This window comes from Paenibacillus sp. P13VS, from assembly GCF_015143645.1.
Classification (GTDB): domain Bacteria; phylum Bacillota; class Bacilli; order Paenibacillales; family Paenibacillaceae; genus Paenibacillus; species Paenibacillus xylanilyticus_A.
In genome coordinates, this window is record NZ_WYEV01000003.1 from 1 (window position 1) to 57,671 (window position 57,671).

At 45.5% G+C, this 57,671-nt stretch carries 53 protein-coding genes, 1 pseudogene and 1 riboswitch (1 of these 55 running past the window's edge); of the genes and pseudogenes, 40 read left to right on the top strand and 14 right to left on the bottom strand.

What is annotated here, in order from left to right:
- Both GUA98_RS05110 and GUA98_RS05115 read left to right on the top strand, forming a co-directional pair.
- A partial coding sequence (locus tag GUA98_RS05110; RefSeq protein WP_193721675.1) for an IS3 family transposase occupies positions 1-273 on the top strand: 273 nt, incomplete at its 5' end.
- A 217-nt stretch (positions 274-490) separates the two neighbouring features.
- Entirely contained in the window at positions 491-1,327 is an 837-nt protein-coding gene (locus tag GUA98_RS05115) for an alpha/beta fold hydrolase (protein ID WP_193722256.1), read from the top strand.
- Between the two features lie 90 nt (positions 1,328-1,417).
- Here the strand turns inward: GUA98_RS05115 and metE are convergent, their stop codons facing one another.
- Positions 1,418-3,712 (bottom strand): 5-methyltetrahydropteroyltriglutamate--homocysteine S-methyltransferase, encoded by a 2,295-nt coding sequence (metE, locus tag GUA98_RS05120; RefSeq protein WP_193722257.1) that lies wholly within the window; start codon positions 3,710-3,712, stop codon positions 1,418-1,420.
- A gap of 229 nt (positions 3,713-3,941) precedes the next feature.
- On the opposite strand from metE, the gene GUA98_RS05125 reads away from it, so the two are divergent.
- Both GUA98_RS05125 and GUA98_RS05130 read left to right on the top strand, forming a co-directional pair.
- Complete coding sequence (locus GUA98_RS05125) at positions 3,942-4,145, top strand: DUF6366 family protein (protein WP_193722258.1); 204 nt, start codon at positions 3,942-3,944, stop codon at positions 4,143-4,145.
- 116 nt (positions 4,146-4,261) lie between these two features.
- Positions 4,262-4,735: a GNAT family N-acetyltransferase gene (locus tag GUA98_RS05130; RefSeq protein ID WP_193722259.1), complete on the top strand. Its 474-nt coding sequence runs from the start codon at positions 4,262-4,264 to the stop codon at positions 4,733-4,735.
- Positions 4,736-4,994: 259 nt separating this feature from the next.
- Here GUA98_RS05130 and GUA98_RS05135 read toward each other — a convergent pair whose 3' ends face one another.
- Both GUA98_RS05135 and GUA98_RS05140 read right to left on the bottom strand, forming a co-directional pair.
- Complete coding sequence (locus tag GUA98_RS05135; RefSeq protein WP_193722260.1) at positions 4,995-7,319, bottom strand: MMPL family transporter; 2,325 nt, start codon at positions 7,317-7,319, stop codon at positions 4,995-4,997.
- A gap of 42 nt (positions 7,320-7,361) precedes the next feature.
- Positions 7,362-7,973 (bottom strand): TetR/AcrR family transcriptional regulator, encoded by a 612-nt coding sequence (locus GUA98_RS05140; RefSeq protein WP_227779428.1) that lies wholly within the window; start codon positions 7,971-7,973, stop codon positions 7,362-7,364.
- Between the two features lie 295 nt (positions 7,974-8,268).
- On the opposite strand from GUA98_RS05140, the gene GUA98_RS05145 reads away from it, so the two are divergent.
- The 9 genes and pseudogenes from GUA98_RS05145 (at position 8,269) to GUA98_RS05185 (ending at position 17,730) form a co-directional block, all read left to right on the top strand.
- On the top strand, positions 8,269-9,231 hold the full coding sequence (locus GUA98_RS05145; RefSeq protein ID WP_227779429.1) for an ROK family protein: 963 nt from the start codon (positions 8,269-8,271) through the stop codon (positions 9,229-9,231).
- A gap of 37 nt (positions 9,232-9,268) precedes the next feature.
- Complete coding sequence (locus GUA98_RS05150) at positions 9,269-9,841, top strand: sugar O-acetyltransferase (protein WP_193722261.1); 573 nt, start codon at positions 9,269-9,271, stop codon at positions 9,839-9,841.
- A gap of 222 nt (positions 9,842-10,063) precedes the next feature.
- Positions 10,064-11,533 (top strand): sensor histidine kinase, encoded by a 1,470-nt coding sequence (locus GUA98_RS05155; RefSeq protein WP_193722262.1) that lies wholly within the window; start codon positions 10,064-10,066, stop codon positions 11,531-11,533.
- A gap of 5 nt (positions 11,534-11,538) precedes the next feature.
- On the top strand, positions 11,539-12,231 hold the full coding sequence (locus tag GUA98_RS05160) for a response regulator transcription factor (protein ID WP_193722263.1): 693 nt from the start codon (positions 11,539-11,541) through the stop codon (positions 12,229-12,231).
- Positions 12,232-12,350: 119 nt separating this feature from the next.
- Complete coding sequence (locus tag GUA98_RS05165) at positions 12,351-13,859, top strand: S-layer homology domain-containing protein (protein ID WP_193722264.1); 1,509 nt, start codon at positions 12,351-12,353, stop codon at positions 13,857-13,859.
- Between the two features lie 9 nt (positions 13,860-13,868).
- Positions 13,869-14,570, top strand: a complete 702-nt coding sequence (locus GUA98_RS05170) for an ankyrin repeat domain-containing protein (RefSeq protein ID WP_193722265.1) — start codon at positions 13,869-13,871, stop codon at positions 14,568-14,570.
- A gap of 806 nt (positions 14,571-15,376) precedes the next feature.
- Positions 15,377-15,854 (top strand): annotated as a pseudogene (locus GUA98_RS05175) (GNAT family N-acetyltransferase).
- 138 nt (positions 15,855-15,992) lie between these two features.
- Positions 15,993-16,451, top strand: coding sequence for an NUDIX hydrolase (locus GUA98_RS05180; RefSeq protein WP_193722266.1), 459 nt, complete (start codon positions 15,993-15,995; stop codon positions 16,449-16,451).
- Positions 16,452-16,698: 247 nt separating this feature from the next.
- A complete protein-coding gene (locus GUA98_RS05185) occupies positions 16,699-17,730 on the top strand; it encodes a phosphotransferase enzyme family protein (protein WP_193722267.1) in 1,032 nt (343 codons plus the stop codon).
- A gap of 38 nt (positions 17,731-17,768) precedes the next feature.
- Here GUA98_RS05185 and GUA98_RS05190 read toward each other — a convergent pair whose 3' ends face one another.
- The gene (locus GUA98_RS05190) at positions 17,769-18,107 is read right to left on the bottom strand and encodes a winged helix-turn-helix transcriptional regulator (RefSeq protein ID WP_153978407.1); all 339 of its coding nucleotides are present in this window, start codon (positions 18,105-18,107) and stop codon (positions 17,769-17,771) included.
- 105 nt (positions 18,108-18,212) lie between these two features.
- Here GUA98_RS05190 and GUA98_RS05195 point away from each other — a divergent pair, with 105 nt between their 5' ends.
- From GUA98_RS05195 to GUA98_RS05230, 8 genes are all read left to right on the top strand, one after another.
- Positions 18,213-19,127 carry an arginase family protein gene (locus tag GUA98_RS05195; RefSeq protein ID WP_193722268.1) on the top strand — a complete coding sequence of 305 codons (915 nt, stop codon included), beginning with the start codon at positions 18,213-18,215 and terminating at the stop codon, positions 19,125-19,127.
- Between the two features lie 109 nt (positions 19,128-19,236).
- Positions 19,237-19,743, top strand: a complete 507-nt coding sequence (locus GUA98_RS05200; protein WP_193722269.1) for a GNAT family N-acetyltransferase — start codon at positions 19,237-19,239, stop codon at positions 19,741-19,743.
- A 247-nt stretch (positions 19,744-19,990) separates the two neighbouring features.
- Positions 19,991-20,743, top strand: a complete 753-nt coding sequence (locus GUA98_RS05205) for a response regulator transcription factor (RefSeq protein WP_193722270.1) — start codon at positions 19,991-19,993, stop codon at positions 20,741-20,743.
- The gene (locus GUA98_RS05210) at positions 20,712-22,367 is read left to right on the top strand and encodes a sensor histidine kinase (RefSeq protein ID WP_193722271.1); all 1,656 of its coding nucleotides are present in this window, start codon (positions 20,712-20,714) and stop codon (positions 22,365-22,367) included. Before GUA98_RS05205 ends, GUA98_RS05210 begins: the two co-directional genes overlap by 32 nt.
- 212 nt (positions 22,368-22,579) lie before the next feature.
- Positions 22,580-24,217: an extracellular solute-binding protein gene (locus GUA98_RS05215; RefSeq protein ID WP_193722272.1), complete on the top strand. Its 1,638-nt coding sequence runs from the start codon at positions 22,580-22,582 to the stop codon at positions 24,215-24,217.
- A 115-nt stretch (positions 24,218-24,332) separates the two neighbouring features.
- The gene (locus GUA98_RS05220; RefSeq protein ID WP_193722273.1) at positions 24,333-25,280 is read left to right on the top strand and encodes an ABC transporter permease subunit; all 948 of its coding nucleotides are present in this window, start codon (positions 24,333-24,335) and stop codon (positions 25,278-25,280) included.
- Positions 25,281-25,290: 10 nt separating this feature from the next.
- A complete protein-coding gene (locus GUA98_RS05225; RefSeq protein ID WP_153978414.1) occupies positions 25,291-26,178 on the top strand; it encodes a carbohydrate ABC transporter permease in 888 nt (295 codons plus the stop codon).
- 32 nt (positions 26,179-26,210) lie between these two features.
- Positions 26,211-27,347: a glycoside hydrolase family 76 protein gene (locus GUA98_RS05230; protein ID WP_193722274.1), complete on the top strand. Its 1,137-nt coding sequence runs from the start codon at positions 26,211-26,213 to the stop codon at positions 27,345-27,347.
- A 140-nt stretch (positions 27,348-27,487) separates the two neighbouring features.
- On the opposite strand, the gene GUA98_RS05235 is transcribed toward GUA98_RS05230, so the two are convergent.
- Positions 27,488-29,545, bottom strand: coding sequence for a GxGYxYP domain-containing protein (locus tag GUA98_RS05235; protein ID WP_193722275.1), 2,058 nt, complete (start codon positions 29,543-29,545; stop codon positions 27,488-27,490).
- 312 nt (positions 29,546-29,857) lie between these two features.
- On the opposite strand from GUA98_RS05235, the gene GUA98_RS05240 reads away from it, so the two are divergent.
- The 7 genes from GUA98_RS05240 (at position 29,858) to GUA98_RS05270 (ending at position 42,283) form a co-directional block, all read left to right on the top strand.
- Positions 29,858-31,006, top strand: coding sequence for a GntR family transcriptional regulator (locus tag GUA98_RS05240; protein ID WP_193722276.1), 1,149 nt, complete (start codon positions 29,858-29,860; stop codon positions 31,004-31,006).
- Between the two features lie 155 nt (positions 31,007-31,161).
- The gene (locus tag GUA98_RS05245) at positions 31,162-33,366 is read left to right on the top strand and encodes a hypothetical protein (protein ID WP_193722277.1); all 2,205 of its coding nucleotides are present in this window, start codon (positions 31,162-31,164) and stop codon (positions 33,364-33,366) included.
- A gap of 40 nt (positions 33,367-33,406) precedes the next feature.
- Positions 33,407-36,502 carry an alpha-mannosidase gene (locus tag GUA98_RS05250; RefSeq protein ID WP_193722278.1) on the top strand — a complete coding sequence of 1,032 codons (3,096 nt, stop codon included), beginning with the start codon at positions 33,407-33,409 and terminating at the stop codon, positions 36,500-36,502.
- Positions 36,503-36,539: 37 nt separating this feature from the next.
- Positions 36,540-37,466 carry an ABC transporter permease gene (locus tag GUA98_RS05255; protein WP_193722279.1) on the top strand — a complete coding sequence of 309 codons (927 nt, stop codon included), beginning with the start codon at positions 36,540-36,542 and terminating at the stop codon, positions 37,464-37,466.
- Between the two features lie 12 nt (positions 37,467-37,478).
- Entirely contained in the window at positions 37,479-38,375 is an 897-nt protein-coding gene (locus GUA98_RS05260) for a carbohydrate ABC transporter permease (RefSeq protein WP_095287243.1), read from the top strand.
- Positions 38,376-38,450: 75 nt separating this feature from the next.
- Positions 38,451-40,103, top strand: coding sequence for an extracellular solute-binding protein (locus tag GUA98_RS05265; protein ID WP_193722280.1), 1,653 nt, complete (start codon positions 38,451-38,453; stop codon positions 40,101-40,103).
- Positions 40,104-40,285: 182 nt separating this feature from the next.
- Entirely contained in the window at positions 40,286-42,283 is a 1,998-nt protein-coding gene (locus tag GUA98_RS05270; RefSeq protein ID WP_193722281.1) for a glutaminase family protein, read from the top strand.
- Positions 42,284-42,455: 172 nt separating this feature from the next.
- Here the strand turns inward: GUA98_RS05270 and GUA98_RS05275 are convergent, their stop codons facing one another.
- From GUA98_RS05275 to GUA98_RS05295, 5 genes are all read right to left on the bottom strand, one after another.
- Positions 42,456-43,091, bottom strand: a complete 636-nt coding sequence (locus GUA98_RS05275; protein WP_193722841.1) for a LysE family translocator — start codon at positions 43,089-43,091, stop codon at positions 42,456-42,458.
- 112 nt (positions 43,092-43,203) lie between these two features.
- Positions 43,204-43,953: a YqcI/YcgG family protein gene (locus tag GUA98_RS05280; RefSeq protein ID WP_193722282.1), complete on the bottom strand. Its 750-nt coding sequence runs from the start codon at positions 43,951-43,953 to the stop codon at positions 43,204-43,206.
- A 92-nt stretch (positions 43,954-44,045) separates the two neighbouring features.
- The gene (locus tag GUA98_RS05285; RefSeq protein WP_193722283.1) at positions 44,046-44,615 is read right to left on the bottom strand and encodes a YdeI/OmpD-associated family protein; all 570 of its coding nucleotides are present in this window, start codon (positions 44,613-44,615) and stop codon (positions 44,046-44,048) included.
- Between the two features lie 43 nt (positions 44,616-44,658).
- Positions 44,659-45,174 carry a DinB family protein gene (locus GUA98_RS05290; RefSeq protein ID WP_193722284.1) on the bottom strand — a complete coding sequence of 172 codons (516 nt, stop codon included), beginning with the start codon at positions 45,172-45,174 and terminating at the stop codon, positions 44,659-44,661.
- Positions 45,175-45,257: 83 nt separating this feature from the next.
- The gene (locus GUA98_RS05295; RefSeq protein WP_193722285.1) at positions 45,258-46,175 is read right to left on the bottom strand and encodes a helix-turn-helix transcriptional regulator; all 918 of its coding nucleotides are present in this window, start codon (positions 46,173-46,175) and stop codon (positions 45,258-45,260) included.
- 167 nt (positions 46,176-46,342) lie between these two features.
- Here GUA98_RS05295 and GUA98_RS05300 point away from each other — a divergent pair, with 167 nt between their 5' ends.
- The 6 genes from GUA98_RS05300 (at position 46,343) to GUA98_RS29360 (ending at position 49,217) form a co-directional block, all read left to right on the top strand.
- Positions 46,343-46,819 (top strand): DUF2975 domain-containing protein, encoded by a 477-nt coding sequence (locus tag GUA98_RS05300; RefSeq protein ID WP_153978428.1) that lies wholly within the window; start codon positions 46,343-46,345, stop codon positions 46,817-46,819.
- 9 nt (positions 46,820-46,828) lie between these two features.
- Positions 46,829-47,062 (top strand): helix-turn-helix domain-containing protein, encoded by a 234-nt coding sequence (locus tag GUA98_RS05305; protein WP_095358150.1) that lies wholly within the window; start codon positions 46,829-46,831, stop codon positions 47,060-47,062.
- Positions 47,063-47,227: 165 nt separating this feature from the next.
- Positions 47,228-47,755 (top strand): sigma-70 family RNA polymerase sigma factor, encoded by a 528-nt coding sequence (locus tag GUA98_RS05310; protein WP_193722286.1) that lies wholly within the window; start codon positions 47,228-47,230, stop codon positions 47,753-47,755.
- A complete protein-coding gene (locus GUA98_RS29355; protein ID WP_227779430.1) occupies positions 47,742-48,500 on the top strand; it encodes a DUF4179 domain-containing protein in 759 nt (252 codons plus the stop codon). Before GUA98_RS05310 ends, GUA98_RS29355 begins: the two co-directional genes overlap by 14 nt.
- Before the next feature lie 24 nt (positions 48,501-48,524).
- Positions 48,525-48,647 (top strand): hypothetical protein, encoded by a 123-nt coding sequence (locus GUA98_RS29930; protein ID WP_265333572.1) that lies wholly within the window; start codon positions 48,525-48,527, stop codon positions 48,645-48,647.
- Positions 48,648-48,659: 12 nt separating this feature from the next.
- Positions 48,660-49,217 (top strand): hypothetical protein, encoded by a 558-nt coding sequence (locus GUA98_RS29360; RefSeq protein WP_227779431.1) that lies wholly within the window; start codon positions 48,660-48,662, stop codon positions 49,215-49,217.
- A gap of 47 nt (positions 49,218-49,264) precedes the next feature.
- On the opposite strand, the gene GUA98_RS05320 is transcribed toward GUA98_RS29360, so the two are convergent.
- The 3 genes from GUA98_RS05320 to GUA98_RS05330 all read right to left on the bottom strand — a co-directional run bounded on the left by GUA98_RS05320 (position 49,265) and on the right by GUA98_RS05330 (position 52,943).
- A complete protein-coding gene (locus GUA98_RS05320; protein WP_193722287.1) occupies positions 49,265-50,065 on the bottom strand; it encodes a hypothetical protein in 801 nt (266 codons plus the stop codon).
- A 12-nt stretch (positions 50,066-50,077) separates the two neighbouring features.
- Complete coding sequence (locus tag GUA98_RS05325; protein ID WP_193722288.1) at positions 50,078-50,350, bottom strand: hypothetical protein; 273 nt, start codon at positions 50,348-50,350, stop codon at positions 50,078-50,080.
- Between the two features lie 229 nt (positions 50,351-50,579).
- Positions 50,580-52,943 carry a beta-galactosidase gene (locus GUA98_RS05330; protein WP_153978431.1) on the bottom strand — a complete coding sequence of 788 codons (2,364 nt, stop codon included), beginning with the start codon at positions 52,941-52,943 and terminating at the stop codon, positions 50,580-50,582.
- Positions 52,944-53,063: 120 nt separating this feature from the next.
- On the opposite strand from GUA98_RS05330, the gene GUA98_RS05335 reads away from it, so the two are divergent.
- Together GUA98_RS05335 and GUA98_RS05340 are read left to right on the top strand one after the other, a co-directional pair.
- Complete coding sequence (locus GUA98_RS05335; protein WP_153978432.1) at positions 53,064-53,921, top strand: helix-turn-helix domain-containing protein; 858 nt, start codon at positions 53,064-53,066, stop codon at positions 53,919-53,921.
- 99 nt (positions 53,922-54,020) lie between these two features.
- Positions 54,021-54,644, top strand: a complete 624-nt coding sequence (locus GUA98_RS05340; RefSeq protein WP_153978433.1) for a hypothetical protein — start codon at positions 54,021-54,023, stop codon at positions 54,642-54,644.
- A gap of 145 nt (positions 54,645-54,789) precedes the next feature.
- Here GUA98_RS05340 and GUA98_RS05345 read toward each other — a convergent pair whose 3' ends face one another.
- Positions 54,790-55,584: a bifunctional 5,10-methylenetetrahydrofolate dehydrogenase/5,10-methenyltetrahydrofolate cyclohydrolase gene (locus GUA98_RS05345; protein ID WP_227779432.1), complete on the bottom strand. Its 795-nt coding sequence runs from the start codon at positions 55,582-55,584 to the stop codon at positions 54,790-54,792.
- 111 nt (positions 55,585-55,695) lie between these two features.
- A riboswitch (ZMP/ZTP riboswitch) is annotated at positions 55,696-55,777 on the bottom strand.
- A 125-nt stretch (positions 55,778-55,902) separates the two neighbouring features.
- Between GUA98_RS05345 and GUA98_RS05350 the strand changes: the two genes are divergently transcribed.
- The 4 genes from GUA98_RS05350 to GUA98_RS05365 all read left to right on the top strand — a co-directional run.
- On the top strand, positions 55,903-56,340 hold the full coding sequence (locus GUA98_RS05350) for a ribonuclease (RefSeq protein ID WP_153978434.1): 438 nt from the start codon (positions 55,903-55,905) through the stop codon (positions 56,338-56,340).
- A 16-nt stretch (positions 56,341-56,356) separates the two neighbouring features.
- The gene (locus GUA98_RS05355; protein ID WP_153978435.1) at positions 56,357-56,632 is read left to right on the top strand and encodes a barstar family protein; all 276 of its coding nucleotides are present in this window, start codon (positions 56,357-56,359) and stop codon (positions 56,630-56,632) included.
- Between the two features lie 238 nt (positions 56,633-56,870).
- Complete coding sequence (locus tag GUA98_RS05360) at positions 56,871-57,236, top strand: hypothetical protein (protein ID WP_153978436.1); 366 nt, start codon at positions 56,871-56,873, stop codon at positions 57,234-57,236.
- 226 nt (positions 57,237-57,462) lie between these two features.
- On the top strand, positions 57,463-57,671 hold the 5' end (the start) of the coding sequence (locus tag GUA98_RS05365; protein ID WP_193722289.1) for an ABC transporter substrate-binding protein. 805 nt of this gene lie beyond the right edge of the window; only the first 209 of its 1,014 coding nucleotides appear in the window; its start codon is at positions 57,463-57,465; the stop codon falls past the right edge of the window.

Below are 57,671 nucleotides of genomic sequence, written 5' to 3' on the forward strand. Positions count from 1 at the left end.
TTTCAATATACGTCGAAGCCATTTAACCGTAAACTAAACCAGCTCGGCATGCTAGGCAGTCACTCCAGGCGTGGAAATTGCTTAGATAATGCCTGTATTGAATCTTTTTTCTCTCATTTAAAGACGGAGAAAATTTATTTGAATAAGGCAGCAAACAAAGCAGAGGTTGAACAGCAAGTGAGTGAATACATATTGTTTTACAACCAAAACCGATTTCAGAAAAAACTAAACGACCGCTCCCCGGTAGAATACCGGGAAACGGCCGCAGCTTAAATCTTGTCTTTTTTTGTACTGTCTACTTGACAGGGTTATGACCAAGCAGGCGGCTTTTTTGCTGAAATGACAGGTGTCATTTCGAAGGTTTTTCGCTGCATTCAGTTCAAATGGCATACTCCATCTAATACTTGGGTACGATTGACAATTCACATTTGCATATGTAACAATTAAATAGTAACAAACAAAAATATAATAACTAACGGAGGGATTTTCCTTGGCTAAAGTAAATGTAGGCGAAGAGAATGCACAACCAATCGAACTGTACTATGAAGATCATGGCGCGGGAAAACCCATCATCCTTATTCATGGATGGCCTTTGAGCGGACGATCCTGGGAGAAGCAAGTACCTGCCCTGATCGAAGCAGGCTACCGGGTTATTACTTATGACCGTCGCGGCTTTGGTCAGTCTTCCCAGCCTTGGGATGGTTATGAATATGATACCTTTGCTTCGGATTTACATAAATTGATTTTGCACCTTGATCTGCACGATGTTACACTGGTCGGGTTCTCCATGGGAGGCGGCGAGGTAGCTCGCTATGTCGGAACTTATGGAACTGAACGTATTTCCAAAGCTGTATTTGCGGGAGCAGTTCCTCCTTATCTCTATATAACCGAAGACAATCCTCAAGGTGGATTGGATGATGCAACGATTGCAGAATTCCAAAATGGCGTAAAAGGGGATCGCCTCGCATTCCTGGATGGTTTCACAACTAACTTTTTCACTGCAGGAGACCGTAAGGACCTCGTGAGCGAACCATTCCGCATCTATAACCGGGATATCGCAGCTCTGGCTTCCCCTAAAGGAACATTGGATTGTATTGCTGCGTTTGCTCTTACCGATTTCCGTCAGGATCTGGAAAAATTCAATATTCCGACACTGGTTATCCATGGTGATTCCGATGCCATCGTTCCATTGGAAGTGAGTGGACAACGCACCCATGAATCGATCCCTGGCAGCCGTCTGGTGGTTGTAGAAGGTGGACCACACGGATTTAATGCGACTCACCCTGAACAATTTAATGCTGCATTGATTGATTTTTTACAGGGCTAAGGTTAACTGGACTGAAGGCTTCTGAAAAAAGCACGAAATAAAAAAGAGCAGGACACCCCATATGAAGGAGGGGCGTCCTGCTTTTTCAATTTATACCGCTTTGCTGACATGATGTTGTTCACGAGCGATTTGGGTCGCCTGAACCATGTTGCGCAAGGAAGCAACTGTTTCTTCATGTCCACGGGTTTTCAGGCCGCAATCGGGATTAATCCAGAACAGCTTGGGATCCAGCACACGCAGGGCGCGCTCAATCATGGTTGTCATTTCTTCCACGCTCGGGATACGAGGACTATGGATATCGTACACACCCAGGCCAATGCCGAGTTTGTACGTATTTAATTCAAAGCTGTGAATGAGCTCGCCGTGACTTCGTGATGTTTCTATGGAGATAACATCAGCATCCATGGCTTCAATGGAATCGATCATGTCATGGAATTCACAGTAACACATATGGGTATGAATTTGCGTTGTTTCATGTACCGTACATGTGGAGATGCGGAAAGCTTTGACCGCCCAGGCCAGATAATCGGCTTGCTCATTTGGCTTAAGTGGAAGGCCTTCACGAACAGCAGGTTCATCCACCTGGATCATGCCAATACCCGCCTGTTCGAGAGCCTCCACTTCCTGTCTGAGCGCATAGGCCAGCTGATAAGCAATGTGCTCGCGCGGAATATCATCCCGGACAAAGGACCAGTTCATAATGGTTATGGGTCCAGTCAGCATGCCTTTTACCGGTCGCTGGGTCTGCGACTGAGCATACTTGGTTTCTTCAACCGTCATTGCCTGAACAAACGCAACATCACCGAAAATGATTGGTGGTTTTACACAACGGGAACCGTAGGATTGGACCCAGCCATACTGGGTGAAGGCAAATCCTGCGAGTTTCTCACCGAAAAATTCCACCATATCTGTACGCTCAAATTCTCCGTGAACGAGGACGTCCAGTCCGATCTCTTCCTGAATTTGAATCCAGGCATCAATTTGCTCGCGAATAAATTGGATATATTGCTCGTTGCTCAACTCACTCTTGCGCCATAGCTGCCGGATCTTGCGTACCTCTGCCGATTGAGGAAAACTGCCGATCGTGGTTGTCGGTAAAAGAGGCAGCTTCCATTTTTCCTGCTGAGCAATATGACGTTTAGCGAACGGGAGAGAGCGCACTGGCTCTTGTATACGCAGTTCTGCAACAGCCTGCTGCACGTCAATGCGATTACGTTCTTGAGACTGCTTAAGAGGCAGCAGCGCCTGATCTGCATGATCAATCGCCTCCAGAATGTCGGCTTGTCTTGATGTGCATGCTTTTGTCAGAAGAGCAACTTCCTTCAGCTTCTCATCTGCAAAGGCGAGCGAGCTCTTGAGCGCAGGGTGGAGGTTCGACTCGCGTTCTGTCGTAACAGGCACATGCAGCAGACTGCAGGACGATTGCACAATGAGACGTTCAGGTGCGACCTGTTCAATCAGCACATCAAGCAGGGACAGTTTCTCTTGAAGTGAAGCCTTCCAGATTCCGCGACCATCAATAATGCCTGCGCCCAAAACCTTGTCAGCAGGGAAGCCATTGGTCTTAATGGATTGCAGGTTGCCCGAGAGCCCATGGACGAAATCCAGTCCAATTCCTTGTACCGGAAGGGTAATAATGTCGCTATAATTCTCCATCGATTCAAAGTAAGTCTGTAATAAAATGTTCAAGTTAGGGACTGCGGCTGCAAACGTCGTATAGATATTTTGCAAAAGCTGTAAGTCATCCTTGCTTAATTCCGTAACCAGAACAGGTTCGTCCATCTGAACCCACTGTACACCTTCTTCTGCAAGTTCCTGAAGCACCTGCGTGTAGAGTGGAAGCAAACGTTCCAGCCAGGTCTCCGTCTCGGATTTGTCGTAACCCTTGGAGAGCTTCAGGAAGGTTAAAGGTCCGACGATCACCGGCTTGCCTTCAATCCCGAGCTTCTCTTTGGCTTCGCGATAAGCGATAAGAGGTTTATTTTCGGTAAGTACGGGAGTTACATCATTCAGCTCCGGGACAATATAATGATAGTTGGTGTTGAACCATTTCGTCATTTCGCTGGCTGCAGCATCCTTGGTGCCTCGTGCGATGCCATAATATACGGACAAAGGAACGACACCGCCATCATATGTAAATCGTTTGGGAACGATCCCGAACATCACCGCAGTATCAAGAATGTGATCATAATAACTGAAGTCGTTGACTGGAATGAGATCGATTCCTTGATCATGCAGCTTGCGTAAATGGTCTAACCGAATCTCCTGTAAACGGGTGTGAAACGTGGCTTCATCCAGCTTGCCTGACCAGAAGGCTTCCAGAGCTTTTTTCCATTCTCGATCAGCGCCAATTCGCGGGTAACCCAATACACTGCTTTTAGTCATTTTCATAACCCCTCTTCAAATGTGTTACAGAAAAGTTATCACAGTTGTGAAGTTATAACGTAATTCCATTAAATTATATCTAGCTATAGCTTGAAACTATATCAGACGTGCGGAGATTGGTGGAAAAAAATTGGAAGTTTACTCCATATGGTATGATTGCCTAAATGTATACACAAACATTGACTCTGATGAGAGTATGTCATCGATCTGAACCAATGGAGGGGAAATGATGAATAAAGATCGAGAAACTCCCGAGATGATCAGAGAGCGACTACAACGAGAAGAGCAGCGTGATCATGCTGCGGGTACGTTCAAGAACGGATTGGATCGTGCTCAATTCGGTAATCTGGGGGAACTGGCCAGCAGTCTGGGATGGATAGGTACAGGCGTGGTTATCGTAGTAATTATTGCAGTTTTTGTATGGTTGAAATAATTTTTTGCTTATACAAAAGATCTATCAATGGAATGATTGACGCTGGGATCAACAGGTGTTATTTTATACACATCCGTAATACCAATAAAACCAATAGAGTAAAGGGGATTTGGCATATGTCGTTGGTTGTACAAGCGGCTGCTGAGGACGTACGCAGTGAGGATTCAGTACAGTTAATCCGGGAATTAAGCAGTGAGCTGGGCTTGTTATACGGCGGGGATGGAACTGCAGGCTTTCAACCATCGGATGTCGAAGCGCCTCGTGCTGCTTTTATTGTAGCCAGACTGGATGGGTATCCGGTAGGGTGCGGAGCCATTAGGCCGCTGGATGATCAATCCGTTGAGGTGAAGCGTATGTACACCAGGCCCGGTTATCGTCGAAAAGGCGTTGCTCAGGCCATACTTGCGGAAGCCGAGCGCCTTGCTGCGGAATTTGGTTATACCAATCTGAAGCTTCAGACAGGGCCACTTCAGCCAGAAGCTGCAGCGCTTTATGAAAGGGTAGGGTATTACAGCATTCCGATATTTAGTGGAGACTGGGACAGAGTTCTGGCTTTTCAGAAAGACCTGGTGCATCAGCGAGTGAATTGAAATGGTTGAAGTAATGAACAAACATACTCTGTGAACACGTTATAAATAATTGAATTGAATAAATATTGCTTATCCGAGTACAAAAAAATGCACATAAATAAAGCACCTTCAAGGCCTTTTTAAGCTTGTCGCATGACAAGTGATGGCCAAGAAGGTGCTTTATTTTAGTTTGAAAACGAATAATAAACAAAACAAACGTTGTAAATATAACGTACTTAATTAGTCAAGTAATGACGCAATAGACAGGTGAAATCCTATCCTATTTGACTTGCTGTTTTTCTTTTGAATTCAGTTCAGCAATGAGCTTGTCACCTTCAACATCGAGGTTGGGAAGCGAGCGATCCAGCCATTTTGGCAGCCACCAGGCTTTATCACCAAAGAGAGACATGACTGCAGGAACCAGCGCCATCCGAACAACAAATGCATCAATCAGAATGCCCAAGGCCAAGGCGAATCCGATCTGCTTAATCATAATATCATGTGTGAAAATAAAGCCTGCAAATACAGAAACCATGATAATGGCAGCTGCAACCACAACGCGGCTGGCCATCTGATAGCCATTCATAATGCTTTGGTTACCACGATTTCCGTGTACATAGGATTCTCTCATCGAAGAAACAAGGAAGACCTGATAATCCATGGCCAGACCGTAGAGAATTCCTGTTACCATGATTGGGATGAAACTGAGCAGAGGACCGCCCGTGTCAAAATCAAACAACGCTTTTGCCCAACCCCACTGGAATACGGCAGTGGTCAGACCGAATGTAGCCAGAATACTAAGCAGGAATCCAATCGTTGCCTTGATCGGAACCAGGATGGAGCGGAAGACCAGAAGCAGGATGACCAGAGACAGGATAACGATAATTCCGATATATACCGGGAAGACTTCAGCCAATTTGGCTGACATATCAATATTGACCGCTGTAAGTCCGGTAACGCCAAGCTTCATATCGTAATTGGTTGCAATGATAGAGTCGGGCGAACGCAATTCTTCAACCAGCTGTTTGGTTGCCGCATCGGTTGGACCCGAATCTGGAATAAGACTTAGGATGGCCATTTTGCCATCTTCACTCACACCTGCTGGTGTAATGACAGAGACATGTTCAAATTGTTGCAGATCCTGGGCTATGGCGCCCAATGTTTGTAATGATACGGTTTGGGAAGTGTCCGTAGGTTCCGCAACAATGAGTAGGGGACCGTTGAATCCTTCGCCAAAACCTTTTGTGATAGCATCGTAGCTTTGCCGTGCAGTCGTATCCAGGTTAGCGGTAGCGCCAGAAGGCATCCCCAGTTCCATTTTGGCAACCGGGATTGCAGCCGTACCCAGAACGACAATAACAGCTACAATGACAAGCCAGCGGAATTTAACGACACCAGAGATCCAGCGATTTGCAAACCCGTTTGATTTTTTGTGTGCGTTGGCCTGATTTTTCTCTCTTGCTTTACGAGAACAGATTCGCTCACCCAGGAGACCCAACAAGGCCGGGAGAAGCGTAAGGGCAATCAGCACACTGAATAGTACGGTAACCGAGGCGACGATAGCCATCATGCTCAGGAAGGTGATACCGATAACCAACATTCCACAAAGTGCAATGATCACCGTTAATCCAGCAAAGAACACGGCACTGCCTGCTGTTCCTACAGCTCTGCTGGCCGCTTCGCGTGCATTCAGATTCTGGTCGAAAATCAGTCTACGCTGACGATTGACAATGAATAATGCATAGTCAATACCAACAGCAAGCCCGATCATGAGAGCGAGTACAGGCGTAAAGGATGTCATGCTGACAAAGTTGGAGACTGCAAATGCTCCACCAACACCAGCCGCGACCCCAAACAGGGCAATGACAATCGGCAAACCTGCGGCAACAACCGATCCCAGTGTCATGAACAACACAATTGCCGCAATGACCAATCCGTAGATTTCGTTGGTTCCAATCGGTATGCCCACTTCTTTCAGGGAATCACTTGGCAAAACCGAGATGTTTGTATCTTGTTCGGCTTCGCTTACTGCATTTATAACCGAATCCGTGACACCTTTAGGCAGAGAGTTTTGCTGCACTGTGAATTGGAACTGGAACAGCGCAACATCTCCAGCATTTGAGATTAACACGCCAGGTACTGGCATTCCTTCAATCATGAGTGGTCCATAAGGAGGCAGGTTGCTTGGATCCGCACTTTGCTCGCCTGCTCCAGCAGCACTTTGACTGGCCTGTTGCTGCATAGCTGAAGCATCCGCGCCACTAGCAGCAGCGAGCTCAGCAGGGTTAATAACATAATCCAGTTTGTAAACTTCACTTACGGCCTTACTGATGGCCGCCAAATTCTCAGGCGTATCCAAACGCTCGCCTTCAGGGATATTAAAGATTACGCTGCCCTGACCACCAGAGGCTTGAGGAAGCTCCTTCTCCAATTTGTCCAAGACGTTCTGGGATGCGGTTCCTTCAAGTTTGATGTCTGAAGACACGTGCACACCGTTTATGCCAAGCGCCGTTCCGACAATACCGAGCACCAAAATCCAACCCATAATGAAATACCACGGTTTATCGTAAGCCGTTTTCCCCAGCCTGTAGAGTAATTTTGACATCGAATTGATTTCTCTCCTTCTATCTCTAATGTTCGCCTTTTTCTAAAATCCATCTCGCAAATACGTAAACATCGAATCGATGTACTCATCGAATGAAATCAATTCTTCCTCATCTCCTGAAGGAAGCCCGGGAAGTTGTACGCGTACACTCCCATCCAGCATCGGGATAATTGCCGCACAAACAGCACCAGCAAGAAAGTGATTATACCCTGCCGGGTAACGATCTCCGAATAGTTCACTTAACATCAATTTAGCACCGTTTTGCAAGCGATTCAGCAGGGTAAGCGTATGAGGCATTAAGCTTGGATAGGTCTTTGACAGTTCCAAAATCTGATAAATTCGGCGAAGGACTTCTTCAGTCAACTGCATCTTAATGAACTGATACATTACCTCAAGCGGAGTTGTATCTTCAGGCAGCTGACTGATCATTTCGAAGTATTCCTCCATCCTGTGAAAGTGCTCACCGGCCATGACCACGGCTTCTTCCTTACAGGAAAAATGATTGGCGAACGTTCTTCGCGAGTATCCTGCCCGCTGCACAACATCCTCAACCACAAACCCGTCCATTCCATGCTCTAATGCGAGTTGGAATGCAGCTTCAGATAGGGCGCTTGCAGTCGCTTCCTTTTTAATGGCGCGCAAACTCTGTTTCAAATAGTCTCACCTCCAGTTCCTCAATGGATTTGTGAATGGTTCTATCATATCAATTCATTGCCCATTGTGCAATTTTACCCAAAGTGTAATTTTGCGCAAAAGGAAGTTATTCTTTGTTAAGATTATGTTTGATGAAATTGGTGGACAGCGTTGTTAAAATCAATTATGTTAATACTTAACGAAAGTATTTCCATAAGTGTGAGAGGTGAGAAGGATTACCAAAGGACCTATTACGAACAACACCATGCGAGTGAAGAAGATGAATGAGGAATTGGTGCGGCAAACATTAAGGACAATGAGACAAGGTACCAAATCCATGGTTGCACAAGCAACAGGGTTGAGTGTCGCTACCTGCCGCAGCATATTAATTGACCTCATGAATGCAGGTGAACTTGTGGAACTGGACATGGAGGAATCGAGTGGGGGCAGGCCCGCTCAGATTTATAAGTACAACGAAAACTATGCCTACATCGTTTGTCTCATCGTGAAGGCAGGAGTCAACCATCACTCCATCACGTATGGAGTGGTTAATCTGGCAGGGGAGACTGTGGAAAAAGGGGAGCTGCATACGGAGACAGATCAAATGAATGAAGCAATCATCGTTCAGCTGATTGATCGCCTCATCGATAACCATCCGCAGATCCGAGCTGTGGGTATCGGTGTTCCAGGTGCTGTTCATCGAGGCATAATCAATGTGTCGGATATCCCTAACCTGGTCAATGTTCCACTGGCCGATTCCATCCGAGAAAGACATGGGGTCGAGGTTATTGTAGAGAACGACATGAACCTGACGGTGTACGGTCTATATCAGAAACAGGAATACGAAGATGAGGAGTCTATTATTGTCGCGACCTTCATTGAAGGCTCCTTACCTGGTGCAGGAATCATGATTGATGGGCATATTCACAGGGGGAACACCCAGTTTGCCGGAGAGATCGCCTTTTTGCCACTTGGCCTTTCCCATGATGAGCAATTCATGTTACTCCATAATCGAGATACGTTCCATACACTTGCTGCACGTTCAGTATCAAGTCTGATAGCCGTAATGAACCCCGAGACCCTTGCATTGACTGGCACGTTGGTACAGCCGGAGGATGTAGAGATTATTCGGAATGAATGCTTGAAGTACATACCAGAGATGCATATGCCTCAGATGAGACTATTGAATGACCCAGATGAGAATTATATGTTTGGATTAATATCAATGACTCTGGAAAGCCTCTCATATTCGCTGCAGCTTGTGGAAAAACGGAGGTAACGTGAACTATTACAATACGGAGAGGGATGCTGGATATATGGATACAAAAACGGAAAAACAGAAGATGCTCGCTGGAGAGCTCTATAAAGCTTGGGACCCTGAACTGACGCGTGATCGAGCGTACGCAAGACGGATGACTCGTATGTATAATCAGAGTACCGAAACGGATGAGGAACTTCGAACAGATATCTTGAAAAAATTGTTGGGATCAACGGGTGAGCACTTAAGCATGGAGCCTAACATCCGTTTTGATTATGGCTACAATATCCATGTGGGTGATCACTTCTACACCAATTTCGATTGCACCATCTTGGATGTGTGTGAGGTAAGAATCGGCAGTCACTGCTTGTTTGGGCCTGGAGTTCATATTTATACGGCGACACACCCGATTGATCCTTTGGAGAGAAATGAAGGCCCCGAATATGGTAAGCCGGTAACAATCGGAGACAACGTGTGGGTAGGCGGACGAGCAATCATTAATCCTGGAGTCACCATTGGCAATAATGTAGTTATTGCATCCGGAGCTGTGGTAACCAAGGACGTTCCAGACAATGTGGTTGTTGGAGGAAATCCAGCCAAGGTGATCAAGAACATTGAAGTTTCGCAATAATCTCCTATGCTGTAATAAAAGCTGAGAACACATATCTATGTAACAGCTTGTTGGTATGAGATTCGTGAAAAACAGCTAAATCTGCATGATGGGATGATAGAATTAAATTAAAGCCGATATGGAGAGCTTCCATATTGGCTTTTTTGCATCTGGGCAATTGAATCCATCTTGTGTTAACATGTGCACTAACTAATCCTATACCATGCTTATAAAGGGGAACCCATGTCCATTCGAATAAAGATGCTGCTGTCCTTCACGGGCATGCTCGTGATAAGTCTGCTGTTTATTCTGCTTACGGCAAGTCTGTACACGATTGCGGCAACAGGAGATCTGCAGAGTTTTCGTGATATTTATAAGGTGCATTATCAGATCAATCCACTGACTGAACAGGGAGAATCGATCTTTCAAGAGATGAAGTTTATGGCCAAAAATGAACCGGATGAACTGCAAAACAAAGATTTGCTGCGTGAATATGACATGAAACTTCGAGCCGAGAAGTCAGGTCTCTATGTCAGACGCGAGAACAGCCAGATCTTCGAATCGCTGACCTTCAACCAGCCTGAACTGAAGCAGGCACTGCCTGCCTATGATCTGAACAACTATCAGATACGCAGTACGTTTAATATTGGTGAACGCTTTTATGCCTATGCTAAATTTGACTTTAAGTATACGGACGGGGAACGGGGAAGCATCTTCGTCATTCGTGAACGGAGTCCTTTTGCCGAACTGACCCGTAAGCTGCTGCCCGTGATGTCACTCCTGCTCATCGGGGTGCTCATTATTGCCAATCTGCTGCTGTTCCGCTGGATTACTCGCAGCTTCATTAAACCATTGAATCAGCTGAAGAACTCTGCAGAGCAGATTAAGGAAGGGAATCTCTCCTTCAAGCTTCAGCTTCATTCCAATGACGAGGTTGGCCAGCTCAGCGAAGCGTTTGAGAGCATGCGGAATCAACTGCAGCGTTCCAATGAACTAAGGCAGCAGGACGAAGCCAATCGCAAAGAGCTCATCTCCAACATTTCGCACGATCTCCGGACACCGATCACCAACATTAAAGGCTATATTGAGGGCATTCGTGATGGAGTGGCAAATACACCGGAGAAAATGGAGACTTACGTTAATATCATTCATTCGAAGGCAGTCAGCATGGATAAGTTGGTGGACGAGTTGTTCCTCTATTCCAAGCTGGATTTAAATCAGGAGCCTTTCCTGTTCAAGGTCGTTGACCTTGTTGATTTCCTTGAAGACAGCATTGAAGAACTTAGATACGATCTGGAGGATAACGGGGTCGCACTCGATTGGGATAACCAGTCGTCAGGTCCAGTTATGGCTTCAGTGGATCTCGATAAATTAAAACGGACTGTCGTTAATGTAGTCGATAATGCACTGAAGTATATGGAGAATGAACACAAACGATTCGGCATTACACTTCAAGCAGATAACGAATGGATTACGATGGCGTTTAAGGATAATGGCAAGGGGATACCGGAAGAGGCGTTGCCTCACATCTTCGAGCGTTTCTATCGGGCAGAGCAATCTCGCAATTCCTCGACAGGGGGAAGCGGACTAGGACTTGCAATCGCTCGTCAGATTATCGATGGACACGGAGGATTCATCTGGGCAGACAGTATGGCTGGTGAAGGTACAACGATTTATATTCAATTGAAAAGGCTTATGGAACAGGGGGAGTAGCGGGAGTGACAAGCATATTAATCATTGAGGACGAAACAACCATTGCCGAACTTGAACGGGATTATTTTGAGCTTAACGGATTCACTGTGGAGCTCTGTCATAATGGAGAGGAAGGCTTGAAGCTGGCTCTGGAGGGAGAGTACAGTTTGATCATTGTTGATCTGATGCTTCCGGGGCTCGACGGCTTCGAATGCTGCAGGCGCATTCGTGAGGTGAAGGAAGTACCGATTCTTGTCGTCTCCGCAAAAAAAGAGGAGATTGATAAGATCAGAACCTTTAATTTGGGAGTCGATGATTTTATTACAAAACCGTTCAGCCCAAGCGAGTTGGTTGCTAGAGCTAAGGCTCATCTAACCCGCTACGAGAGACTGCTGAGCATGAGCAAACCGGTTGAGCAGGATGAGATTCACATTCGCGGACTTCATATCGACAAAGGATCACGCCGCGTTTTCTTGAACGGGGAAGAGGTCGCGATTACAACCAAGGAATTCGATCTCCTTGTATTTTTGGCGAGTCATCCGAACCGTGTGTTCAGTAAATCCGATCTGTTCGAGCGGATCTGGGGCATGGATTCCAGCGGAGATATAGCAACAGTTACTGTTCATATTCGCAAGCTGCGCGGTAAACTGGAAACATATCCCAAAAATCCGGATTACATTGAAACCGTATGGGGTGCGGGCTACCGGTTTACGGTTTAAGTTTCGGGAAAAATTAGTTTCTGTTTATATTTTGTTAATCATTTTGACCTTGGGAGTTTCTTTTTGTCCTCTATTCTATAGATACAGGCAAGAACAACCTATAGAGGAGGAATTCAACCATGAATCCGACAACCCGAAAAATCGCTGCATTTCTGACCATATCTGCATTAGGTACAGCAGTATTCCCGCTTGCTGCGAACCAAGTACATGCAGCTACATACGTTACAAACGTTGCCGCAACAACGGCACAGCTTAGCAGTCAACAGATCGAAGCGGCCATCAAGGAATTAAACAGCTTGGGAATCATGAATGGATATGCCGATCAATCCATGGGTGAACAAAGAGCCATTACCCGCGCAGAACTAGCTTCACTGGTGTACAAAACCTTCAGTCTGGAAGACAAGACTGGAGAAAGCGTAGAACTAACGGACGTTAATCCGGCTGCATGGTATGCACCTTATGCAACAAAGCTCGTTGAACTGGGCATCATGGAGGCAAATGACGGTCAATTCAATCCACAAAGCCAAGTCTCCGATGCAGAACTTGAGCAGGTTGTATCCAAAGCGATGCAGCGTGACGTGAAATCCGTTCACCATTGGATGAGCACTTTCTATGCCGAGAACGGGTCGTCTACTCGCGGCGAAACAGCGGTGCTGCTGAACACGGCCCGCCAAGCCATTCCTTCGGAGCAGGCTCAGATTGAGAGTGTCAGATCGCTGAATGCCATTACGTTAATCGTGACTTTTAATAAACCACTTACAGCAGCAGATGAAGTATTTGCCAAAGCACAAACGGATTTTGCGCTAAGTGGCGGGTTGACGTTAACCAATATGCCTCGCCTGAAAACAGGATCCATTGCAACTTACATCGTTCCAACGTCTGTTCAAAAAGCTGGTGAGGTGTATAACCTTACTTATAAAGGGCAAGATGCGGGTTCCTTCGAAGGCAGTGGAACAAAATTAAACATGACGAAGGTTAGCCAAGTCACGAACGATACGTTCGAGATTGAAGCATTGCGGGAAAACGGAGTCGTTGATTATGGCTATATTATTTCGGCTTACAGCGGTGGCCGAGGAGCTAATGCATTCGTGCTGGATGACAAGGAACAAGCTGGAGGACAAACGTATCAGATTATCTCATCCATGCAGGCAAGACAAGTGATTATTACGCCGGAAGGCGGAGAACCGATCGTTGCCAGATACGTTCCGTTTACGCAATCAACAGACGGCAAACAAGAACCGAAGTTCAGATTGCCTGAAGGACAAACGCTGCAATCTGGTGTCCAATATACCGTATCTTCGGATTGGACGAATATCGATAAGGCAACATTCACGGCACAATCATTTGATGCGCTGCAAGTTGCAAGTGCACAGGCTGTGAGTGAAACCTCCATTGAAGTTACACTTGCACAAGATCCTGGGGATGAGCTGATTTCGGGCCGAAGCGTAACGTTAACCTCCCCGAGCGGTGACACCCTGACGGCAACCTACAAATATTCAAGCCGGAAAGGCGCAACAGGAGTTTTCGACCTCGTTAACGATGGCAAGTTGAATCCGGATACGACATATGAAATCGGCCCAGTGGGTGATTGGAGTGTCGCTTCAGAGATAACCGTTACGCTACAGTAAGGAGGCACTATGAGTAAGTCAATCCTGATCGCTATTCTTATCAGCACAATGTTCGTCGTCCAAGGCTGTGCTCCAGCAGAAAATAACAACTCCACGGTGGAGGAGCAGGCAGTTTCTCTGAATGAACAGCTTCTAGAAGCAGCAGGGGAATCAGATCATGAGAGGATTGAAAGGCTAATTCAAGAGGGTGCCGATATCAATGCTCAAGATGATAGCGGAAGAACAGCTGCCATGATTGCGACTTACAACAATGATCTGGCAATGGCTCAATTGCTGATTGAGGCTGGAGCAGATGTTAACATTCAGGACGATATAAAGAATAACCCGTTTCTGTACGCTGGCGCTGAAGGCTACTTGGATATTTTGAAGCTCACGATAGAGGCGGGAGCCGACCCAGCGATGACGAATCGATATGGAGGAACAGCGCTGATTCCCGCTGCAGAGCACGGATATGTGGATGTGATACGGGAGCTTCTGACTCAAACTTCAGTAGATGTGAATCATGTGAATCGATTAGGCTGGACGGCGTTGCTTGAAGCGATCCTATTGAATGATGGGAATACACGGCAGCAGGAAACGATCCAGCTGCTCATTGACCATGGAGCAGATGTGAATCTTGCGGATGGTGATGGTGTATCGCCTTTAAATCATGCCAAGAAAAAGGGGTTCAAGGAAATCGAGGAGATTCTGCTTCAGGCTGGTGCGAAATAGAGTATATGGGAATATCGATAATATGAAAAGAAACAACATAGCAACGTAGAATGTGAATTATCTATTGTGCATATGATTGTAGAAGAAGTCGCCGATATGGCGGCTTTCTTTGTTTTAGGGATAGAAGTTTGAAGTTTGAAATGAATACAGGCCAAATTACTTCGTTTCACGAATTCGGAATCGTAAATGTCAGCGCTGTGTAGGTTACTTATATCTTTTCATTTATAAAAATATATCTTTATTGGTGTAATATGGGTTATCATTTGAGAAGATTGAATCTCGCGGTGTGAATTTTAGGCGGAAAGGAACGGGAAAGTGGAAAGAACATTTAATACGGTTTATTCAAGAGTGAAACGGAATTTGATAACCATGACCTTATTGGGGATTTTTTGTGTATTTAATCTCAACATCAGCGATGAGCGGTGGTCTAAAATTTTTTACGCGTTTTTGATTATGTACATCATGATATATATCATTGTGCTGTTAAAAATGTTATTTACGAAACTAACGTTTACGTTCGGAACAGATTACGTTGTTTCCTCGAAGGGAAAGAAATTCGAAGCTTCTCAAATCAAGTGTATCTACATGAATAACCAGAGAATTGGTTTCAAACTGCATGGCCGGTGGTTAGTGCCAATGGAATTATGTTTCTTTTTTGATAAGAATGAAGAACGCGAAGGGTTACAGCAGCTTCACCAATGGGCAGAGCACAATAAGTTAGAAGTGAAAAGGAGATTCTTTCAGACATTGACGTAGTATTCAGTTCAATAAGATCTGACAATCCGTAAGAGAGGGACTAATCAATCGTGATTACGCTCAGAAAAATTACATTAGATAAACCGACGTACGATCTTTAACTTGGAGGTTGCAGAAGAGCAGCAAAAATATGTGGCATCCAATCTTTCAAGTGTAGCTTCGTGTTATGTTTTAGCGACCAATGGAGGCTCGCCTTTTCCATTTGCAATCTACGCAGATGAACAACCTGTTGGGTTTGTAATGATAACGTATGGAATTACCGGTTATGATCTCCCCAACATCGCTCATAGTAACTACTGCATATTACGGCTCATGATCGACAAGCAACACCAGAATCAAGGATATGGCCGTGCGGCAATGCTGGAGGTAATTGAATTCATTTGCACTTTTCCGGCCGGTCCTGCCAAACTTTGTTGGATTCCCTATAGCCCAGATAACCTGGCTGCGAAGAAGTTATATGAGAGTTTAGGCTTCGACGAGAACGGTGAAGTGTGTCACGGTGAGCTTATAACGGTATTAGAACTCTGAAATTTATTGTACTCGTTATCTCCTTAATAGGAGAAACAGATCGGTTACTTGGCGATCTTTTAAAGAACAAATTGAGTATTGTACTCATCATAAAGATCCGTTTGTGGTTGAGTTCAATCACTAGAGAGCGGAGGGACCATGGATTATATAAAATGGATCAGAAGCAAGGTCGGAAATGATATGATTATTCTAAATTTTTCAGGCGCAATAATTGAGAATGAGGCACAAGAGATTCTACTTCAGAGAAGACGGGATCGAAATGCGTGGGGGTTTCCCGGAGGCGCAATGGAACTGGGAGAATCAGCGGTAGAAACAGCAGTTAGAGAAATAAAAGAGGAAACAGGTCTACTCATATCCATAGGGGAACTCGTTGGCGTATATACAAAGTATTTTGATGAATATCCTAATGGAGATAAGGCTCAGACCATTGCATTTATGTATCATGGAAAAGTGATCGGAGGACATTTAGCTGCCTGTAATGAAGAGAGTCTTGAGTTAAAATTTTTCCATCCTGAATTCATGCCGGAGTTGTTTAACCAGCAGCACAGAGATGCTTTTGACGACTTTAAAAATAACCGTATAGGGGTTACTAGATAGCCTGATGATATGAAGTTACATAAGATCTTATCGTATAAGACAATCTTTTTAATATGCCTGAAAGATAAAACCATGACAGTCCTAATGTCATGGTTTTTCTCATGGTTTGAGGAATATATGAATCCTCCTGACAGGTAAAAATCAATTTCTAATGAAACGTTACCTATATCCCAAACAACAGGATACCTATAATTATCATATGAGAAACATGACCAATTTAACGAATCAAGAGGAGTGAAGAAAACAAATGAAAGACATTTTTCGCTATGACACGATGGAAGAAAGGAAATCTCTGCTGGCTAGAGCAAGAAATGTGGCACTAACTGCATTACAGCAGTATGATCTGGCGTGGGAACGCATTCAGTATATACATTTATCCGATACAATCACGTACAAAGTTGAAACAAGTACACCCGATTCTTATTTGCTTCGAATTCATTCTGATCGTTGGAGCAAGGAAGAAATACAATCCGAACTTCAATTTCTTCAGTCCTTAGATGCAGTGGATGACATTCATGTCCCAGTGGGGATCTCTTCCCTTACAGGCTCTTATGTAGTAGAGGTGGATACAATTGAGGGATATAGACGACCGTATGTTACGGTGATGAAATGGGTGGAAGGGGAGCATGTAAAGGGTGAATTGTCGGGAGCTATTGTAACGAGAATGGGAGAAATGATGGCAAAGCTTCATGAAGCTGTTTCGGGCTTTACCTTACCTTCCAACTTCGTACGTCCGGTCTGGGGAGCAGATTCTTTTCGAAGTGAGCTGGTGAAGCTAGAACGTTATTATAACCGATTTTTGTCCGATCAAGCCTGGACGGAATATCAACATGCTGTCGAGAAAATATTAAGTAGACTTGCTGATATGAACAAAAATGAACAAAACTACGGAATGATTCATGCTGATTTGCACGCCGATAACATCGTTTTCAAGGATGGTTTACCGTATCCAATCGATTTTGGAAGATGTGGCTTTGGTTATTTTCTCTATGATCTGGCAGGCAGCTTAATTGGACTTTATCCCAGAGAACGAATGACTTTTATCCAAGGATACGAAAACGTGAGAAAACTGGGAACAGATTATCTTCCAGACTTGGAATGTTTCTTCATTATGTTCATGATAGAGAACTACTGTCATCACGCCTCTAATCCAGAAGAAACGTCAAATCTAATGGATGAACAACCCTATGCTCAAGCATTAATCAGAGAATTTTTAAAAGGAAACCCGTTTTTGTTTGTTCCGATTGAACCAGTGGACGTGCGGAAGGTTCAACAGTGAATGGCAAACAAGGGAATCATTGAATCGCTACATACGAGTTATGGTTGATTCCTAACTCCCCATTCACATAACTCTTCCATAATTGGCAGTAAGCTCTCTGCTTTGGCGGTGAGACTGTACTCGACCTTGGGTGGAACTTGCGGGTACTCCTTCCGGTTCACCAGACCATCGGCTTCCAACTCTTTGAGTTGTGAACTTAGCATTTTATAGGTTATCGCTCCAATTTGCCTCTTCAAGTCATTGAATCGAACGGTTTGACCTTCAGCCAAAAGGTAGAGGATCACCATCTTCCATTTACCTCCGATGACAGACACCGTATAACCAAAAGGGGTATCCTGAATGTTCTTCACTTTACCTTTATAGTCAGCCATGCTCATATGTACACTATCCTTCCGGGTAGTACCTATCATTAAAGTGCGTACTACGATTATATTTTCGTTCAGTTTATACTAGCCTTACTTTCAAGTAAAGGAGAGTATCACATGTCTACAAAAACGATACGCTTGCTCATGCCGCAATGGCAGGGGGGCAACAATCCTGACTATTCTTTTGGAGCCGAACTTCTAGCCTGGTTGGCACCAGATAATGATCAACCGCTTATTAAGGTACCCGTTCATGCTTATGATGGAACACCACTTGTGAAGGAAAACGGAATGAATGGAAGAACACAACTGCTGGAACAGCTGGAGGCTGCTGAGCATATTATCCAGGCTCACAAGCCGGATCGCATTGTTATGTTTGGCGGCGACTGTTTGGTCGAACAAGCACCCTTTGCCTATCTTAACGAACGATATGGAGGGGACCTTGGGTTAATTTGGATCGATGCTCACAGTGATCTGGTTCGATATGTTGGCTATGATAACGGACATACGCTGCCACTCGGGAATCTTCTGGGTGAGGGAGACGAGGAGTTCTCGAGACATGTGAAGGTTCCTTTGAAGCCCGAAAATATCTTTATGGCGGGATTGGCAGTTCCTACAGAACAAGAGATGGAAGTGATTTCGGAAGCATTTGAAAGAATGGGTGTATATTCTGAGGAATCTGATACAGAAGTCATTCAAAGACTGGGAATCAAAACAGCCGGAACAGAAGAGCTCTCGAGCAGCACAGAAGTGATTAAGAAATGGATTAGAGAAAGTGGAATCAAACATCTTGCCATTCACGTGGATCTGGATGTGCTGGACCCCCAAAAATTCCGCTCTCTACTATTTGCTAACCCTGACGAACCGTATGTTTTCTCACCTGCTGGAACCATGCAGTTACCTCAACTTCTGCATTTGCTTAAGGAGCTGTCTGAGGAAACTGAGGTCGTAGGTCTGGGGATAACCGAGCATATGCCGTGGGATGCGATTCATATGAGAGATCTGCTCAGTGAGATACCGATATTAAATACGTAAAGGTGCAAAGATTCGAACATAGGTGTGGCTAACATTCTATCGGAATATTTGATACGATGTAGGGAGTCTGAATGAATTTTGATAGAAAGCTAAGAAAGGCAGGCTGACCATGAATCTTATCTTTCCGAAAGTTAGCACACCCGAAGAGATCGCAGAGTTGTCCCGATTGGCCGCCGAGATTTGGCAGGAATACTACGTATCCATCATTACGCTTGAACAGATTGATTACATGATTCAACAATACCAATCGGTATCAGCTGTTACAGAACAAATTCAAAAGCAGGGCTATGAATATTATTTCATGCAGCGTGATAATTCGCCTGTCGGATATATGTCTGTAAGAGTAGAGGAAGGCAAAATGTTCCTGAGTAAGTTTTACATCGGCAGGGAACATAGAGGCCAAGGCTACGCCAGCCTGGCGTTCGCTTTTCTGGAGCAGCAATGTATAGAACGAGGCATTAAGCTGATCTGGTTGACGGTCAATCGCCATAACGAATCAAGTATTGCTGTCTATGAGAAAAAAGGGTTCCGGACTGTCCGGGAACAGGTTGCGGATATCGGCAATGGATTTGTGATGGATGATTTTGTTATGGAAAAGGTAATCCAGATATCCTAAACGAAGCTTTCGGGTCAGTTCAACAGGATGAGTTAGACAATGAATGATTTATGGATCATCATAAGAGGAGAAGTCGCTAAATAGCGGCTTTTTTTATTGGATAAGACACGGATAAGAAATTGCACATATAAATGAAAGCCCTTTCTTCATTCTGTGATATACTACGTTGTAACTGACAACCCATGAATAACGAAGAAATATATCTGCTGGTTATCCTCTCACTTTCACGCGCAAAGGAGATGTCTGGATGTTTAATGTTCTTGTTGTGGATGATGAGTGTGTTCAAAGAGAAGGAATCAAGGATTTGATCGCCCTGTATGGATTTCCTTTTCACATCCTGGAAGCAGAGAACGGTAAGAAAGCGGAGCAGCTATTGATACAAAATGCAATTGATATTCTGATTACCGATGTCAAAATGCCGCTTATGGACGGACTTGAACTTAGCAGGATCGCACGCAAAACACAGCAACATATCGATATCGTTATATGCAGCGGATACGATGAGTTTGAATACGCACGCAGTGCCCTAAGGCTCGGTGTCGTCAATTATTTGCTCAAACCACTTATGAAGGAAGAGTTTTTGCAGGTGATGGTGGATATTACGAAAATGAGTCCTTACGCTGGGATGCCTGAGCCTGAAACGATGGAAATGAAGGTGATCCGGCAGGTGAAGGACTATGTGAAGGATCATTATCAGAAAGATATCTCCCTAACAGAAGCAGCCCACGACGTCTACCTGTCCCCAGGATATTTAAGCATTCTGTTTAAGAAAGAAACCGGAGAGAACTTCTCCAAATATCTCACGGATTACCGGTTGAGCCGTGCGAGCCATCTGCTTGTTCACTCCAATATGAAAATTAATGATGTGGCAGTGGCTGTCGGCATCGACAACCATTCATATTTTGCCAAGCTGTTCAAAAACAAGTTCGGCGTTAGTCCGTTACAGTTCAGAGAGTGCGGGGTGCTTCATGATCGGATGGATCAAGAGCAGGTTCAATGATATCAAGTTCCGTAACAAATTATTGCTGTCTCATCTGGTCATTGCCCTCATTCCGATTCTTTTGCTGGGACTGCTCTCCTTCATTCAATCCTACCGTATTCAGATGAGAGAGCTGCGAAGCGAAGCTGAAGCAAGCCTGGAGCAGGTAGCCAGCATTATGGATTACAAAATCAATCGTTACAATACATTAAGTGAGTTTATCGTACTCAATCGGGATTTCTCTCAGATATTCACCAAAGACTATGATGAAAATTATTATCAGATGTACCTGGATTTTCGTGACATTATGGAGCCGTTGATCTCGAACATTAAATTGATGGATGATGATATTGAAGGGATCACCTTCTACACCTCAGGAGAGCTGCTCGGAATTCGCAATAATATTTTGCCCATAGGGGAGCTAAGGAGCAAGACGTGGTACGATGGTTTTCGGGGTAGACGCTGGATTGTGGACGGAGAGAAGCTCTACCTGGTTCAGGAACTGATCAGCAATCCCAAAGACAGCAACTTTATGGTCATATCCATACAGCATGACAGCATTTTTGGAGATCTGGATAATCTGTCTGAGCACGTATCCGTTCATATGGAAGATCCGGAACAACATATCATTTTTCAGGACAACAGAAAGCAGATTGGTGCAGTTGATTTGGAGAAAAGGGAAATAACAGACCTGAGTTTAAGTCGATCTCTTGCCAGCAATGGCTGGACGATCTATTACAATTTGCTGAATACCAATGCCTACGCGAATGCAATGAGCATTTTTCAAATCACGCTATTCGTCATCATCCTCAGTCTGATCATTACCTTTCTGCTTATATATATCATCTCCACTAACTTTACACGCCGAATTCTTCGCCTCAAGACCAAAGTCGACAAGGTGGAACGAAACAATCTGGATGTAATCATTCAGAGCTCCTCCCGTGATGAATTTGGTGAGCTGACGAATGGGATCGGGAAGATGCTCAGAAGGATCAACAGTCTGATCTCACAGGTCTATCGCGCCGAGATCGCCAAGAAGGAAAGTGAATATAACAGGCTGATTAGTCAGATTAATCCTCATTTTCTGTATAATACACTCTCATTTATCAGATGGAGGGCCGAGAAGAAGGCTGATATTGAAACAAGCTATATGGTATCTGCGTTAGCACGTTTCTACAGAACGACGTTGAATCAAGGAAGGCATATGACCACGATTGAGGCTGAGATTCAGCATATTAAGGCTTATCTGGACTTGCAGCTCATTATGAATGATGGTCTGTTTGACGTGGATTACGATGTTGACGAAGCGGTACAGCTGGAACAAATCATTCATTTTGTACTGCAGCCCATTGTGGAAAATGCCATTAAGCATGGTTTTGTAGAGGCAGAAGCGAAGGATTACGGCATTCAGATTACCGTTCGGCGAGTGAGTGAAGGCATTAGATTAGCTGTTACGGATAATGGCGTAGGCATGACCTCACAGCAGATCACACAGCTGTTAACCAGTGAAAATGGAGGCTGCGGTGTGCGCAATGTTAATGACCGAATGAAGCTCTACTACGGGCAGGACTATGGGCTCGTTATTCGTAGTGAACCCGGTTACGGAACAGAAGTATCCATGGTGATTCCGGCATCTTCACCGTAAGCAGCAGGAATGCTTCAAATAAAATGCTAAGAAACAAAGGCGGTTGCTGCGGCAGCCGCTTATTTGGTTTATGAGTTAGAAATTACTTGTTTAACACTATAGTTGAGGTCATGAAAAAAGTGATACATATCCGAAAAAAATTGCATATACGCCAAAAATGAAAACGCATACAATTTGGTTATTCAAGTAAATCACATAAAGGGGATGACAGGATGCACAAACGCAGCAAGATCGCTTCACTGCTGATGGCCTGTATGGTGCTGGTTGTATTCAGTGGCTGCAGCGGGGGGAACAGCGATAACGCACAGCCGCAGATATCCGAGCAGGACTACGAACCTTACGGCAAATATGAGACGCCAGTCGAGTTCACGATCGGCCGTAATACCAATCATGTGAATAACCTGCCTCCGGGTGACACCATTGAGAACAATTTGGCCACTCGGTATGTAGAAGATCGGGTGAATGTCAAAGCGAAGGTGGCTTGGGAAACAGATGACATGGATCAGAAGCTGTCCTTGTCCATGACTACGGGTGAATTGCCTGACGTTATGTTAGTTAGCCGGGAGATATTTAATCAGTTAGTAGATAATGATCTGATCGCCGATATGACAGAGGTCTATGAGAAGACAGCATCTGAAGGCGTGAAGAACATCTATGCTTCCTACGGCGATTTGCTGCTCGATCAGGTGAAAGTCGATGGCAAAATTATGGGGCTTCCGATGACAAACATCGGTAATCAGCACCAATTGCTGTGGATTCGGAAGGATTGGGTAGATAAGGTGGGTGCCAAGCTGCCGGAAACCGCCGAAGATGTGTGGAATCTCGCCAGAACATTTGTTGAAAAGGACGTATCTGGCACAGGCAAGACGGTGGGTATTGTGATGGATTCGAATGCGATGAATTTTAGCCCGATGTTCGCTACGCATGGCGCATTTCCAACGAATTGGATCGAGAAAGATGGTCAGGTGGTATACGGATCCGTTCAGCCTGAGATGAAGCAGGCACTCGCTGAGGTTAGCTCCATGTACAAAGAAGGCTTGATTGATAAACAATTTGCCGTCCGCTCGAGTGAAGAGAAGGAAGCACTGGTGATCAACGGGCAGGCAGGAATGGTCTTTAATCCATGGTGGATCGGCTATACCAATTACAAGGATTCCATCAAGCAAAATCCCGAAGCCGTATGGGTCGCGGTATCTGCACCGCTTGATCAGAACGGCAAGTTCAGAACGATTCGTCAGGATCCTGTAGGGGGAGGAATCGTTGTCGTGAACAAGAATTTTGCCCATCCTGAAGCCATAATGAAATCGGTCAATCTGACGACGGACTTCCTGTATTCCTTAACGGAAGATGCAATCAACTACAAGAAGGAACATCCCGATGAGATGTTGACGGATGCGAGCCGCTGGAATAACGATCCTACTCAGATTCCAATGCAGGTCGATTATGACGATGTGCTGAAGCGCTATTACGAAGATCTCATAAAAGCCGATGAGTCTGGAGATGCTTCTGCCGTTCAGGAAGATCGGGTTGTCTCGTTCAAGGCTTATCAGGAATTCAAAGAGAAAGGCAATGACGTTGACGTCAACACCTATGGCGAATATCTATCTCGAATTGAAGGACAGCGAGAAGCGAATAATCCCAATCTGGAAGTGACTCCTGCAGGCTTTTACGGGACGACAGAGACGATGAAGCTGAAATGGGCGAACCTGCAAAAGCTGGAAGAGGAGACGATCCTCAAGATCATTATGGGGCAAGCGCCTATTGATGAATTTGATACGTTTGTCGATACATGGAAGCGCACAGGCGGAGATGAGATTACGGAGGAAGTCAACGAGATGGCTCAAAGGTAATACAGACTGTGTGAAACAGGAACGCAGCATAGCGGAAGCCTGATACCAGACTTCCGCACCTTCCTTTAGCCATATGAACTGTCTATAGATAGAGCAAGATGGAGGTGAGAAGGCAATGGCGCAAGCAGAAACGACAATACCACCTGTAAGGGAAAAGCGCTCAGTTCAGAAGAAACGTAAGCGATTTGACGAAATGACTTATCATTTTATGCTGCTGCCCGGCATGGTGATGCTGTTTATTTTCTCGATTGTGCCCATGTTTGGCGTAATCATGGCGTTCCAGAAGTTCATTCCTGCCAAAGGCATATTCGGTTCCAAATGGGCGGGGCTTAGCAACTTCACCTATATGTTTCAACTGCCTGACGCGAAGCAGATTTTTATCAACACGCTGGTCATTGCGGTCGGGAAAATTGTGCTGGGATTAATTGTCCCTATTGTATTCGCCCTTCTGCTTAATGAGGTTCGTCTGAAAGTGTTCAAGAGTTCGATTCAAACGATTGTGTACTTACCGCATTTTATGTCATGGGTTGTCTTGGGCACGATGCTGACCATGATATTTTCTTTTGACGGCATGATTAACAATTTCCTTGAGCTTCTCGGTTTGGAACGCATTATGTTTCTGGCAAGCAACGATTGGTTCAGACCGCTGCTGATTGTAACGGATACCTGGAAGGAGTTCGGTTATGGAACCATAGTCTATCTGGCGGCACTAACGGCAATTAACCCTGCCTTGTATGAATCCGCTGCCATGGATGGTGCGAATCGTTGGAAGCAGACGCTCCACATTACGCTGCCAGGCATGTTCCCAACCATTATCCTGCTGGGTACATTGAGTCTTGGAAACGTACTCAATGCCGGATTCGATCAGGTGTTTAACCTGTATAATCCGCTCGTATATGAAACGGGTGATATTATTGATACCTTTGTGTACCGTATGGGTCTGATCAATATGCAGTATTCGTTCGCAACAGCCATTGGTTTGATGAAATCGGTCATCAGCTTTGTTCTGATTGTCATTTCGTATAAACTGGCTTCCAAGTATGCGGGGTACAGAATTTTCTAGGAGGGCTAGCATGATTCAATCCAAAACACTCGGTTCCAGGCTATCCCGACTATTGATTATGTTCACGTTGATCCTGATTACTTTCATGTCCCTGGCCCCGATTGTAAATACGATTATGGTTTCCATCAGCAGCAGTACGGCAGTTAATGCAGGCCGGGTTTACTTTCTTCCGGTGGAGCTGAACTTCTCATCCTACGCACAGATTTTGAAAGATACGAAGTTCTGGAATGCGTTTCTGATTTCGGTTGAACGAGTGGTGCTTGGCGGTGCGATCAATATGATTTTGACCATTCTGATGGCCTATCCCTTGTCACGCAGTATTTCACAGTTCAGATCCCGGAACACTTACATGTGGATTATCGTGTTTACAATGTTATTCAGCGGAGGGATTGTTCCTTGGTACATGGTAATTAGCAAGCTAGGGCTGATTAACAGCATCTGGGCGCTGGTTTTACCAGGTGCGGTACCCGTATTCAATGTGATTCTTCTCATGAACTTCTTCAAAGGCATACCCAAGGAACTTGAGGAAGCTGCCTTTATTGACGGAGCGGGTCCGATCAAAATTCTGCTTAACATCTTCATCCCGATTTCCATGCCGAGTCTCGCGACCATTATGTTATTTGTCATCGTTGGACATTGGAATAACTTCTTTGACGGAATCATTCTCATAAACGACAGCTCCAAAATACCACTACAGACTTACCTGCAGCGGCTTAGTCTCACGCGAGACCAAATGCAGAATCTCTCTGTTGAACAGCTGCAGCAGTACAATAAAATTTCGAACACGACTTTGAATTCTGCCAAAATTCTGGTCTCCATGATTCCCATACTTTTAATCTATCCTTTTCTACAGCGTTATTTGATTCACGGTATCGTCCTCGGGGCAGTGAAGGAATAATCTGATGACTTTAAGAAAGGAAGGGTATTCGAATGCGAAAGAAGAAAATCGTAAGTCTTACTGTGGTCCTTAGTATTATTTTAGTCACTACGATGGGTGCAAGTGGTGGAGGCAAAAAGCACTATGCCAGTCAAGCGCAGTGGGCGCAAGAGAAACTGGATGAATATTACTGGAACGATGAAGCACAAATGATGAATAACGCTTATCCTTCGACACCGGAAGGTGAAGAGCCTCTGAATTATTGGTGGAAGGCTCATGCGGTTGATGCACTGGTAGACGGATACGAACGAACAGGAGACAAGGCGTATACGGAACGGGCGGAAGAACTGGTGCGGAGTATTATTGAACGCAATGGTTCGCTTCATAATGAATTTTATGATGATATGGAATGGCTCGCTCTTGCTGCTCTCCGTCTATACGATGCCACAGGCAGTGAAGAAATGAAAGATTACGTGCTGGAGCTCTGGGCGGATATCAAGACAGCCTGGTGGGAGGATGATTTGGGAGGCATGGCTTGGAAGAAGGACCAGCGATACAACCGTAATGCGTGTTCAAGTGGTCCGGCTTCGATTCTGGCAGCCAGGCTGTATGAGCGTTTTGGCGATCCTCAGGATCTGGAATGGGCTCAAAAAATATACGAATGGGAAAAACACTATCTCGTTAATCCGCAAACAGGACTCGTCGCAGACGGCTTGGTGCTGCGTGAAGACGGTACTCTTGATGTGAATGAAGCTTGGATCTTCACCTATAACCAGGGCACATTCATAGGTGCTGGAGTGGAGCTTTACCGGATTACGGGAGATCAGGTGTATTTGCAGGATGCAGAGAAGACAGCAGCAGGCTCCCTGAAGTCCTTGACGAATGAGAAAACGGGGATTTTCCTAGAGGATGGGGATGGAGATGGTGCCTTGTTCAAAGGCATATTGATCCGTTACATGGTGGAGCTGTATGATGCCGGGCATAACAAAGCTCTGAAGAAAGCGATCTTCCGGAATGCAGATGCGTTATGGAAGGGCAGCCGGAACAATGGATTATTCGGTCAGGCGTGGGGTCAACCCGCCCAGAATCCGCTCCATCTTACGGCTCAGCTAAGCGGCGTTTTTCTGCTGGAGGCAGCTGCGAAGCTGGAGGAAGGTACACGTTCCAAGCCAGGAAAACTTCAAAAATAGCAGCAGTTAAAATAAGCGATTGGATTAGACCTTTTGACCATGAGCAGTCCGGGTGGTCGTAAAACGGAAAAGAAGCATCGTAGCCCTATTAAGGGTTACGATGCTTTTAAACGTTGGGGTACTAAGCCACAGGATGGAGACTATTTGATCGCAGGCAATTGCTTACTTTCTCGAATGAGGGAGAAATAGTCATCCGCTCGAACCACTTCAAATTCTTCTCCCAGCTCTTCGGTGATTGCAAGTGCATCCGATGGAGTCATGCTCCAGGCAAGCAATCCAAGAGAAACGAACAACGGCGACTTTCCATCCCAGTTCGCTTTTGCTTCATTGAGCACCTGTAACCCATCCTGTGCCGTACTTATCCCGCGAATCGTAGATACGGGCAGACTCTTGCCAACGATTTCAACCCCATACTTATCTTCATAACTAATGAATAGACCTGGCGAATGATAGTCCTTCTCGTAAGCGTTTGCCTTAAATGGGGTGAGTGGGATATTTTCGCTGTCTTCCCGGTTTAAAACATACGAGATCGTCATGCCAGTCTTTTTGAGGTATTTTTCGGTTTGTTGCAAAAATTGCCGGAAGCTCGAATCAGGCCATGCACCTGGATAGAAATATCCCGCACCGGATGGTCCGGCAATCAGCAGATCATTGGCAGTCGCCGTATTTACATAATGATTCAATATCGCTGGTGCGCCCTCATAGAGAAGCGGGCTTGACGTCCAGTTGAGTGGAACCTTGCCTCGCGCCGGATCATCCCACATTACTCGCATGCGATGCTGGTTGTACTGAAAATTATCGCCTTCGGTGAAGGTATAAGTTACATAAATTTTGTTCTCCAACTGGGGACGTGGAGCTTTTTTGACTGGCTTGAACTTCGGCTCGGTTCCCGAGAACACAGTCAGATTACTGAACCAGTCGGCAGCGAGTACGTAAACGCCGTAACGGGAGGCAATCTCAACGGAGCTGAATTCACCTTCCACATCATTGCTGAACCAGCCCAGGTAGGGAGTTCCCGATTTTACATCAGACATGATTTTTTCAAATAGAGCTTTTTGCTCAGGTACATTGGAGTCAAGCCAAAACACCATCGCTTTGTTGGCGACCGCATAGTCCCGTAAATAACCATAGGGTTCACGCTGTTCTGCAGAGAGAGGACGGATATTCCCAGCGGATACCTTATACTGGTTCCACATGTCCACTTCAGCCGTGAGTTCATTCGTTCCGGCAGGAGGACTGAATTCATACACAAAATAATTGCCATTATCGGCGAATCGGTGGCCACCTTGACCCTCAGCAACCTTGGAATTCTGTCTGTCATACAGAAATGCTTCTTCTTCAGGGGTTCCCGCAACAAAGTTTGCAATGACTTTGCCATCTGCCTTAACTGTAACTTCATGCACGGCGGGTCCCCAGCCATCCTGAGTAATGGCGTCATCAAACCGAAGGTATACCTCGGAATTGCCAAGTAGGGAAGAGAGGTCAAGGGAGTATGTGTCTCGGTTGCTGGCATCACGTACGGGCTGCTCTTCCTCAGCAATGGTCACAAAGGACTCCGGGAGGCCGGATGGGATTCGAATCGCTGTATCCGGAGCGAGTCCGACTAACATCTGGTGGGTCGTTTTCTTCCACAGATTCTCATATTGCCAGGTATAAGCATCAAGCCGGCTGCTGAACTTCCCCTGCAGATCATCAAGGATTTTCAGTTTATATGGGGCTTTGGATAATTGGGCAGCAAGCTCTGGACTGGCAACAACTGCATCTTTCAGACCAGCCAGCGTGGTGGCCACATTAATTGAATCAGGCAACTTCGGGTCATACACAATCATGCCTTTGATATCGTTGCGGTATGCCGAGAATACTTCCCAGTAGTCCTGATGAAGCGTATAGGGCACATTGAGATCATTGAGCCAGGTCATTTTACCTTCTTCCTGGGATTCGATCAGATAAATCCGTGGTTGTTTCCTGTTAACGATCCCCTGCAGCGTTGCAAAGAGCAATTTGATATCACCTGGCGCATCATAGATATCAGCAGCATCCAGATGTTTCGGCTTCTTGAAACGGGGTAGTTCCCGGTTTGCTTTGGAATCCACAGGCTTTGTGGTTTGAACCGCGGTTTCCGAAGCAGACGCCGCTCCAGCAGTTAAGGAAAAAGCACATAGAAAGGCTAAACAGACCATCTTGAATCTACGAGCCATGGCGATCTCACTCCTTGTTTGTAGTCAGAAATAAGAGCATGTGCATCCCTCAGTTATCTCATCCTCCTTTTGCGGCCGAAAGCCAGACACACACTTCATTTCAAGATATATTAAATATATTCATATATGTTATTGCAAGGGTTTCGACAAAACTTCCTATTTTTTTTAAGGGGAAGCGACATTCCAATCCTGATTTTTACCTGGAAGAGTTGTAGTATACTGCGGTTAAGTTCAGCTTGTTTATTGCGCTTGCTTATGAAAGGATATATTATATATCTCAAATATTACGAATGAATTGGTGATGTGATCCGAATGAGTACAAACGAACGAATTCCGTTGTATCAGCAAATCCAGGACTATGTCAGACATATTATTACTACAGAAAAGATGAAACCCGGCGATCGCATACCGACAGAAAAGGAACTGATGGATCAGTTCCAGGTCAGCAAAATCACCGTGGCCAATGCCTTGACCGGATTAGCGAATGAAAAGTTGATCGACAGGGTGCCTGGCAAGGGGAGTTTTGTGGCGGAAGAAAACGATATCGCAGCTGCGCCGCGAGCAACGACGATTGCATCGAAGGGAAGAGAAGGTTCACTAGCCACCGGGATGGTCGGTGTAGTTATGCCTTCAATCCATGATTACTTTGCCATCAGACTTGTTGAGGGAATTGAACAGGCCCTTGGCGAAAAAGGTTATCGCAGCATGGTCATGTTTACACAAGGCAGGCTGGATAAAGAAAAGGATGCCATCAAGGAACTGAAGGCACTTGGCGCTGAAGGGCTGTTAATTTTTCCTGTCGATGAGGAAAACTATAACGAGGAGATCCTTGGCATGAAGCTTTCCGGTTTTCCTTTTGTACTAATTGACCGCTATTTGCCTGGTGTCGAGACAAACTATATTGCGGCGGATGGACGACGCGGTACAAAACTGGCCGTAGAGCATCTATGGGAGCTTGGGCACCGCGATATCGCCATCTGTTCGGATTCGCCACTGCAAACTGTCACGGTTCAGGAGCGGATCGAAGGTTATATTGAGGCATTGAAAGGCAAAGGTTCGTTAATTAATCCGGCCCATATGATTACAGATTTCCAACCTTTAAGTGTGCTAAAAGATGCGGAATCCCACCCCTTGTACAGGTATATTGTGAACCGCATGGTCACGGCATACATTTCGCTCAACGGAAGGCTTGGAGTGCAGATTTATCAAATGGCGAAGCAAGCAGGGCTTCGGGTACCTGAAGATGTATCCATCGTAAGCTTCGACGATCCCACATCCATTGTGGAGGAATTCAGCATTTTCACCCATGTGAATCAGTTTGAACGAGATATGGGATACCAGGCTGCGGTTAAATTACTTGAAGTGCTGCATGGGCATGAAGAAACGAAAGGTTATAGTAAAATACTGATTGAACCTGAACTTATGATACGCCAGACCACTGGCAAAGCTCCTCAAACCTGATATGGATGCACATGAGAACCTTCTCCGTCAATGACGGGAAGGTTTTTTATTTTATAAAAAACATATTGAATATATTCAATCCATATATTATAGTCTAGAAAATGATGGATAATCATACAACACAGTCCAAACCAATCTCACAAGGGGGTTAGAATGTGTCCCGAGACCGAAAGGAAGAGCGCACCGGATTTCAGGAATCAGCTCCGTATCATCCCGACTATGATTTGCAGACTGACTTTGTAATGGTTTATGGCATCGACGAATCCATGCCGGAACGTATCAAGCAGTGGAAAGACAAAGGATATATTGTGCATCTCATGACCGGGGTTGCCTGGGGAGAATACAACGATTACCTTGATGGCGAGGTAGATGGTATACCCCACTGGGATGAGGCTCAGACGGATCGTCACCAGCAGATGATTCTTCATGGGAATAAACCGGTTATTCCGTACATGGTACCGACCATTTCGTTCGGGCGTTATCTCGCCGAGCGCATTCGAATTGCTGTAGATGCTGGTGTTGAGGCTATCCATCTGGAAGAGCCTGAATTCTGGGTGAATGGTGGGTATTCCGAAGCTTTTAAGAGGGAATGGCAATTGTATTACAAGGAATCCTGGATTCCGCCGCATGCATCGCCGGATGCCCAATATCGAGCGTCCAAATTAAAAGCCTATTTATATACCCGGGCCCTTGATCGGTTATGTGCCGAGATGAAGGATTATGCACTGCAGCGATATGGCCGTGTCCTCCGCTTCTACGTTCCAACACACAGTCTCATCAATTACACGCAGTGGCGAATCGTCAGTCCGCAATCCCAACTTGTTGAGCTGGCTTCCATTGATGGATACATAGCACAGATCTGGACAGGGACATCGCGTACAGCCAATGTGTATGAAGGGGTTCGCAAGGAACGTACATTTGAAACCGCTTACCTTGAATATGGCGTGATGCAGGAACTGGTACGCGGAACCGACAGACGCATGTGGTTTCTGCATGATCCGATCGAGGATAATCCGAATTACACCTGGGCGGATTATAAACAGAACTATCTAAAGACGGTTGTCGCCTCGCTTCTGCATCCCGGGGTTGCCCATTACGAAGTCGCGCCATGGCCGCGAAGGATCTTTCAAGGGACTTCCCCTACGGAAGAAGGTTCCGGCAAGGAGAGAATCCCCGCAGACTATGCAACAACACTGCTTCAGGTCATGCATACGCTGGGTAACCTGGACCAGAATGTGACCGAAACGGATAAGAATCCGCTGCAGGTTGGTGTTCTTATTGCCGATTCAGCGATGTTTCAGCGAATGAAGCCGGACCCAGAGGCGCCTAATCCAGGAAAGTATGATGGAACAGATCCTGAAGGGTTTCAAGAAGAGGGAGATACCGAACTGCTTGATTTCTCTCCTTTTTATGGTCTTGCGCTTCCACTGCTAAAACACGGCGTGCCGGTTCGTCCCCTTTTACTAGATAATGTGCGGCGGTATCCGGGTTATCTTGCGCCCTACGATGTGCTTGTCCTGAGCTATGAGTTTATCAAGCCGCAGTATCCGGATGTTCATTATGTGCTGGCACAGTGGGTGCAGGATGGCGGGGCGCTGATTTACGTTGGCGATGACAGTGACCCCTATCATGATATTCGCGCGTGGTGGAATCTGGATCAGGAAGAGGGAAGGTCTGGAACCAAGTATCATTCCCCGCGTGAGCATTTGTTCGAGCAGATTGGTCTGAAGGAGAAAGTGGGCGGCGTCCACCGGATAGGCAAGGGAGGGATGGTCTGGCTGAACGAACACCCTGCCGAATTTACACGATCCAGGGCAGGAGCTGATCGCCTTCGTCAATCGGTTCAAGATATCATTGCCGAGCTTAACCCACCAGCGATCCAGTGGCAACCGAGACCGTATTTTAAAATCAGGCGGGGCCCTTACATTATCGCATCTGCTTTGAATGAGTCGGTAAGCGAAGAATTCCTGGTCATACCCGGCCCGGTGGTGGATTTGTTCGATTCGAAGCTCTCTGTACTAAGCCAGGTGGTTCTGAAACCTGGAGAACAGGCGCTGCTCTATGATGTTGAGGCAGGACGTCCAACGAATGGAGAGGTTTCCTTTATCGCGGCTTCCTCCCGAATCGAATCACTGTCCGAATCGGGTGCAGGTTTTCAATTTTCGGCGAAAGGACCTGCCCGTCTGCAAGCAACCGCACGGCTGTATTGCAAGGTGAAGCCTGTATCTGTCCATTACATTGTTCAAGGTCAAGCGGTATCCGCAGCTTGGGAATGGGACCCGGATTCACTGACCGTGCTTGTTCAATATGAGCATGGGATTGAAAACCATGCAGAGGTACATGTGAGATGGTCTTCCTGATTTCTTAGCCCTATCACCGTAACAGAGAGGAGCAACGAACATGCCATACGAACCGATCAGACCGGAACGATTAAGGCAGATGTTAAACAAACTTCGAGAAGAAATTTATAAGCCGATTACCGAGTTGGAAGTAAAGGCGTGGGTTACGCCAGAGCCCGTATCCTATGAATCACGGATGTCGGGAACGGAAGTTACGCTCCATCCAGGAGAACGCTGGGGAGAGCTATGGGACTGTGCCTGGTTCCGTTTCACAGGCAAAACCCCATCCCATAAACTCAGCAGTCATGAGAGCATCGTTCTTTTGTTGGACGTCAGTGGCGAACTATGTCTTGTCGACCATGAAGGAACGCCAGTACAGGGGTTGACGACTATTAACTCCGAATTTGACTTCTCCTTGGGCTTGCCTGGCAAGCGAGTCGTTCAGCTCTGTGAGGCAAGTATCAGCGGAGATGAAATCGAAGTATGGGCAGAAGCAGGCAATAACGATTTGTTTGGCAAGTATCAGGGCGGTTCTCTGAGAGAGGCTGTTATCGCAGTCTGCCGGGAAGACATTCGCAGTTTGTACTACGACACCGAGGTTCTATTGGAGACGGCAGAACATCTCCCACAAGGAACAGCCCGCAAGGAAAGGATCTACCAGACACTCTATGAAGTGTCCTTGCAGCTGACCGAATTCTCGGAAGAGCGTATCCGACTGGCGAAGAGACAAACGCATGAACAGCTCAGTCTTCAAGGGGGAGATCCGGTCTTAACCCTAAGTGCTGTAGGTCATGCACATATTGATTTGGCCTGGTTATGGCCGATTCGTGAAACAATCCGTAAAGGGGCTAGAACGTTCTCGACCGCGCTTCGCATGATGGAACGTTATCCGGACTATGTGTTTGGAGCGAGTCAGCCCCAGCTGTACGACTGGATGAAGCAGCATTATCCCAAGTTATATGAGCAGATCAAGGAACGAGTGCGGGAAGGAAGATGGGAGCCGCAGGGAGCCATGTGGGTGGAATCGGATACGAATGTGCCGGGCGGAGAATCCCTTGTACGGCAGATTCTGTATGGTAAACGTTATTTTCAACAAGAGTTCGGGTTGGAGATGAAATCCCTTTGGATGCCTGACGTATTTGGTTATTCGGCAAGCTTGCCTCAATTATTGAAGAAATCCGGAGTCGATTATATGATGACCCAGAAACTCTCCTGGAGTGAGTACAATCGGCATCCCCATCATTCATTTATGTGGGAAGGAATTGATGGATCAACGGTATTAACACATATGCCTCCGGAGGATACGTACAACAGCCCCGCAGCACCCCGTTCTATTGTCAAAGCTGAGCAGGAATATCTGGACAAAAATGTTTCCGGACACGCGCTGATGCTCTTCGGAATAGGGGATGGGGGAGGAGGACCGGGTGAAGAGCATCTGGAACGGCTCGAACGGACCAAGAACCTGCTCGGCTTGTCTCCCGTTATACAGGAGCCTTCATGGACATTTTTTGAAAAGCTCAATGAAGAACGAGAGAAATTCCAGACGTGGCGCGGGGAGCTGTATCTGGAAAAGCATCAGGGTACCTTGACGAGTCAGGCGCGAAGCAAGCGGTATAACCGGAAAATGGAGAAAGCGCTGCGTGAATTGGAATTTGCATCCGTTCTGGCGGCAGCCCAGTTAGGTTACTCGTATCCCTCTGATCTGTTTGAAACCATCTGGAAGGAAGTCTTGTTGTACCAATTTCACGATATCCTTCCAGGGTCGTCCATCAAGCGGGTATACGATGAATCACTAATCAGGTATGAAGACCTGTTCAACCAAACAGAGAACATGATTGCAGATACTTACAGCCGTTTGGCAGATCAGATGGCTCTAGGGGAGAAGTTGCCATCCGCAGCTGCAGTGGTGTTTAATTCATTACCTTGGGAGCGACAGGAATGGCTTGATATTGAAGGCCGGTGGATGAAGGTTCAGGTTCCATCCATGGGGTACACGGTTGTACCTGATTATTCGAACCAGAGCAGTATAGATGAGTCCGGAGCCTGTATGGAACAGGAATCAGGGATACTGGATTCAGAGTTACATGTAAATGTGGAAGAACGCTTCATCGAAAGCGACTCCTTCTTCGTGAAATTTGATCTGAATGGTACCATTCTCTCGATCCTGGATAAAGCAGAAGCACGAGAAGTCATTCCACAAGGACAACAGGGAAATAAACTCCGTGTGTATCATGATGAAGGAGATGCATGGGATTTCAGCCATGATTATGCAGAGTTGGCCGGTGTGCCGCTAACATTGCATGAAATTCGTGAACTTCGTGAAGGGCCCAGGATAGGACTGATCTTCCAATACAACTATGGCGAATCCAAGTTGACTCAGAGCGTTATTCTTACTCAGGGCAGCCGGAGAATCGATTTTGCAACCAAGGTGGATTGGCGAGAAAACGCCAAGATGCTGCGTACGTCCTTCCCGGTGAATGTTCGCACAGATCTGGTGCATTGTGAGATCCAGTTTGGCAGTCTGTCCAGACCGACCCACCGGAATACCATGTGGGATTTTGCGAAGGATGAGATCTGCGCACATCAGTGGATCGATATATCTGAGCCCGATTACGGTGTGGCTTTACTCAATGATTGCAAGTACGGTCACAGAGCCTTTGATAACGTGCTTGACCTGAACCTGCTGCGCAGCAGCTCGTATCCGGATCCGGAAGCAGATCGTGCTGAACACGAATTCACTTACTCGTTATATCCGCATCAAGGGAATCACGTTCAAGCCGAGATCTATCGAAGAGGCAATGAACTGAACATCCCTTTGCGTGTTGTGGCGTTACCCTCGGTAGGGGATAAACAGGATGGAAATCTGCCTTTCTCAAAATCATTTCTGCAACCGGACCATACACACGTCATGGTGGAGTCCATCAAAAAGGCTGAAGATGGTGACGAGGTCATCGTTCGGCTGTATGAAACGTCTGGAACACATGCTCATACGGTTATTCACCTTGGATTCGATATCGCTGAGGCCTGGGAAGCTGATCTGATGGAGAACATCATATCGCCAATTCCGATGACAGATCCATCCCAAATTTCGCTATCGTTTACTCCATTTGAGATCATTACTCTGCGTTTGAAGTTGTTACAGGTACAACAAAGGTAGAGGATGTCCTTCATGTTGAGAAAGGAGAGGTGGGAATGTGATCAAGTCAAGAGCAACCAACCATCGATTGATGAAGCGAATCTGGCAGCATAAACTTTTTTATTTGTTCATGCTGCCAGGTATTGTCTGGTTTTTTCTGTTCTCTTATGTCCCGTTGTATGGAATCCAGGTTGCTTTCCGGGACTACAACTTTATGGGTGGATTTACCGGAAGCCCATGGGCGGGTTTCAAGTATTTTGAACAGTTCTTCAATTACTATCAATCCGGTGACATCATCCGCAATACGATCATCATCAGTCTTATGAAGCTGCTGATCGGTTTTCCGATGCCCATTATTCTTGCACTCCTGTTAAATGAAGTCCGCATGATCCGATTTAAGAAGACGGTCCAGACGTTATCCTACTTGCCTTATTTCGTATCCTGGATCGTTGTGGTCACGCTGATGCAGAGGCTGTTGACACCCTATGGCGGACCAGTCAATGACCTCATGGGAACGATGGGGGCAGAATCAATCCAGTTTCTGAACAATCCAACCTGGTTCTATCAACTGATTGTTGGATCGGACATCTGGAAGAACATCGGCTGGAACTCCATTATCTTCATGGCAGCCATCGCAGGGATCGATCAGCAGCTCTATGAGGCTGCCAAGATTGATGGTGCAGGACGTTTCAGACAGATGTGGCATGTGACACTTCCAGGCATTCGCAGTGTGGCGATCCTCTTATTCATTCTTGCCGTAGGCAGCTTGATGAGTGCAGGATACGAACAGCTGCTTCTTCTGAATGGACCTGCTACCGCGAGCATTGGGAGCGTACTGGATGTTCATGCCATTAACTCCGGGATTCGTGAAGGGCGCCTCAGTTATGCCGCAGCTGTTGGGTTATTCCAAAGCGTTATAGGACTTATTCTGGTACTGACCGTCAATCGCATTGCCCGCAAAGTCAGTGATGTATCCCTGTTCTAAGGAGGTGACGATATGGAACGAAAATGGTCTGTATTCTCAGTGTTCAACTATACTTTTCTTGCGTTGGTCGGTTTCTCCATGATCTACCCGTTTATTTATATTTTGGCCTACTCATTAAATGAAGGTAAGGACTCGATGCAGGGGGCAATTTATTTTTTACCCCGAAAATTCACGTTGGAGAACTATGCCGAGGTATTTGATAATGCACGCATCTGGAAGGCATACCAAATTACCCTGATGCGCACCGTGCTGGGTACGTTCCTGCATGTGATATTGTGTACCCTTATGGCTTATGCGCTTTCCAAAAAAACATTGCCTGGCCGTTCCTTTTTTACCTTTTACATCTTTTTGCCCACGATTTTCAGTGCGGGTTTCATTCCGTTCTTCATTACACTTCAAAAACTGCATCTGATCAATACCTTTTGGGTGTACGTTTTGCCTCTGTTATTCAATTTCATGCACATCATCATTATTCGGACGTTTCTGCAAGGCATCCCGGAGGAATTGGAGGAGTCTGCCCGTATTGACGGCTATGGCGATTTCCAGATCTTCTTGAGGATCATCCTGCCTCTTTCAGGGCCTGTGCTCGCAACCATTTCGCTATTTATCGGCGTAGCGCATTGGAATGACTGGTTCTCTGGTGCCTACTACGTATCCAACAAAAATCTGATCCCCGTGCAGACCTTGCTGCAAGAAATGCTCACGGAAGCAGAAGCATTATCCAATTCCATGCAGCGGGCAGCGCAGCAAGGTGGCCAGACGGTAGGTGGAGTCGGAGGAGCTGGAGCAACACCGGAATCCATGCGCATGGCACTGCTTGTTATTACGGTTTTTCCAATCCTCTGCATTTATCCGTTTCTTCAACGCTATTTTGTCAAAGGGGTCATGATCGGTTCGGTTAAAGGTTAATCATTTCGATTTAACGATTCTAGCTATCAGGCTTAACCTTGATTCATTGATATCCATATCCAGGAGGCGATTGGTGTGAATAGGATTTGGTCGAAAGGCATGTCCGTATTACTCGTATCCATTATGGCTGGAAGTTTGCTGAGCGGTTGTATGAATTCATCAGGGAACGGAGAAGGCGACGGAGAGGGTGGCGGAAACACGCTGAAAATATTGCATAATTGGAATGGTTCTGGCGGATCGGATAATGGAATTACCCCTATAGAGGAAGTTATTAAGGAAAAGACCGGAGTGACGCTGGAATGGGAATATACCAAAGGCAGTGAGACCGAGAAGGTGAATCAGATCTTTGCCACGCAGGATTTACCTGATATCTATACCGGACCGGCTTGGGGAGGGGAGCTTGATGGGATCATCAAAGCTGCCAAAGAAGGTCAGTTAGTCGACCTATCCGATAAGTTGGACAATTATCCCAACCTCGCCAAGTCGATCGCGGAAGAAAACGTGCCGCCAGCATTATATGAAAAAGCGATCAATGCATATGAAGGCAAAAAGTATTTGCTTTTGCAGAATCAGCCCGCTACAAACGAAGACGGTATCGATTGGCTCTACGGGTTCTATGTACGCAAGGACATTGCCGAAAAGGTAGGTGTGGACCCGCAGTCGGTGGTAACGAAAGAGGATTTTTATGCCTTTCTCAAAAAAATAAAAGACGCCAACCTGCAGGAAAACGGGCAGCCTGTATTTCCACTGGGCGGATTCAGTAACGGTTGGGCAGTAGGTATCGGCAATACGATGTTCTATTCTGGAGCAAGTTACGTAGACAAAGGCGATGGTTCGTTAGAGCACAGCTTCTTCACGCCAGGTTATGAAGAATACATGCTGTTCTATCGTAAACTGTTGGCAGAAGGCCTGCTCGATCCGGATGTATTTACCCAAACAGACCCCATCGCCAAAGAAAAGATTAATCAAGGCCGTATTGCGATCCTCGCCGCACATTATCCGGCCATCCTGGATGCTTCGAAGGAATATGTCACCTCTCATCCCGGAAGCGATTACATTCCGGTTGGTCCGTTAGAGCGTGCTGATGTGGATCCGAATCGCCCTGTGGACCTTGGCATTCAGGGCAACAATGTAACAGTTATCACCAAAAGCTGCCAAGGTGCATGTGTGGATGCCGCACTTAAATTTCTGGACTACATGGCTTCTGACGAAGGCTTTATGCTGGCCAGATATGGGGTGCAAGGCGTTCACTGGGATATGAAGGATGGCAAACCTGCAGCCAATCAGGAATGGTTTGAAAAATTTGCAGCGGATCAATCCGGTAAAGTTCGCAAGAGTGTAGGTATTGGCATTGGTCTGGAATCCCTAACCGGACTTGATCGCATCAACTCATATGCCGGCGGAGATATCTGGGCAGACCAGGACAGACTGGATGCCATGGATAATGCTCGTAAAATCCTTCGTCCAAATGGTATTCAGGTTATTACCGCTTATAATCCGGGGGATGTCATCACGAACGCACCTGAATGGGAAATGTTGAAGCCTTCCATGGACCGGATGGGAGATGCCTGGAAGGAAGCTGTTTTTGCAAAATCGGATGAAGCTGCCATGAGCATTATTAACGAGTTGAGGGATCAATTGAGGAATACCGGATACGATCAAGCCATGCAGTTTACCAATGAAAATCTGAAAGGAAAAGACGTGGTGACCGTCCAGATGCCGAACTGATTTTGCTAACACTTAAAGCTAACGTGAGAGAATCCATGGGCTTTGTATTGCCCTGCCAGAAAGGCAAACAAAGCCCTAATGGATGAGTAGAGTGACGACCTGCAGAAGTTTAACGTGCGTATACATTTTAATATTCAGTGCTGAATAGCCAATAAATTTATATATGAAGGAGATGTAACATCATGACAACAAGTTTCAGGCCCCCAGCGGTGCCGCTGGTAACGGTCGACCCATATTTTAGCGTATGGTCCACAGCCGATCATCTCTATGAAGAACACACTCGGCACTGGACCAACAAAACTCAAGGCATGGTAGGCATGGCAGTGATTGATGGGAAAATCAGAAGATTTATGGGGAAAGTGGATTCACTTGATCATTCTGCGGATGTGGGGGGAAATGCCACACTTGTACAGACGAATCTGACCGTCGAACCTGTGACGACTCGTTACACGTTTGAAGGGGAAGGCATTGAGCTTCAGGTTGAATTTACCACGCCGCTGTTACTGGATGATCTTGAGGTGTTAACCAGACCCGTGACGTATGTTACATTCCTTGCTCGTGCAATCGATGGCCTAGAACACCATTTGAAGATTTATTTTGATGTAACAGGTGAATGGTGTGTGAACACACCAGAGCAGCAAGTGACCTGGTCTTCTTCTGTAATCGACCAACAATTGCATGCATTGACTATGGGAACCGTTGAACAGCCCCTATTGAAGCTTGCTGGCGATGATACAAGAATAGACTGGGGATATATGTATCTGGCGGTTCCCCTGTCCCCCCACAGCCAATCGGTTGTTCAATCTGTATCAAGTCGTGAGCAATATGCACGAACAGGGGCGTTGAAAGTAGAAGAGGATGAGAATAAACCAAGGACAGTATCAGATAATATGCCAGTCATGGCAACCGAGATGGATATGGGTCTTGTCCATGAAGAAACGGTTTCCGGTTATCTGATGTTAGCGTATGATGACATTCACTCGATTGAATATTTTCATCAACCATTGAACGCCTATTGGAAAAAAGATGGAATGACCTTTTATGACATGCTGATGATGGCAGCACAGCAGTATGAAGAGATCAGGAAGAGATGCGACAGCTTTAATCGTGAACTTCTGCAGGAAAGTCAGGAGGCGGGCGGCGCTTCTTATCGAGACATTCTGGCGCTCACTTATCGTCAAGCCATTGCTGCGCATAAGCTGGTTGTTGATGAAGCGGGCGAAGTTTTATTTTTCTCCAAGGAAAACTTCAGTAATGGCTGCATTGCCACGGTGGATGTAAGCTACCCGTCGATTCCGCTGTTTCTGAAATATAATCCTGAATTGGTCAAAGGCATGATGCGTCCCATCTATAAATATGCCAAGAGCAGTGAGTGGTCGTTTGATTTTGCGCCCCATGACGTCGGGACATACCCCAAAGCGAACGGGCAAGTATACGGGGAGAACAAGCTGGAGTACCAGATGCCGATCGAAGAATGTGGCAACATGCTGCTGATGGCGGCGGCGGTTAGCAAATATGAGAAGCATGCTGAATTTGCGCGTGAGTATTGGGAACTTCTGACGAAATGGGCGTCTTATCTGCTACAGCATGGTCTGGATCCGGACAATCAGCTGTGCACCGATGATTTCGCAGGCCATCTAGCACATAACGCCAATCTTTCGATCAAAGCGATATTGGGCATTGCTGCCTACGCATATATGTGTGATCAGCTTGAGATGAAGACAGAAGGAGCTGTATACCGAGAATCCGCTGCAAAGATGGCCAAGGAGTGGGTGTCCATGGCGGATGCCGATGATCACTATAAGCTGACGTTTGACAGCTCCAACGAATCATGGAGTTTGAAGTACAATCTGGTGTGGGATCGTCTGTTAGGCTTCAATCTGTTCCCAAAAGAAATTGCTGTGAAAGAACTCAATTATTACGCACGTCAACAAAATCGATACGGAACGCCACTGGATAGCCGGGATACGTATACCAAATCCGATTGGCTAGTATGGTGTGCCTCCATGAGCGAAACACAAGAGCAGTTTGAACAAATGATTTTGCCACTATGGCAATTCATGAATGAAACAACAAGTCGTGTGCCAGTAACCGACTGGTACGATACCCTAACCGGTAAACAGCTGAACTTTCAGAATCGATCCGTTGTTGGGGGATTTTTTATTCATCTGTTAAAATAATTCATTTTTCACAGACGTATGCCCTCTCAAGGTAAAGTTAACAAGGGTTGACGTATCTTCATTTGGGAACTGATGGAATAATGTAACGAATCGGAATCTCCGAGGAGGCATTATGAAATTCCGTTCCCTTTTTTTTGTGGAGATTATAGGGTTGTCCAATTAACGAAGACAATTACTGAATATATGTCCATAGAGAAAGTACGAATTCATACAAAAAATAAAACGAAAACCCGAGCAGAAGGATGCCTGCTGCAATGGAAACCCAATGGATCATTCGCCGGCTCATCACTTTGCGTGTGATGGAAACCAGAGAGACCAGACCCAGGTCGTGGATCAGAATACCGCACAGCACCCCACAAGCCGCTATAGCGAAGCTTTCCTTCCCGGCTGAACGATAGGAATCAGACAGAACCGCTCCGAATACGGAAACCCAAAAGATCAGATTACCTGGGGAGATGGCTACAAGCAGGCCGTTACGGTACGTTTTCCAAAATGATTTTCTTACCTTCTCGTCCGCTGGCGTGATATCCTGGTCTGCATTTCTGATCGAGTCATAACCAAGATAGGCAAGAAAAGCGGCTCCAACAAGCCATAGAGGAATCTGCACATAAGGCAGGGAGAGGATGGAGGCGAATCCAAAATACATGGCAAGGATCAATGCTGTATCCAGAGTCATTCCACCCAAACCAACCGCCCAGCCGTGAATGAAGCCATTCTTCAAGCCCTGTTTGGTCATCTCTACGGTGATGGCTCCGACTGGCATGGCGATAGCTAGTCCAATCAGAACATATTTAATATACAGTTCCATGTCCATAATCATTTCCCTTTCCTGAATCCGGTTAATGAGACGCTCCTCCTAATATCTGCAGAGTACAGCTTATTCGGAGGAGGCCTCTTTTAGGACAAGGAAGGGTAAACTTCTATTCCTGAATCTTCTCCGCTTGAAGAGCACGAAGAAAAGGACACCGAGAAGGGGAGGTATCATCATCTCTAAGAAAGTACTGCTTATACTCGAGATTTCCCTGCGATCCATACTGTTTTAATTCAGGATGAGCGGGTACAGCATCGTATTCGGCAAGTCGTTCACGAATCTTGGGCCCGATGGCAGCAGCTTTCTTGGGGTGAGCATTCCACTGGTCAAGTACCCAGCGAGGTGTCATAGCGAGCATAAAGTATGGGAAACTCCGGCTCTGCCTGTTGGTGTGAGCAGGGGTCCCGCAGTAGACGAAATAACGCTCATCGTCATAACAGAACTCCCATAAGGGATTCTCCGGGTTCTCCGGTATATCTTCCGGCCATGGCTTTACATCCAAATCACTGACCTGGCTTAACAATTCCCAAAAAAACGCTTCATACTCCAAAACCGTTCTTGTTTTATCCCTTAATTCAAGAAAGAGAATCAATGAAGAATATTCACCAAATGAACGCGAGGCCCGCCCGTATTCCGAAATGATCTCCGCGAGTTTGCGATCTGCGGGCTGGTGATCAGAGCCAGAAACAAAACCATACCGGAGATGCCCCATGGCGAAAGCCTGCGTCGCCGGAATACAAGGGAAACGTGCTTCCCGATCACTCATTTTGGAGGCAAACAAGCGGTAGGCCTCCTTTTTCCATGCTTCCAGAGGAGCATCGACGTTCTCCAGTTCAGAATGTTGATACAAAAGCGACATGAACAGTCCTCCTTTTACCTATAGGATATCGTCCAGAGGCAAAATGGTGACTGTCCCACATCACTTCGCTATGATAGGCGGGGGAATACCATTCAGTAATTTAGAAGTCGCCCACCGTCATGCCATTGACCAACCATTTTATTGTCTCTTGTGTGTGTGATGAATTTATCCAATCTGTGATTAAACACTGCGGGCTGATTCCTAACGCTCTGAATAGTGTCGATGCGCACTCTTGTATATAAAGCGGGAAAAGCCATGAAATTCTCATAAGTCTGTGCATCCTCTTTGAGCCGGATCTCAATATCCTCTGGAATGTGGAAAGACTCAATTTCCATGTTTGGCAGCACGCGTCTTCCTTCATCTCTCATGAATCCCAGCTTTTCAAGACGCCTTACCCGTTCTTTGTTCAATTCAGTCCAGGAGCTGTTGTGGCTTCGGGGTGACAGTCTCTGTGCAAGCTCTGTATTCGAAATTTTCTTCTTCAGCCCATCAATCCAACCAAAGCAAAGGGATTCTTCCACGACGTCCAAATAAAATAGCGTACCTGGCTTTGGAGTCATGCTTACAATAACCCAGCAGGAAGTTTCAGTTCTGCAGCGTGTCTGCAGCCACGATCTTAAGTCTTCTCTTGAGTTTATAGAGAGTAAATTTTGAATTTCCATTGTGCGACTGCTCCAATCCTGACGATCCTGTTTCGTTGTTGATTTAATTGAACTGCACAGGTTGCTGATACCAAAACAGACAATAGTCGTTCATGACGGATGCATGCCCCAATTGACGCAGCATTGTAGATACATTTCCCCTGTGATAGGTACCGTGATTCACCACATGCAGCAGCATGTTGGACAACGTTGTTTCGCAGATGCCAGCGTATGGATTATCAAGTATGATGGTTTGCTCCAAATCGGTTTGAGACTGTATCCACTGCTGGTATCGATCTGCCAATGCGGCGTAGGTGTCCATGTACTCTTCGACGGTAAGGAATGTTTTTCCGTTCAATGGCATGCACTCTTGCAGTGCTTCACCCATTGCCATACCTGATAAAACGAGATACCACATCTGATCTACTGCGTAGATATGGCTTAGGGCATGGGCGATGGTGGGGAAAGAGCTGTTCAATTCCTGACTTAGTACAGAAGAGGGCAATTCCTTGATTCTGCCCAGGATCGTTTGGTTGGCCCACGTGTGGTAACTCAGCATTTCCATTGAAACATTTGTCATTTAAAATATCTCCTTTTGTAATACGATGATTTTTGTTTTTGAATCTGTTGTGATTATAAAAAAAGAAGTATGACAACAGAGTGTCATACTTCTTCGTATAGCAAAATGGCTTGCTGCAGCTGTTCTTTCAAAATCCCTCGAAGTTCTCGCGGCTTAATCACTTCAACTCCACTGCCCAAACCCAGCAGAAATGAGTGAAGCCATCTTGCCTGTAGGGGTTGGTAAACGGAAATTTGCATGGTCATGCTTCCGTCCTCGTTAAATTGCTTCTCTGCCTGATGAAAATGGTCAAGTGCTTCTGCTAATGCTTCAGGTGCAACCCGAAAGACAACGTCACTTATCTGATTTTTCCATTCCTCATTTCGCCAAGAACTCTCTTTTGGCAGCTCACTATGCGGTTGGAAAGAAGCTTGCGTCAGCGAGAGATTCATTATACGAGATAGACGGAATTCCCGGTAATCCTGGCGTACACGGCAGAAACCATATACGTACCAATTTCGATATTTAAAATAAAGCATCACCGGTTCCAACTCACGGCTTGTGCGTTCATTCTGATTGTTAATGTAATCAAAACGGACAACGATATGCTTCGTGATCCCCGACCGTAGCTCACGAAGCGCATGGTGGTCCGTACGATGGGTCTCCAAGTCCACCGTCAAGGTGGGTGTCTCCTGCTCAGACCCAACCGTTTGCAGACGTTCAATCGTGCCCTGTGCTCGCTCATCCTCAAATATAGTGGAGAGACTGCGCAGAACCGTAATCAGAGAGTGAACATCGTACGAACCGAGCAGACTTTTGTCCATTTTGTATCCGTCCATCATGCCATACCCGCCGTTCATTCCCTGATAGGAAACTACAGGAAAGCCAGCGGCACAGATCACGTCGATGTCCCGATATATGGTTCTTGGGGATACCTGAAACTCTTCGGCCAGCATGGAAGCAGAGACAACTTCGTTGTTCAGCAGCTTGTAGATCATAGAGATTAATCGTTCCAATTTCATGAGTAAGGACCGCCTTATTCAACGTTTTTATTCATTATCGTTGGTCGTTATTATATCACAAGTGATTGCTTAACAATAATAAAATAATAAAATTCAATAATAATTTATTGTAAAACGATAAATAATATGATAAATTCAAATCACTTAAAACAAGTGAGGTGCTTTTTGTGAAACGAGGTTCAACATTCTTTCTGAAAATCGCTGTTCTGCTTATTGGGCTTCCCATTCTGGCGTTGTGCATCTTCGGCATACCTTGGTTAGCGAATCATCCGGTGAATCCGAATTATGCCGGTTCGCTATATCCTATTGTGATCATGATGTATATCTCCGTCATACCGTTTATCATTGCGCTGTTCCAGTCATTCCGTCTTCTGAGCTATATCGATAAGAACGAAGCCTTTTCTTCATTCTCAGTCAGATCTTTAAAAATCATAAAATATTGTGCTATTGTAATTAGTAGCCTATATCTCGTGATGCTGCCGTTCGTTTTTCTGGTCGCAGATAAGGATGATGCGCCAGGGCTTATTATTGTCGGAATGGTTCCCATCTTTGCTTCGCTGGTCATTGCAGTGTTTTCCGCTGTTCTCCAAAGACTGTTACAGGAAGCCATTGATATTAAATCCGAAAATGACCTAGTGGTTTGAGGTGAAGACATGGCTATTATAATCAATATTGACGTGATGCTGGCTAAGCGGAAAATGACAGTTACCGAACTTGCGGAGAGAGTTGAGATTACGATCGCCAATATTTCCATATTGAAGAACGGGAAGGCGAAAGCGATACGTTTGTCCACTTTGGAGGCAATTTGCAAAGCGCTGGATTGTCAGCCCGGAGATCTATTGGAATATAGAGCGGATGAAGACGAAGACGCCATTGAGCAGTCTTGATAACGATGCAGATACAGAAGGCAGTCGAACGATGATGTTCGGCTGTTTTTGGTTAGAAAATAAGAATTTAATCATGATTCGAAAATAATAGTAACCTTTTGTGAACCAAATGAAGCCATTGGTGATCTAATGATTAGATCGTATTGAGGAGGAGGGGAATTCTTCGTGGATTTGACCGAGAAAGCAGAACTTGCACGAAAAGGGGATAAGCAAGCATTTGTAGCATTAATACGGACGATTCAGCAGAGCCTCTATGTTATAGCAAGATCAATCGTAAAGAACAACGAAGATAGTGCAGATGCGATGCAAGAGACCATTACCAAAGCATTTACCAGTATACATACATTAAGAGAACCTGCTTATTTTAAAACATGGATTATTCGGATACTAATCAATGAGTGCAATCAAATGAATCAAAAAAAGAAGCGAGTATCTCTGCTCCCTTACGACTTGAGAAAGACTTCATACAAGGATGAGTATGAACAGGTTGAGCTATTTGAGGTGATTGATGAACTGGATGAACAGCTTCAAACAATCGTCACGCTCTTTTATATCGAGGATTTGGCGATTAAGGACATTGCCAGGGTGCTTGAAATTTCTGAGGGTACGGTAAAGTCACGTCTGTTCAGGGCTAGAAAGCTACTTTCTGAGCTCATGCTAGGGGAAGGAGAAGATAAATATGAGTTATCATGATCCGTTTGATCACGAAATTAAACAATTTCTTAAACCGAAATCACAAGACGTCGTCCTTCCCGATACAGTCCAAATGGCTGTGGAGAATGCTCTTTCTTCACTACCTGAGCAAAGATCGAAAAAGAACGCTCGCCTTAATCGTTGGAGATGGGCTGCTGCGTCTATAGCTCTCTTATTTGCTCTAGGGGCGGTCATGATCTATACCGTTCCAACCTTTGCTGAAATGATCAGATCTTTATTTGCCAAAGATAATCCCGATATCGGACTCCTGCGCGCACAAGAGCTGGGATTGGTACATAATCCACATATTAAAGTAAAGGACAAAGGATATACGCTTGTCATTGAGGAAGTTGTAGCAGATCCTGCACGAGTCACGCTTGCACTTCAGCTTTTTGATAAACAAGGAGAGCATGATCGATATAAGCTGAGTCTAGGGGAGCAGAACACCATTACGATTAAAGATGCACAGGGAAACAATGTGGGCAGTATGTACGATATGGGTTATACAAATGATTTTTATTATATGGTCGAATTTTTTAGTGAGCCGCTCCAAACGGACAAGATTACGATTGAGGGAAATATTAATAACCTTGGAACTGGCAATCAACGTACGATAGAAGGAAATTGGAATTTTAGCTTTGACCTGGATATGAAAGAGGCGAACAGTAAGACCCGAGTTGAGGAACTCTCTGGAACTTACACAACACCACATGGAATGACCGTCAATTTAAAAAGGATCACATGAATGGTACAGGGAGTACGATTCGAATTGGAGACCGAACTGAATGATGCAGCCATGGCAAGCTCCCCCGGTGATTTGTGGGAAAAACAAGCATTGAGCTTTCACTTTGAAAATCTCGAAAACGAAGAAATCCACTCCGTAAATCCATAGAAATCTGGTTACATGGACAGCCTGATGACATCTGACTATAACGTAATTGAAAAAGGAAAAATGCGATGGAGCTATACGTTTAAGTATCTCCCTGAGAATGAACCTTACCGTTTTGTATTGGATGGATACTCTATTGCAGAAGTGGATGGTAGCAAGTTTTCCTTTAAACCTGCGGAGTTATTAGAGCCTAAGTCTTTTAAGGTTTTGAAGGATAAATTGGACATCATTGGGACTTCGTTGGAGAAATCACAAAATGGTGGCGAAGCAGATGAACTAGCTGTATTATTCTACGGAGAAATGCAGAATGAAATTCGTAATGATGAGTGGAAAGCATATGATTCTGCAGGTAAACAGTATAATGTGAGTAAGAGAGGAGCATCGACCTTAATGGATACTCTGTCCAACCATTGGGGAGAGGGATTCATTGGCATGGGAGATCGTACAATGGATAGTCCTTTCGAATACCGTATTGAGGGGTTAGATCATATTCCAGAAGAACTTAGCCTAGTGAGAGAAGTGGTCGATAAACGATATAAAGATCCTAATTGGTCCGAAATACTAAATGAGTAACCCAAAACGAACTTATTCCTGTCATGGAGTAAGTTCGTTTTGGGTTTCTAATGAATGAGTTCATACCATTGAGCCCATTCCTGTTTGTTGATTTTTTGTACGGGCTTAACTTGATTAGTCTTTGAATTATATCTAAACAGAATCAGTTGATCAGAGGGATACTCACTAATGTAATCCAGAATGTTCCCGTTTTTCTGCCATAGAACAAGATTAGTACTTATATAATTGGTCGTTCTCGGGAGAAAGCGGAAGCTGTCTTTAGTTGGATCATATATGGCTAACGAGCTTTTTTCAGTGTTTCCAAATGAAATGGCGATCTCATCTCTTTTGGGTGACCAATGATAGGAGGCAATGGTTTCAATGGTTTGATTTCTTTCCTCCTGCAGACGATCATTCAACACCATAAACTTCCCGGTTTTAACATTCACAAGAATAAGGGTTTTGCCCGCACTCCGCTCAGCATGAATGGCTATCCAAGTCTTCGACCGGGAAACATCCATACTGATAATATCCAACAGTTGATCATCGAATTTCCCCGTATTTATGATGTATGCTTGCTCTCCTACGGCGACCTTAATGGATTCAATCACGTTTTGTTCGAATGAAGCCTGATCAGGTTTATTCACCACGTCTGCTTCTAAGATAACATTCATTCCCGTCCAAACTATTTTATTCGCACTGACCTTCTTATTAAATTGGTTGGCGCTTGGGTAAATGGACGAATCAACGACCTTGTGTTCAACTGAACTTTTAACAGAAGTCTTCGAGACTGATTGTTGTGGGACACTCAACATGGATAATGAACTGAGCAGGATAGCACTTGATAAAAGAATATGCGTATATTTCATGATTACATCTCCTTATTGGTTGGAGGAGTGCAGTGAAGCCGATCCTCTGGAATGGCTGTCTGTAGAGATAATATGATGGGCCATCTCATAGGATGACTCGTAGAGGGTGACGTCCCAACTTTTGGCAGCCTCCACATATTTGGACGGATTACGCACAACTATTCCGCTGATTTTGAATACATGGGGGAGCTGCTTCGCGATCCGCAGATAAGCTTCGGCTCTCCAGCCAAATCCTATAATCCCAAAGCTGATTGGTTTACTTAAAAAAATCTCCTCACTTCTCATGCTTCTACTGAAAGAAATATGTATGTGTATTTCCTGTATTTTCTACTCAAGGATACCACGTAGCTGAGCATTTAAAACGAAAGAATTGGAAAAAAGCAGGTGCAACCCGAATATTTAAAAGAACCTGAACGGATGTTTAATCCTTCGTATGACGAAGTTAACCTACACAGCGATATGAGAAAAAGCCCTGAGTTGTTCGATTTGAACGAATTCAGGGCTTTATGCGATCTTAGTTGGAGAATGGGACGGATAGTTGTCCAATCGCAGCAGCAGTTTTAACCGGATACAACGCGACTTGATATTGCGGAATGGCTTCAATACGGCGGAATTCGGCGATCTCGACTCCCTCAAAGCGCTCAATTTGTGCCTGATTGACAAAGGTATGGACCGTTCCTCTGCGCTGCGGCGTTATGGATAAGTGCAGTTCAGAGAACTCAAGCTGCGTGTAAAATTCCTTCAAACCGATGGACCAGGTCTTGCCGTAAGAAATATGATCCGTAAATAGTCGGCCATTCAGGAACGCTTCAGCCACATCACCTTCATAATCCACCTCAAGCCATACATCATGAACATGAGCCGGCCATTCTCCGGCAAATTGCAGCAAGGCCGATTTCTCCGCAGGTTTCTCGATCAACACCTCTGGTGTATATTCAGGCATATCTATTGTATAGGTAGTGAAAAGAGTGGAACCCCCGTGTTGACAATGAACAGTGCTGGAATTTTGGGCATGCAAATCTTGCTCTGGATTGGGATACAGCGAAACAGCAATATGGGAAGATCCTGTCGATGTGCAGATAAGCTGATGATTACTGACCGTTACAGGACAATCGCTGAGAACCAGTGTTGGTTGTCCCCATAGTTCAAAAGTGTATGCTTTTTGCGCTTCTTCTCTTGAAAGCAAAACAAAACGTACGGAACCACCATCCGTGGTTAGGAAGTTAACTGATTTATTTTTGTCCACGCTTGGTTGAATCACATAACAAGATCCGTGATCCAATATTACACTTCCGCTGGACTGTAGATCCTTTAGTTTCGTTTTGGAAACGACGTATTCCGGTGTCATGCCTTCATGTGCATAGAAGAAAATCGTTTTTTCTTGATTTGTATTGATCATGGTGAGCAATGGAGCCGTTGAGCTAAGTAGGGTCACGCCATGAAGTTCCAGATTAAACGGCAGCATCAATCCGATTCCTTCAGGAAGCTCAAGTTCACCTTCAGCAGGGAAGGCAACGCTGCCTTTGGATGTTTCCAATTCGATGCGTAATTTACGGCGGGGCAGGTCGACCTGGTCCTGAAAATTATTCAGGAAAACAAAGCCTGAGCCGTCTTGATGTCTGACACACCAGCGTAATGTCTCTGTATCTGTCGGTTCGATGGTAGACTGACCTTCAGGCAGAACCGTTCTCATCGGAGCAAGGATCGATCCGAAAGACTCAAGGAACAAAGAGATGGCGCGGATGCGGTCATAGGATGCACCAACTCTGCCGAATTCACCCAAGGGAGACTGGTAGTCATACGTAATTTTCGGCAGGAATTGCTCATTGAGGTAACTCTTTTTGCCGACGGGGTTGGAGCCGCCGTGATACATGTAATAACCCAGCAGATTGCTGCCGCTGGCCAGTTTGACAAGGGTCATGGCTTCAATGCTGTTTGCCGGGACATATGGCCTCACATTATAACTAACCTGCATACCGCCAGCCATTTCACAATACGCAACGGGATATTCAGGTGCGTCAAAATGAACGGGCTCCGCCGGAGTAATATGAAGATCACGATACACAAATTCCTTGCTTGGAGGCTGGTCAGGCAGCCAAGAAGTATAAGCATAACCTGCAAGCATAGGCAAAAAGCCTTCCTCAGGAACGGCAGCTCCGCCCCAAGCGGTAGCCGTGAAGAACAGCGGACGAATGCCTGCATCCTCGGCAATGCGGCGCAGCTCGGCCAGATGAGTTGTACCTCCGGTTCCCGAGGACAGAAACTTACCGGTTTTGTAACCCCAGGCATCATTCGGTGCTCCGGCGTGCATGAATTCATTTTCCAACTGTACGGCTATCACGGGTCCTCCGTCCTGATACAGGCTGCCTTTCATTTGACTAGCGATTTCCCGATACAGTCTGCGTGTAAGCTTCAGATATGCAGGATCATTCGAGCGAATCTCAATAGGTTTGGAAACTACCCAATCCGGAATTCCTCCATTGCGAACCTCGCCGTGGCAGAATGGACCGATACGAAGGATAAGGGGCAGATCCAGCTTGGCACACAGATCGATGAAATGACGCAGGTTTCGATTCCCACCCCATTCAAAGACCCCTTCTTCTTCCTCATGAAAATTCCAAAAGACATAGGTGGCTACGATGTGAATTCCACCGGCCTTCATTTTCAGCAGTTCTTCTTCCCAGTACAAGTATGAAAACCTGGAGAAGTGAAATTCACCTACAATAGGGATGAAGGGCTCGCCATTACGAGTCATATAATAATTGGTGAATCCAAAGGCATCTCCTCTGGGATTGGCACCACCAAGCATACCCAATTTTCCGGGATGGATGTTCTTACGGTCTGCATCTATTAAAGATAATTTTGAGATGTGGCTCATTGCTGGGACAACCTCCTTGTGATATGTTCTTTACGATGAATTCTACTGTGTTCAATAATAAAAGAAATATCGTTACAGCTACATTTTATATGGAATAGATCATAGCGAGGTAGTGTGATAATGGCTAAAAAACATGCGGATTATGCTATAGTTGGACACAGGCCCTTTGGAATATTGATCGCAGGTCATTATAAGGAGTTGAACGGATATGAAATTCATCGACCAACGGGGAGCATCGACTGGTTATTAATGTATACGCTTTCGGGTGAAGGGGAAATACAGCATGGCAAAAATTCGATAACCTGCATAGCGGGGGATGTGGCGATTCTTATGCCAGGGCTTCCGCATCATTATCGAACGAAGCAGGATCATTGGGAATTTATATGGGTACACTTCATACCCGATCCCCATTGGAGTACTTGGTTGAAGCTACCTGAAACGTCAGCTCGTTTCATCTACCAGCGGATAGTTTCGGAAGAGGTACAGCATGATTTGCAAAATGCTCTTCAAAGATTGGTGCGTCATGGATTTTCGGATGGCCGTTCGGAACAATATCGCCGATTATCTGAGCTGGCCCTCGAGGAGACGTTGATTCATATTCAACACACCTATCCACCGGATGTTCCGGCGACGATGGATCCCCGAATTGCGGAGATCATGCGGTATCTGCAGATGTATCCTGCGCAGAAAATAAGCATACCGGAACTGGCGAACCGATGCTGTTTATCCACCTCACGCCTCTCTCATTTATTTAAGGAGCAGGTAGGGGATACGATTCTAAATACAGTTCACAAGTTCAGATTGGAGAAGGCAGCGCAGCTTCTCGCTGGAACGAATCGGCAAATCGCAGAGATTGCTGCGGATGTCGGATTCGACTGCGGTATACATTTTACAAGAAAATTCCGTGAAGCCTTTGGCGAGACACCATCGGCATTTCGGAAACGAAAAAATAACCTTCAAGCGAGATTGTTGGATTGATCTAATAAACTGCTGAAGCGAAAGACAAACCAAATGAAAGCATCTATAATGTGTAGAACGTAAAATAAAGTTGTAGCATCAGAGGAGGACAAGTGCAGCATGAACCTTTTTCACATCCAATCCATCATACACGGAACTGATCGAACTGCAGCCTTCCTGGAAGATAACTTTATCGGGATCGATTGGCCAGCTACAGGGGATTTGGAACAACTGCCGACTGAAGAATGGAAAGAGCAAATCGGGCAGCATTATGCCATACCTGAATCGGAGCTGAGCGGGATAATAGGTACCCTACAGGCATTTGTAAACATCATACAGGATGGAGATCATGTCTTAATTCATGACGATGAGTGGGTATATGTTGGAGATGTCGGTGACTACTTTTATGATGACTCCGTTAGCATTGAAGAAGATTCGATATGTCATCGGCGAGGCGTAACGTGGTTGGGACGAATTCCACTGACAGAGATAAACGATAAGGTACGTGCTCTGATTTCGAATGCTTCGATCATTTCAACATTCGAGTATCCACTTTCACAGGCTCAATTGGAGCCGTGGATTTCAAGAACTTCCGAAACGGAAACGGCAGTTCAACATTCGGTTGGCGTAGATGACGGAACAGTGCAGGAAGCTCTCGACGTACTAAGGAAGGCATTACAGAGTGAAGACGAGGAACTTCGTATTCGTGCGGCGACGGCCATTTTACAATATGCGAAGAAATAAAAAGAACATGAACAGATATGTAGAGTAACGAAAATGGAACTAGCAGATATACGAACTTTCAATGCTCATTACGGTTTATGTCTATACACTAAGAAGCACGCAAAGCCCTCATGAAACGAGTGAGCTTTGCGTGCTTTCGTACATATTATGATGTTTTTTCAGATTGCATGCAGGCTGATTTGATCGTGTGTTCGATCAGCGTAGCAATGGTTACGGGACCAACCCCACCCGGGACGGGTGTAATGGCAGATGACGGAGTCAAGCAGGATGAAAAGTCCACATCACCGATATTGCCTTTATTGTAACCTGCATCAATGACAACTGCACCAGGTTTAATCCAGCTTCCTTTTACAAAACAGGCTTTGCCAACGGCAGCAATCACGATATCTCCTGACTTCACGATTTCTTCCAGATTGACGGTTTTGGAGTGACAGGTAGTTACCGTTGCATTTCGGTTAAGCAGCATGGCTGAAACGGGCTTACCGAGAATTGGACTTCTTCCTATGACCACAGCGTGCTTGCCTTCGATGGGTACGTTATAGAAATCCAGAATGCGGATAATTGCTTGTGGTGTGCAGGAAGGGAAAGCGGCGATTCCAAAGGCATTTAACGCAAATCCTAGGGTGGTAACGCCATCCACGTCTTTCTCTATGCTTATAGCATCAAAAGCGGCTCTTTCATCGATATGATGCGGTACCGGGTGCTGCAGCAGAATGCCATGAACGGATACGTCTTCATTTAATTTGGTTATTTCCTGAATTAATTGCTCCGTTGTAGTCTCTGCAGGCAAAACCACTTTAATCGAATGTACCCCTATTCGGGCACATGCATTGCCTTTCATTCGTACATACGTTTCTGATGAGGGATCATCACCAACCAAAATAGTCGCTAGACAAGGTGTAATTCCTTTCTCCTTCAACCCGGCAACCTTCGCAGTCATCTCTTACTTCATAAAGTCCGCTACCGTTTGTCAATTCAACATTAGCTTCTCTGTACTCATGCTCATCATCGCCCTTTCCAAATAAAAAGAGGCAAGGAAATAAAACTTCCTTACCTCGGCCCAGGCGTACGGCTTGATTAGACATCATATGCTCCCTCACGGTTCACCGTGTTCGCCAGTTACATATGACCATATTACCTTGATAGTACTTCATTTTGAAATGTACATCAATCCTTTTAACTTTAGCTATACTTGGAACTGTGTTCAGATTGGTATATACTTTTTTGAGTTAAGAAGATTAAAAGGAGATTATAAGCAGTGTATATTAAAAAATGGCTAGGTGCTGTACTCATTATTCTTGCGACGATGCTGGTCGCAGGTTGTTCACTTGAATCGCTAACTGTAGATGATTCGACCCAGACTCAGGCTGTCTTGAACCAATTTGACGAAGTGGCCAATTATCTTGCCGAGCATCAGGAGCTTCCGGATAATTATATTACCAAGAAGGAGGCCAGAGCTTTAGGCTGGGAACCAAGTGAAGGAAATCTGCAAGATGTGGCCCCAGGCAAAAGTATCGGCGGTGATATTTTTCAGAATCGGGAAGGCCTGTTACCCAAGAAAAAGGGAAGAACGTGGTACGAGGCAGATATCAATTATTCGGGTGGAACCCGGGGGAGTGACCGAATCCTCTATTCCAGTGATGGCTTAATATACAAGACAACCGATCATTATCGCACGTTTGAACAAATCAAATGACCAAAGGTAGGATGGTATGAAGACAGTAATCATTGATGGAAATGATATTCATGGAAAAGAAGAGCTGCATGATATTCTTCAGGCGAAGCTGGGGTTAGATGACTCTTACGGGCGGAATCTCGATGCGTTATGGGATGTCATTACAGGCTTCATTTCAATACCACTAACCATTCAATGGGTGAATTTTGAGGCCAGCAGGGCTGTGCTTGGAGAATACGCTGATCAGCTATTGGAGTTAATGCGTGAAGCAGAAGAAGAGCTGGATCAATTTCAATTGGATCTGAAAATGTAAAAACGAACGGGCAGTCCGCTGAGGACTGCTTTTTTTAATGTGCAACATGTTCCATGAGACTTCCGTTAAGGAGTTAAGGAATCCACAGGAGGTGAGGGTCATTCCCAGGAAGTTATTGTACTTCATTTATGTTCTGTCACTGGTTAGTCTGACAACATCTTGTGCAAGCACGTCCACGAATGCAGATGCTGATAACGGTCTAAGCGAACTATATGTTGCAGCATTGGAAGAGGTCATCATGATAGATTCAGCTCTTAATAGATCAATGGAGTATATATCAATAGATTATGATCGGACACCTGCATTAAGTGATTCTGATGGACAACATATAATGGAGTTCTTACAAACGGAATATAAGGTGGACGTTTATAACCTTACTTATGAACAATTGCTTAAGCAAGGTTTATATGAAGGTAATGAAAGCAATCTCCGAGGAATTTTACTGCGGATCGAAAAGGTTGAGCTGGCGGACGAGAAGAATGAGGCCACACTTGAGGTCAGTAAATATCGATCGAATGAAGGTTCCATCTCTGTAAGAATAACGTTGCAATATAGGGATAACCATTGGATGGTAGTTGATCATAATACCTTGAAAGAGAGCTAATACAGGATAAGGATGGGAGATTACAAGGTTCCACGAATACTAAACAATCTGTCTTAAAAGTCGCCCATGGCGGCTTTTTTTTGTTCCTGTAATGAAAGCTGTCTGCGGGGTGAAACATTCAATATAACTACATTTTACAAAGAGAACTAGAATTAGCTTGTCAAATAGACTGCATCATGATAAAGTGATAACGATTATCAATATCATTTAAAAAGGTGGGTTTACATTGTTGAGGCGATCTAATTCGATCTTGCTTATACTGGCACTAACCGTGCTGCTGGTACTAAGTGCATGCGGTCAGACCAAGACGACGAGTACAGCGACGGATGCAAGTGCAAACACGGCAGAGCAGACAACTGACTCAGCATCAGCAGCTGAACCAGCGACAACTGACGAAGGGGAGACCGTTACATACCAATCGGATGCGGGAGAAGT

Coding starts and splice junctions, on each gene's coding strand:
- GUA98_RS05340 (WP_153978433.1), top strand. CDS start 54,021: ATGAACCTTTTTCACATCCAATCCATCATACACGGAACTGATCGAACT.
- GUA98_RS05250 (WP_193722278.1), top strand. CDS start 33,407: ATGCCATACGAACCGATCAGACCGGAACGATTAAGGCAGATGTTAAAC.
- GUA98_RS05325 (WP_193722288.1), bottom strand. CDS start 50,350: ATGAGAAGTGAGGAGATTTTTTTAAGTAAACCAATCAGCTTTGGGATT.
- GUA98_RS05220 (WP_193722273.1), top strand. CDS start 24,333: ATGGCGCAAGCAGAAACGACAATACCACCTGTAAGGGAAAAGCGCTCA.
- GUA98_RS05180 (WP_193722266.1), top strand. CDS start 15,993: ATGGATTATATAAAATGGATCAGAAGCAAGGTCGGAAATGATATGATT.
- GUA98_RS05200 (WP_193722269.1), top strand. CDS start 19,237: ATGAATCTTATCTTTCCGAAAGTTAGCACACCCGAAGAGATCGCAGAG.
- metE (WP_193722257.1), bottom strand. CDS start 3,712: ATGACTAAAAGCAGTGTATTGGGTTACCCGCGAATTGGCGCTGATCGA.
- GUA98_RS05270 (WP_193722281.1), top strand. CDS start 40,286: ATGACAACAAGTTTCAGGCCCCCAGCGGTGCCGCTGGTAACGGTCGAC.
- GUA98_RS05205 (WP_193722270.1), top strand. CDS start 19,991: ATGTTTAATGTTCTTGTTGTGGATGATGAGTGTGTTCAAAGAGAAGGA.
- GUA98_RS05230 (WP_193722274.1), top strand. CDS start 26,211: ATGCGAAAGAAGAAAATCGTAAGTCTTACTGTGGTCCTTAGTATTATT.
- GUA98_RS29360 (WP_227779431.1), top strand. CDS start 48,660: ATGGACAGCCTGATGACATCTGACTATAACGTAATTGAAAAAGGAAAA.
- GUA98_RS05235 (WP_193722275.1), bottom strand. CDS start 29,545: ATGGCTCGTAGATTCAAGATGGTCTGTTTAGCCTTTCTATGTGCTTTT.
- GUA98_RS05225 (WP_153978414.1), top strand. CDS start 25,291: ATGATTCAATCCAAAACACTCGGTTCCAGGCTATCCCGACTATTGATT.
- GUA98_RS05275 (WP_193722841.1), bottom strand. CDS start 43,091: ATGGAACTGTATATTAAATATGTTCTGATTGGACTAGCTATCGCCATG.
- GUA98_RS05170 (WP_193722265.1), top strand. CDS start 13,869: ATGAGTAAGTCAATCCTGATCGCTATTCTTATCAGCACAATGTTCGTC.
- GUA98_RS05305 (WP_095358150.1), top strand. CDS start 46,829: ATGGCTATTATAATCAATATTGACGTGATGCTGGCTAAGCGGAAAATG.
- GUA98_RS05185 (WP_193722267.1), top strand. CDS start 16,699: ATGAAAGACATTTTTCGCTATGACACGATGGAAGAAAGGAAATCTCTG.
- GUA98_RS05165 (WP_193722264.1), top strand. CDS start 12,351: ATGAATCCGACAACCCGAAAAATCGCTGCATTTCTGACCATATCTGCA.
- GUA98_RS05150 (WP_193722261.1), top strand. CDS start 9,269: ATGGATACAAAAACGGAAAAACAGAAGATGCTCGCTGGAGAGCTCTAT.
- GUA98_RS05240 (WP_193722276.1), top strand. CDS start 29,858: ATGAGTACAAACGAACGAATTCCGTTGTATCAGCAAATCCAGGACTAT.
- GUA98_RS05355 (WP_153978435.1), top strand. CDS start 56,357: ATGAAGACAGTAATCATTGATGGAAATGATATTCATGGAAAAGAAGAG.
- GUA98_RS05135 (WP_193722260.1), bottom strand. CDS start 7,319: ATGTCAAAATTACTCTACAGGCTGGGGAAAACGGCTTACGATAAACCG.
- GUA98_RS05320 (WP_193722287.1), bottom strand. CDS start 50,065: ATGAAATATACGCATATTCTTTTATCAAGTGCTATCCTGCTCAGTTCA.
- GUA98_RS05125 (WP_193722258.1), top strand. CDS start 3,942: ATGAATAAAGATCGAGAAACTCCCGAGATGATCAGAGAGCGACTACAA.
- GUA98_RS05210 (WP_193722271.1), top strand. CDS start 20,712: ATGATCGGATGGATCAAGAGCAGGTTCAATGATATCAAGTTCCGTAAC.
- GUA98_RS05155 (WP_193722262.1), top strand. CDS start 10,064: ATGTCCATTCGAATAAAGATGCTGCTGTCCTTCACGGGCATGCTCGTG.
- GUA98_RS05330 (WP_153978431.1), bottom strand. CDS start 52,943: ATGAGCCACATCTCAAAATTATCTTTAATAGATGCAGACCGTAAGAAC.
- GUA98_RS05360 (WP_153978436.1), top strand. CDS start 56,871: ATGATAGATTCAGCTCTTAATAGATCAATGGAGTATATATCAATAGAT.
- GUA98_RS05290 (WP_193722284.1), bottom strand. CDS start 45,174: ATGACAAATGTTTCAATGGAAATGCTGAGTTACCACACGTGGGCCAAC.
- GUA98_RS29355 (WP_227779430.1), top strand. CDS start 47,742: ATGAGTTATCATGATCCGTTTGATCACGAAATTAAACAATTTCTTAAA.
- GUA98_RS05285 (WP_193722283.1), bottom strand. CDS start 44,615: ATGGAAATTCAAAATTTACTCTCTATAAACTCAAGAGAAGACTTAAGA.
- GUA98_RS05345 (WP_227779432.1), bottom strand. CDS start 55,584: ATGACTGCGAAGGTTGCCGGGTTGAAGGAGAAAGGAATTACACCTTGT.
- GUA98_RS05190 (WP_153978407.1), bottom strand. CDS start 18,107: ATGAGCATGGCTGACTATAAAGGTAAAGTGAAGAACATTCAGGATACC.
- GUA98_RS05260 (WP_095287243.1), top strand. CDS start 37,479: ATGGAACGAAAATGGTCTGTATTCTCAGTGTTCAACTATACTTTTCTT.
- GUA98_RS05295 (WP_193722285.1), bottom strand. CDS start 46,175: ATGAAATTGGAACGATTAATCTCTATGATCTACAAGCTGCTGAACAAC.
- GUA98_RS05145 (WP_227779429.1), top strand. CDS start 8,269: ATGAGACAAGGTACCAAATCCATGGTTGCACAAGCAACAGGGTTGAGT.
- GUA98_RS05280 (WP_193722282.1), bottom strand. CDS start 43,953: ATGTCGCTTTTGTATCAACATTCTGAACTGGAGAACGTCGATGCTCCT.
- GUA98_RS05215 (WP_193722272.1), top strand. CDS start 22,580: ATGCACAAACGCAGCAAGATCGCTTCACTGCTGATGGCCTGTATGGTG.
- GUA98_RS05335 (WP_153978432.1), top strand. CDS start 53,064: ATGGCTAAAAAACATGCGGATTATGCTATAGTTGGACACAGGCCCTTT.
- GUA98_RS05195 (WP_193722268.1), top strand. CDS start 18,213: ATGTCTACAAAAACGATACGCTTGCTCATGCCGCAATGGCAGGGGGGC.
- GUA98_RS05130 (WP_193722259.1), top strand. CDS start 4,262: ATGTCGTTGGTTGTACAAGCGGCTGCTGAGGACGTACGCAGTGAGGAT.